This is a genomic window from Janthinobacterium sp. GW460-12-1-14-LB5, from assembly GCF_059423585.1.
In genome coordinates, this window is the sequence record NZ_JBWKYD010000003.1 from 234,719 (window position 1) to 289,372 (window position 54,654).

Sequence of the window (54,654 nt, forward strand, 5' to 3'; positions counted from 1 at the left end):
CGGCGTCTGCGCCAGCCACAGGCCGTCGCGCGGCACCGTCTGCGCCGACAGGCTGCCCGGCCCGGCCCGCTTGACGGTGTCGACCACGGGCAAGGCCAGCAAGCCGCCGGCCGGGTGTTCGCCGACTTCGGTAATCAGTTTTGCGATCAGCGCCGGCGTCAGGCCGGGACGGGCCGCGTCGTGCACCAGTACCTGGTCATGTGCGGCCAGGCTGCCGTGCAAGGCTTGCAGGGCGTTCAATATCGTCTCCATGCGCGTGGCGCCGCCGCAGCGCAGCACAGTGACGCCCTGCTCCGGCACGACCGTGTCAATCACGCCATCCTCCGCGCTGACGACGATGTACGTATGCGCGATCAGGGGGCTGGCGAGAAAGGCGTCGAGCGCGTGGCGCAGCATGGGCTTGCCGGCGATCGGTAAATATTGCTTGGGACTGCCCGCCTCCATGCGCGCACCCACGCCGGCGGCGGGGATCAGCGCAAAGTAGCGGATGGTGTTCGGTGCTGCTGTCATGCCATTCCTTGTCTAGTTGGCCGGCGCGGCCTTGCCTGCCAGGATGTTCTGGATTTCGCCCTTGCACGCCTTGCCCAGGCGCGCATATTCTTGCGGAGAATCAATGGCGGCCTGCAAGGCTTCCACCTTGCGCATTTCCGCCTTGATATACGGCAACCAGCCCGTATCGATTTCGCGCGCCAGTGCCGCCTTGGCCGTGCCGCTGGGCGCATACAGGGGCCGCGCCTCGAAGCGTTTGTCCAGCGCGGCGCGCACGGTCTTTTCCACGCGCGGCAAATGTTCCATATAGGTCTTCATGTGCCGCAGCTCGTGCGCAAGTATCTCATCATACGCGCACGTGCCGGGGGCAAACTCGCGGCCGATGTAGATCACCACGGGCGCATACGTCAGGCTCACGGTAATTTGCGGCGCCACGCATTCATAGCCGCTGGCCGGGTCTTGCAGCATGGGGCCGGCCAGGGCGATGGCCACCCGAGAATCCGTCTTGGTCAAGCCCAGCACCCAGGTGTTCGCGCGCGCCGTGCCCTTCATCACCGTCAGGGCCTTGTACGGCAAGTGCGTGTCGATGCTGTAGCCGTTCTGCTGCGCCGTCAGCACGGACACCGTCTTGCTGATCGTGTCTTCGCAACGCACCTGGAACGGCGTGCGCGCCTGCGCCTGCGCACCCCAGGTGACACAGGCGAGCAGCAGAAAAAGCGCCGTGCGCATGCGCTGGATCAAGCCGGCTGCCAGGCGCCGCTGGTAATCTTGTCGAGCCAGAAGATGCCGATGACGGTTTTCACGTCCGTGATCGTGCCATCCCTGACCCAGTCGAGCAGCTGCGGCACGGTGGCCGTAAACGTTTCGAGGAATTCGCCCTCGTCGAGCTGGCGTTCGCCGGCCACGAGTCCCCGCGCCAGAAACAGTTCCAGGTGCTCGTCGGAATACGCGATGGCGTTGTGGATGGTGGAAACGAATTGCCAGTCGGTCGCCGTGTAGCCCGTCTCTTCCAGCAGTTCGCGCTGGGCGCAAGCCAGGTGGGCCTCGCCCGCATCGATCTTGCCGGCCGGGAACTCAATGAACACGCGATCGAGCGGATAGCGGTACTGGCGTTCCATCAGCACCGTGCCGTCGTCGAGCAGGGGCAGGATGACGACGGCGCCCGGATGCAGGATGAATTCGCGCACCGTCATCTTGCCGTCCGGCAGCGCAACACGGTCGCGCTGCACGCGCAGGAAGCCGCCCTGGTAGACGAGTTCGCCGTCCACCTTGGTCTCAGTTAAATTCGTATCCATGCGTTCAGTATCCATACGTTGATTATGCTCAATAAAAAAAAACGGCGCCAGAGGCGCCGCTTTCGGAGGATGGTGCCTAACGGCGTTTACGCAGATAACGAGTCACAAAACCTGGGAAGGCCAGCACCAGGAACAGGCATCCCGTGATGGCATAGAACTCCCACGTCTGCGGGAAACCGTTGCCGATGCGCGCTTCGAGCGCGAATGCCGCGGCGCCGACGATGAAGTACAGAATCACCATCTCCAGCAGGCGCAGCGCCAGCGGCTTGCGCCAGCCTTTGCCCCCGTCTGCCTGCGCCGCCTTTTTCAGCGGCACGGCGGCAAACAGTTTCTCGTTCAGGAAAGGCAGGTTGGCGCCCACAATGCCCAGGGCGATCACCAGCCAGCTCGAAGCGGTCACATCCATCGGTCAGGACGCCAGGGTCTTGGTGATGGCCGTCGCGCAGGCAGCCAGGATGCTGTTAGGCATCACACCGAGGGCCAGGACGAACACGCCGTTCAGGGCCAGCACGACGCGCATGTCGCCATGCACGACCAGCGCATTGCTGTCGCTCGGCTCGTCGAACCACATCATCTTGACGACGCGCAGGTAGTAGAAGGCGCCGATCAGCGAGAACAGCACGGCGGCGATGGTCAGCCACAGCTGGCCCGTGGCCAGCACCGATGCCAGCACCGAGTACTTGGCCATGAAGCCCATCAGCGGCGGCACGCCGGCCAGCGAGAACATGAACAGGGTCATCACCAGCGCGAAGATCGGGCTGCGTTTGCCCAGGCCCTTGAAATCGGCCAGTTCGTCTGCTTCGAAACCATTACGTGCCAGCAACATGATCACGCCAAAGGTACCCAGGGTGGTGAACACGTAGGTGATGACGTAGTACATCGAGGCGCCGTAGGCGGTGGCTGCGCCGGCCGCGTTGAGCGTGTTGTTCGGCGCGTCGACGGTGCCGGACAGCAAGCCCAGCAGCACGAAGCCCATTTGCGCGATGGTCGAGTACGCCAACATGCGCTTCAGGTTGGTTTGCGCGATGGCGGTGAAGTTACCGATGGCCAGCGACATCACGGCCAGCACCAGCAGCATTTGCTGCCAGTCATGCGCCATCGGCAGCAAGCCTTCGGCCAGCAAACGCAGGGTGATGGCGAAGGCGGCCAGTTTCGGCGCCGCGCCCAGCAGCAGGGTCACGGCCGTCGGCGAACCTTGATACACGTCAGGCACCCACATGTGGAATGGCACGACGCCCAGTTTGAAGGCCAGGCCGGCTACGAGGAACACCAGGCCGAAGACCATGATGGTGCCGTTGGTCTTGCCGTTTTCCAGCGCCACGCGCAGTTCGCCCAGGTCCAGCGTGCCGGACGCGCCGTACAGCATCGAGATACCGTACAACATGAAACCGGAAGCCAGTGCGCCCAGGATGAAGTATTTCATGGCCGCTTCCGTGGCCTTGGCATTGTCACGGCGCAGAGCGATCAGTGCGTACAGCGACAGCGACATCAGTTCCAGACCCAGGTAGATGATCAGGAAGTTGTTGGCCGAGATCATGATCATCTGGCCCAGCAGTGCAAACAGGGCCAGCACGTAGAACTCGCCGCCCAGGTTGCCCGACAGCATGCTGCGGTCGGTGGCATAGGCACGCGAGTAGATCAGGGTCAGCGCCACGGCGCCGTACGAGAACAGTTTCAGCAACTGCGACATCGGGTCCGACACGAACATGTTATGGAACGTGTAGACGGTGGTGCCCGCATTGAAGTCGCCCACGGTCAGCAAGGCGCAGCCGGCCAGGGTCAGCAAGGCCAGCACGTAAGTGATCGAACGCTTCGCCGCAGGCAAGAACATATCGATCAGCAAGAGCGCCGACGTGGCGATCAGCAGAAAGATTTCCGCGTACAGCGGTACCAGATTAGGTGCATTAGTCATGTTATCGGTCTTCTATTTAAGGCAACTTGCTGGTGGCGACATGCTGCAGCAGGTCGGCAACCGAAGTTTGCATCGTGTCGGTGAACGGGGCTGGGTACAGACCCATCACGAGCACGGCGATGGCCAGCACGGCAAGCATGAAGAATTCACGTTTGTTGATGTCGGTCAATTCGGCCACGTGCTTGTTCTTGATCTTGCCGAACACCACGCGCTTGGCCATCCACAGCGAGTACGCCGCGCCCCAGATCAGTGCCGTTGCAGCCAGCAAGCCGATCCAGAAGTTGAATTTCACCGCGCCCAGGATCACCATGAACTCGCCGACGAAGCCGGACGTGGCTGGCAGACCGCAGTTGGCCATCGAGAACAGCACGAAGAAGGCGGCAAATTTCGGCATGCGGTTCACGACGCCGCCGTAGTCGGCGATGTTGCGGGTATGCATGCGGTCATACAGCACGCCGATGCACAGGAACATCGCGCCGGAAATGAAGCCGTGCGAAACCATCTGCACGATACCGCCCTGCACCGAGATGTCGTTGAACATGAAGAAGCCCAGGGTGACGAAGCCCATGTGCGCGATCGACGAATAGGCGACCAGTTTTTTCATGTCGGTTTGCACCAGGGCAACCAGACCGATGTAGATGACGGCGATCAGCGACAAGGCGATCATGAAGCCCGACAGGTAGTGGCTGGCGTCCGGCGTGATCGGCAGCGAAAAACGCAGGAAGCCGTAGGCGCCCAGTTTCAGCATGATGGCGGCCAGCACGGCGGAACCGCCCGTCGGCGCTTCCACGTGGACGTCCGGCAACCACGTGTGAACCGGGAACATCGGCACCTTGACGGCAAACGCCATCAGGAAGGCCAGGAAGATGAAGATCTGTTCATTCATCGTCAGCTTGAACGCGTGCCAGGCCAGGATGTCGAAGGTGCCCGACACATTGCGCAGGTAGATGATGGCAACCAGGGTCAGCAGCGAACCGAAGAAGGTGTACAGGAAGAACTTGAACGACGCGTACACGCGGTTCGAACCGCCCCAGATACCGATGATGATGAACATCGGGATCAGGGTTGCTTCAAAGAAGAAGTAGAACAGCAAGCCGTCCAGCGCGCAGAACACGCCGATCATCAGGCCCGACAGGATCAGGAAGGAGCCCATGTACTGGGCGATGCGCTTCTCGATCACTTGCCAAGCAGAAATAACGACGATGACGGTGATGAAGGCCGTCAGTGGCACGAACCACAGGGACAGGCCGTCGATACCCAGCGAGTACCAGATATTGAAGGTTTCAATCCACGGTGCTTTTTCGACGAATTGCATGCCGTGTGCGGCGTTGTCGAAATGCTGGATCAGCGGCAAGGTGCACAGCATGCTGAGCACGGCGCCAGCCAGCGACAGCCAGCGGGTAAAGCCCGCTTTGCTGTCACGGCCGAGAGCCAGGATCAGGACGCCGCAAATGATCGGCACCCAGATCGACAGACTCAGGTAAGGAGGTAGTGTAGAAATCGTAGACTGCATCATGGTTCTCAGTATTCTTTTATCAGGTCAGCTTACTTAGCGGGCCAGAATGGCAGGAAATAGATCAGGAAGCCCAGCACGCCCAGGATCATCACGAATGCATAGTGATAGATGTAGCCGGTCTGCAACACTCGCGACAGCGAGGACAGCCAGGCGACGACCTTGGCGCTACCGTTGACCAGCAGGCCATCGATCAGCTTCTTGTCACCGAAGTTCCACAGGCCATTACCCAGCAAGCGGGCACCGCCGGCGAACACGACTTCATTGAACTTGTCCATGTAGTACTTGTTGTCCAGCAGGGTGTGGATCGCGTGGAACTTGGCAAAGAACCAGGCCGGCACACGCGGGTTGACCATGTAGCAGTAGTAGGCTGCCACCACGCCGGACAATGCCAGCCAGAACGGTGCCGTCGACAGGCCGTGCAGCGCCATCGCCATTGCGCCGTGGAATTCATGCGACAACTCTTCCATCGCTGGATGGTTTTCGCCGACAAAGATCACGCCCTTGAAGAAATCGCCATGCAGCATCGGGCCGATCGTCAGGTAACCGATGATGAGCGACGGGATCGCCAGCATCACCAGCGGGAACCACACGACGAACGGGGATTCATGCGGCTTCTGGCCAGGTTCCAGACCGTGGTGCGCGTGGTCGTCTTCCTCTTCTTCATGGTGGTCGTCATGTGCGTGGGCATCATGCTTCGCAGCAGGCGCGTGGTGGTCGTCATGACCGTGCGCATGCGCCTGGCCGAAACGTTCCTTGCCGTGGAAGACGAGGAAATACATGCGGAACGAGTAGAAGGCGGTAACGAACACGCCAGCCAGCACGGCGAACTGGGCAAAGCCAGCGCCCCAGATGTGCGTCGCTTCGACGGCTTCGATGATGCTGTCTTTCGAGTAGAAACCGGAGAACAGCGGCGTGCCGATCAGGGCCAGCGAACCGACCAGGGAAGTGATCCAGGTGATCGGCATGTACTTGCGCAAGCCGCCCATGTTGCGGATATCCTGGTCATGGTGCATGCCGATGATGACGGAACCGGCGCCCAGGAACAGCAGTGCCTTGAAGAATGCGTGCGTCATCAGGTGGAACACGGCCACGGAGTACGCGGACGAACCGAGCGCCACGGTCATGTAACCGAGCTGCGACAGTGTCGAGTAAGCAACAACGCGCTTGATGTCGTTCTGGATGATGCCCAGGAAGCCCATGAACAGCGCCGTGATGGAGCCGATCACCAGGATGAAGGACAGTGCCGTGTCGGACAGTTCGAACAGCGGCGACATGCGCGAGACCATGAAGATACCGGCCGTCACCATCGTCGCGGCGTGGATCAGTGCCGAAATCGGGGTAGGACCTTCCATCGAGTCAGGCAGCCACACGTGCAGCGGGAACTGCGCCGATTTGCCCATCGCGCCGATGAACAGGCAGATGCAGGCAACGGTCAGCAGGGCCCAGTCGGTGCCTGGCAGGCTCAACAGCGCCAGTTCGTCTTTCTTGGCGAACACTTCCTGGTAGTTCATGGTGCCGGCGTAGGCCAGCAGCAGGCCGATGCCCAGGATGAAGCCGAAGTCGCCCACGCGGTTGACGAGGAAAGCCTTCATGTTGGCCACGATGGCCGTCGGACGCTGGTACCAGAAACCGATCAGCAGGTAGGAGACCAGGCCCACGGCTTCCCAACCGAAGAACAGCTGCAGGAAGTTGTTGGCCATGACCAGCATCAACATCGAGAACGTGAACAGCGAGATGTAGGCGAAGAAGCGGTTGTAGCCTTCGTCATCCTTCATGTAGCCGATCGTGTAGATATGCACCATCAGGGAGACGAAGGTGACCACGCACATCATCATCGCCGACAGCGAATCGATCTGGAAGCCCACTTCCATCTTCAGGGTGCCGATCGTCATCCAGTTATAGATCGTGCCATTGAATGTCGCGCCATCCATCACTGCCAGCAATGTCTGCACGGACAGGATGAACGCAATCAGTACGCCCAGGATCGTCGCGGTATGCGACGTCTTGCGTCCGACCAAATTACCCAGGAACTGGGTGCCAAGCAAGCCTGCAATCGCGGCACCGGCCAGCGGCGCCAGCGGTACGGCAAGAAGGAGGTTAGGGTTGAGGAGTTGCCCCGCCATGATGAACCTTAATCGTTATTATTCGAGAGATCGAGTCTGAAAAACATCAGCCTTTGAGGCTGTCCAGGTCTTCGACGTTGATGGTATCCAGATTACGGAACATCACCACCAGAATAGCCAGACCGATAGCCGACTCAGCGGCGGCAACCGTCAGGATGAAGAAAACGAAGATCTGACCGGCCGCGTCGCCCATGAAATGGGAGAACGCGATGAAATTCATATTCACCGCCAGCAGCATCAATTCGATTGCCATCAGCAATACGATGATGTTCTTGCGGTTCAGGAAAATACCGACGATCGAGATTGCGAACAGGATCGCGCCCAGGACCAGAAAATGTGTGAGCGATAATGTCATGGTGCCTCCTTAACTTCCGGCTCAGCCGCAGGACGCTCGACAACCGCGTCCATCTTGATGATCTTCAGGCGGTCGTTGCGCTTGACGCGCACGGCATCGCCTGGAGCAAAATGCTTGGTGTCCTTGCGTTTGCGCAAAGTCAGTGCGACCGCGGCAACGATGGCCACCAGCAGCACGACGGCGGCGATTTCGAAGGCGAACACATATTTGGTATAGATCAACAGGCCCAGTTCCTTGGTGCCGCCCAGGTTGACGTTCACTGGCGCGATGCTCGGCGCAAAGTTGCGGAAACCGTGCCACAGGACGGCGGCCATTTCCAGCACGATGATCACGCCCACCGTCACGGACAGTGGCAAGTAGCCCCAGAAGCCTTCGCGCATGCGGTCGATATTGATATCGAGCATCATGACCACGAAGAGGAACAGCACCATCACGGCGCCGACGTATACCAATACCAGCACGATGGCCAGGAATTCAGCTTGCAGCAGCATCCAGATGCCCGCTGCCGAGAAGAAGGACAGTACCAGGAACAGTACTGCGTGGACCGGATTACGGGCCGTGATGACGCGCGTCGCTGCCAGAATCAAGATCAGCGCGAAGGCGTAAAACAAAATTGTTTTAAAGTCCATAAAAAACCCAATAGACGTACAGATGAACGAGGGGCGCGCCGCAGCCAGTGGCTGCGGCGCATCCATCAGCGATAAGGTGCGTCGGCGGCGCGCGCAGCGGCGATGTCATTTTCATAACGATCACCTACGGCCAGCAACATCTCTTTCGTGTAATACAAATCCCCGCGTTTCTCGCCGTGGTATTCCAGGATTTGCGTCTCGACGATCGAATCGACCGGGCAGGACTCTTCGCAGAAACCGCAGAAGATGCACTTGGTCAAGTCGATATCGTAACGCGTGGTACGGCGCGAACCGTCGTCACGCTGTTCCGATTCGATCGTGATGGCCATCGCCGGGCAAACCGCTTCGCACAGTTTGCAGGCGATGCAACGTTCCTCGCCGTTCGGGTAGCGGCGCAGCGCGTGCAAGCCACGGAAACGCGGCGAGATCGGTGTCTTCTCTTCCGGGAATTGCACCGTGATCTTGCGCGAAAACATGTACTTGCCTGTCAGCGCCATGCCCTTGATCAGCTCGCCTAACAAGAGGCTGCTGAAGAAATCTTTTACCTTATCCATTCGTATGCACTCTCTTACTTCCAAATATTCCAGGATGTCTGCATCCAGGCAGCGACGAAGACCAGGTAGACCAGCGTCAACGGGATAAACACTTTCCAGCCGAGGCGCATGATCTGGTCATAACGGTAGCGTGGGAACGTACCGCGTACCCAGATGAACACCGACACGATGAAGAAGGTCTTGGCGAACAGCCAGAAGAAGCCGCCGAAACCACCCCAGAACTCAAGGAAAGCAAATGGTGCGGACCAGCCACCGAGGAACATGATCGAAGCCAGGGCGCCGATCAGGATCATGTTGGCGTATTCGGCCAGCATGAACATGGCGTAGGCCATGCCCGAATATTCAACCATGTGGCCGGCCACGATTTCCGACTCGCCTTCGACGACGTCGAACGGGTGGCGGTTGGCTTCAGCCAGGCCCGACACCAGGTAGATGACGAACATCGGCAGCAGCGGCAGCCAGTTCCACGACATGAAATTGACGCCCTTGTCGGCGAAGAAGCCGATTTGCTGGCCGCCGACGATGTCGATGAAGTTCAGGCTGCCCGAGACCATCAGCACGATGACCATCACGAAGCCCATCGGGATTTCATACGAAATCATCTGTGCCGAAGCGCGCATGGCGCCCATGAACGAGTACTTCGAGTTCGAAGCCCAGCCGGCGATGATGATGCCGTAGACTTCCATCGAGGTAATTGCCAGCAGCATCAGCAAGCCGGCGTTGACGTTGGCCAGCACGGCTTGCGGACCGAAGGGCACGACCGACCAGGCGGCCAGGGCCGGCATGATGGTCATGATCGGACCGATCACGAACAGGCCCTTGGCGGCCTTGGACGGGATGATGATCTCTTTGAACAAGAGTTTCAGCGCATCGGCGATCGGTTGCAGCAAGCCCAAGGGGCCGACGCGGTTCGGGCCGACGCGGATCTGGATCCAGCCGATCAGTTTGCGTTCCCACAAGGTCAGGTAGGCAACCAGGCCCATCAGCGGCAACAGCACGCACAGGATCTTGATCAGGGTCCAGAAGAACGGCCACGAGCCGCCCAGCAGATCCTGGCCGCTGCTGTTGATGACGTTTACAAATTCAGGCAGAGCCATCAGATTTTCCCCTCTGCTGTTTCAACTGTGATGTCACCGAACATGCCGCCCAGGCTGGCCGTCGAGGCATGCGCCGCCGACACTTTGACCACATTGGCTGGCAGGCCGGCATGAAGTGCCGCCACCAGGATGGCGCTGCCGGAGCCTTGCGCCACTTTGACCTTGTCGCCTGCCTTGATGCCCAGCTTTTCAGCCAATGCCGGCGACAGGTGCGCTTGCGGCGCGGCGCCGTCGACCGTGCGTTGCAACGGTTCGGAGCGGCGTACCAGCGCGTCGGCGAAGTAGATCGGCACGTCGGCGATGCGTTGCAGCGCTGGCGAAGCCGGTGCGTAGCTTGCCGCTTCCGGTGCGTTCTTGGCGATGTTGTTCAGCTGTGCCGACAGATCGGTCACGCCGGCGCCGAACGCTTCGTCGCGGATCGCTTCGGAGGTGTCGTAGTCGAAACCGGCCAGGCCCAGGATGTTGCCCAGGACGCGCAGCACTTTCCAGGCTGGACGGGTTTCCGCCAGCGGTTTCACGGTGCCGTTGAAGCTTTGCGCGCGGCCTTCGCAGTTGACGAAAGTACCCGAAGTTTCAGCAAATGGCGAAATCGGCAGCAAGACGTCGGCGTAATCCATGCCGTGCTTGAAGGCGGACATCGCCACGACCATGTCGGCGCCATCGAGGGCGGCGCGGGCCGCCTGCGGATTGGCGGCATCGAGTTCCGGCTCGGCGTGCAGCAGCACGTAAGCTTTCTTCGGAGCAGCAAAGGCGGCTTGCACGTTGGCGCGCGGCTTGGCGACCAGGTGCGCGCCTACCGTGTTGGCCGCTTCCGTCAGGTAACCGAGCTTGGCGCCCGTCTGTTCGGCGATCCATTGCGCTGCAGCATGCAATTGCGACGCTTGCGGGTGTTGCGTTGCGGCATTACCCAGCAGCACGGCGCCGTTGTCGCCGGCCATCAGGCTGGCGGCAATCGCGACGGCCACGTCCGAAGCGGTGACCGCTTCGTAACCGGCTGGCGCGGCGATTTCTTTCGCTTTAGCAACAGCGACGACCACTTCCGACAAGGCTGCCAGCCAATCGCCAGGCGCGACAATCATCTTGTTGGCGATGGTGATCAGTTGATCATCGTCGGACGCGTGCAGGATCGACAGCTTGGCGCCGCCCTTGACGGACGCGCGCAAACGCGTGGCCAGCAATGGGTGATCCTTGCGCAGGAACGAGCCGATGACGAAGGCGCGCTTGATCTGGCCAAATTCGCTGATCGGCATGCCCAGCCATGGTTTCACGCTGGCGTCCAGCGCGAAGTCGGTCTGGCGCAGGCGGAAGTCGACGTTCTCGGAACCGAGGCCGTGGGCGACTTTTTGCAGCAGGACCAGCTCTTCGACGGTCGAATGCGGGGTAGCCAGCGCGGCGATGGCGTCAGCGCCATGCTCGTGCTTGATATTTTTCAAACCGTGCGCCACGTATTCCAGTGCGGTCTGCCAATCGACTTCTTTCCACTCGTTGCCTTGTTTCAGCATCGGGGACGTCAGGCGTTCGGCGCTGTCCAGCGCTTCGTACGAGAAACGGTCCTTGTCCGAGATCCAGCACTCGTTGACGGCTTCGTTTTCCAGCGGCAATACGCGCTTGACCTTGCCAGCTTTCACTTGCACGATCAGGTTCGAACCGAGGCCGTCATGCGGGCTGACCGATTTGCGGCGCGACAATTCCCACGTACGGGCGCTGTAGCGGAACGGCTTCGAGGTCAGTGCGCCGACCGGGCACAGGTCGATCATGTTGCCCGACAGTTCGGAGTCGACCGACTGGCCGACGAAGGACACGATTTCCGAGTGTTCGCCGCGGCCGATCATGCCCAGCTCCATCACGCCGGCCACTTCCTGGCCAAAGCGTACGCAGCGGGTGCACTGGATGCAGCGCGACATTTCTTGCATGGAAACCAGCGGACCGGCTTCCTTCGGCGTGACGACGCGCTTGTCTTCCTTGTAGCGCGATTCGCTCTTGCCGTAACCCACTGCCAGGTCTTGCAACTGGCACTCGCCGCCCTGATCGCAGATAGGGCAATCGAGCGGGTGGTTAATCAGCAAGAATTCCATGACCGACTTTTGCGCCTGCACAGCTTTATCGCTGGCGGAGCGCACGATCATGCCGGCACTGACCGGGGTCGCGCAAGCGGGCAAAGGCTTCGGCGCCTTTTCCACTTCGACCAGGCACATGCGGCAGTTCGCTGCGATCGACAATTTCTTGTGATAGCAAAAGTGCGGAATGTAGGTTCCCAATTTGTTGGCGGCGTCCATCACCATGCTACCAGCAGGGACTTCGACTTTTTTGCCGTCTATTTCGATTTCAACCATGGTGATCGTTACCTGACGCAGCTTAGATATATGCGGGCACTAAGCAATGCTTGTGCTCGATATGATATTCAAATTCTTCACGGAAATTCTTAATGAAGGCCCGTACCGGCATGGCAGCCGCATCGCCCAGCGCGCAAATGGTGCGGCCCTGGATGTTGTCGGCGATCGAGTTGAGCATGTCCAGGTCGTCTGGACGACCCTGCCCCTGCTCGATGCGGTGCACCATGCGGTACATCCAGCCTGTGCCTTCACGGCAAGGCGTACACTGGCCGCACGATTCTTCAAAGTAGAAGTAGGACAGGCGTTCCAGCGCCTTTACCATGCAGCGTGTTTCGTCCATCACGATGACGGCGCCCGAACCCAACATCGAACCGGCTTTCGCGATCGAGTCGTAGTCCAGGTCGGTCTGCATCATGATGTCGCCGCGAATCACCGGCGCGGACGAGCCGCCAGGAATCACGGCCTTGATCTTTTTGCCACCGCGCATGCCGCCTGCCAGTTCCAGCAGGGTCGCAAACGGGGTGCCGAGCGGCACTTCGTAGTTGCCCGGTTTTTCCACGTCGCCCGAGATCGAGAAGATCTTCGAACCGCCGTTGTTCGGCTTGCCCATCGCCAGATATTTCTCTGGGCCAATGTTCAGCACGAAAGGCACGGCCGCGAAGGTTTCCGTGTTGTTGATCGTCGTCGGCTTGCCGTACAGGCCAAACGAGGCGGGGAAAGGCGGCTTGAAGCGCGGCTGGCCTTTCTTGCCTTCCAGCGACTCCAGCAGGGCCGTTTCTTCGCCGCAGATGTAGGCGCCATAACCATGGTGCGCATGCAACTGGAACGAGAACTCGCTGCCCATGATCTTGTCGCCGAGGAAACCGGCGGCGCGCGCCTCTTCCAGCGCTTCTTCGAAACGCAGGTATTCCTGGAAGATTTCACCGTGGATATAGTTATAACCGACGGTGATACCCATCGCATAAGCGCCAATGGCCATGCCTTCGATCAGGGCATGGGGATTGTAACGAATGATGTCGCGGTCCTTGAAAGTGCCCGGTTCGCCTTCATCTGTATTGCAGACGAGGTATTTCTGGCCCGGGAACTGGCGCGGCATGAAGCTCCACTTCAAGCCCGTAGGGAAACCCGCGCCGCCACGGCCGCGCAAGGACGAAGCCTTGAGGTCGGCGATGATCTGTTCCGGCGTGATTTTCTCTTCCAGGATACGCCGCAGGGCGCTATAGCCGCCGCGGTTCACATAATCTTGCAAATGCCAGTTCTTGCCATCCAGATCCTTCAGGATCAATGGATCGATATGGCGGTTGTGGAGTGACGTCATTTCTTGAGTTCCTCCAGCATGGCGTCGATTTTCTCGTTCGACATCCAGCTGCACATGGTTTTATTACTGACCAGCAAGACAGGCGCATCGCCGCAAGCACCCATGCACTCGCCTTCAACCAGGGTGAACTGGCCGTCTGCGGTGGTTTCGCGGAAATCGATACCCAGTTTCTGCTTCAGGTACTCTGCAGCGCGCACGCCGCCCGACAGGGCGCATGGCAGGTTGGTGCACACGGTGATCTTGTGCTTGCCCACGGGCTTGACGTTGTACATATTGTAGAACGTGGCCACTTCCTGCACGGCAATCGCCGGCATGCCGATGTAATCGGCCAGTTCCTTCATGGTTTCCGGCGCCAGCCAGCCCAGTTCATCCTGGGCATGGGCCAGCGCGGCCATGACGGCCGACTGACGCTGGTCGGCCGGGTACTTGGCCAACTCACGGTCAATTTTCTTATAGCATTGCTCTGATAACAACATACTTTTTGCCTCTTAGCGGTCAATACTGCCGAACACGATATCTTGCGTCCCGATGATGGTCACGGCGTCGGCAAGCATGTGCCCACGCGCCATCTCGTCGAGCGACTGCAAGTGGGCGTAGTCTGGCGCGCGCAGTTTCATACGGTACGGCTTGTTGGCGCCATCGGACACCAGGTACACGCCGAACTCGCCCTTCGGATGTTCCACGGCGCTGTAGGCCTCGCCTGGCGGCACGTGGAAACCTTCCGTGAACAGCTTGAAGTGGTGAATCAGCGATTCCATGTTGGTCTTCATGTCGACGCGGCCCGGAGGCGCCACCTTGCGGTTGCTGGTCATGACAGGACCTTCATTGTTGCGCAGCCACTCCACGCATTGCTTGATGATGCGGTTCGACTGGCGCAGCTCTTCCACGCGGACCAGGTAGCGGTCGTAGCAATCGCCGTTGGTGCCGATAGGAATGTCGAAATCCATCTGGTCGTACACTTCGTACGGCTGTTTCTTGCGCAAATCCCACTGCACGCCCGAGCCGCGCAGCATGGCGCCCGTAAAGCCCATGGCCAGCGCGTCTTCCGGCGAGACCACGCCGATGCCGACGGTACGCTGTTTCCAGATACGGTTGTCGGTCAGCAATGTTTCGTACTCGTCCACCGAGTTCGGGAAGCGGCGCGCGAAGTCTTCGATGAAGTCCAGCAGGGAACCCTGGCGGTTTTCGTTCAGCTTGGAAATCGCCTTGGCGTTGCGGATGATCGAGGCCTTGTGCTGCGGCATTGCATCCGGCAAGTCGCGGTACACGCCGCCCGGACGGTAGTAGGCCGCGTGCATGCGCGCGCCCGACACTGCCTCGTAGGCGTCGAACAAGTCTTCGCGGTCGCGGAAGCAATACAGGAACGGGCCCATGGCGCCGACGTCCAGCGCGTGGGTGCCGAGCCACATCAGGTGGTTCAGGATGCGCGTCATCTCGTCGAACATGACGCGGATGTATTGCGCGCGCAACGGCACTTCCAGGCCCAGCATCTTTTCGATGGCCATCACGTACGCATGTTCATTGCACATCATCGACACATAGTCGAGACGGTCCATGTACGGCACGGATTGCAGGTAGGTCTTCTGTTCGGCCAGCTTTTCGGTGGCGCGGTGCAGCAGGCCGATATGCGGGTCGGCGCGCTGGATGACTTCGCCATCCATCTCCAGCACCAGGCGCAGCACACCGTGCGCGGCCGGATGCTGTGGCCCAAAGTTCAGGGTGTAGTTCTTAATCTCAGCCATTATTTCATCCCGTAATGTTCTTCGCGGATCACGCGCGGCACGTTTTCCCGCGGCTCGATCGTCACGGGCTGGTAAATCACGCGCTTTTGTTCCGGATCGTAACGCATCTCGACATAGCCGGAGACGGGGAAATCCTTGCGGAACGGATGGCCGATGAAACCGTAGTCGGTCAGCAGGCGGCGCAAGTCGTTGTGGCCTTCGAAGAGGATGCCCAGCAGGTCGAACGCTTCGCGCTCGTACCAGTTGACGGCGCGCCAGATGCCGACCACGGAGGGCAGCAGCGGCATGTCGTCGTCCGGCGCAAACACGCGCACGCGCACGCGCCAGTTGTGCTTGACCGACAGCAAGTGCGAAACGGCCGCGAAACGCAGGCCATCCCAGCTGCCGTCGCCGTAGGTCGAGTAATCGACGCCGCACAGGTCGAGCAATTGCTCGAAATGCAGGGCCGGATCGTCGCGCAGGGTCTGCATCACGGCCAGGTAGTCCTCGGCCTTGACGACCAGGGTGACTTCGCCCAGCGCAACCGTCGTGCTAACGCGATCGCCCAGGGCAGTGCCGAGGGCGTTTTGCAATACTTCTAAATGTGTTGTCATAATCTGAAGCGGCCCGGTTAGCGTGCGATCGTGCTGGTACGCTTGATCTTGTTCTGCAACTGCATGATGCCGTACAGCAAGGCTTCAGCGGTCGGAGGACAGCCAGGCACATACACGTCGACGGGCACGATGCGGTCGCAGCCGCGCACCACGGAATAGGAGTAATGGTAGTACCCGCCGCCATTGGCGCAGGAACCCATCGAGATGACCCAGCGTGGCTCTGCCATCTGGTCGTAGACCTTGCGCAGGGCCGGCGCCATCTTGTTGCACAGGGTACCGGCAACGATCATGACGTCGGACTGACGCGGCGACGGACGGAACACGACGCCGAAACGGTCCATATCGTAGCGGGCTGCGCCCACATGCATCATTTCGACCGCACAGCAGGCCAGACCGAACGTCATCGGGAACATAGACCCGGTGCGCGCCCAGTTGATCAGCTTGTCGGCCGAGGTGGTGATGAAACCTTCGCTTAATACGCCTTCAATAGCCATGGCTTATTCCCAGTCAAGGGCACCTTTCTTCCAAATGTACCAAAATCCGACCACGAATTCAGCGATGAACACCATCATCGTGACGAAACCGGCCCAGCCCAGGTCGCGCATTGCAACGCCCCATGGGAAAAAGAATGCCGTTTCCAGATCGAACAAAATAAACAGGATTGCGACCAGATAGTAGCGCACATCGAATTTCATGCGCGCGTCTTCGAATGCTTCAAAGCCACATTCGTACGGGGAGAGTTTTGCTGCGTCAGGCTTGTTAGGGCCTAACAGGCGCCCCAGGAGCTGGGGAGCGATACCGACACCGAGGCCGATAATAATGAACAGCAGGACGGGGAAGTAATTTTCGAGGTTCACGATTGATGAGCTTATATTGAACGATCGGTTAAATGAGGACGCTGCGATCATTTGCAGCGTATCTAACGCACGACCCCAATCAAAGCTAAGACCAGGATCGAACGACACATCCTCGTAAAAAAAGCCAGCAACTTTGTACGAGCCATGGCTCGTGCGCCGTTGCTGGCTTCTGATTTCTGGTGCCGACGACGAGACTCGAACTCGTACAGCTTGCGCCACTACCCCCTCAAGATAGCGTGTCTACCAATTTCACCACGTCGGCGGTAAGGCCCGTATTCTACTCTGCTTTGCCGCTAAAGTTAATGCACAAATGCATCAAAACACAGATAAAAACGATAAATTTTTACATCTTCCAGCGCGTCACGATTTTTTCCTGCCGCACTGCTAAAACATTGAGCAATAATCTGCCCGTAATGAGAATTACTCTCGATGAGGTATCGAGATACTACTCGGTGACACTGAATTACTTGGGAATCGCGCCTGCCGGGGTGCTGGCAACCGGTGCCGCTGCTGCGGGAGCGCTGGCGGCCGGTGCTGCAGGCACCGTCGTCGGGATCGCGCCCGCGCCGGTGACCGGCACTGGCTTGACGACCTTGTCCATCACGCCGCCGCCCACCGTGGTGGCGCGCTGATTGGCCATCAGCGACAAGGCCAGCGTGGCGCCGAAGAAGATCGCGGCGGCAACGCCCGTCGATTTCGACATGAAGTTCGACGAACCCGTCGCACCGAACAGGCTGCCCGAGGCGCCCGAACCAAACGCGGCGCCCATGTCGGCGCCCTTGCCGTGCTGCAGCAACACCAGCGCGATAATCGACAATGCCGAAATAACCTGTACTACCACTACCAGATTGAACATCATGTTCATTGCAATTCCATTCTTAGTTTAAAGTAATTCAATCAGCGGCGTGAATAATCGCCAGGAAATCCGCCGCCTTCAATGCTGCTCCACCGATCAGACCGCCATCGATATCCGGCATCGCCATCAATTCTTTTGCGTTCTCCGGCTTCATGCTGCCGCCGTACAGGATTTGCACGCCGGCGGCCGCTACCGCATTCTTTTCTGCCAGCTGGGCGCGCAATACCTGATGCACGTCCTGCGCCATTTGCGGCGTGGCCGTCTTGCCCGTGCCGATGGCCCAGACCGGCTCGTAGGCCAGCACCAGTTTCGCCACGTCGCCGGCGGAAATGGCCGCCAGCACGGCGCCCAGCTGCTGCTCCACCACAGCATTGGTCTGGCCCGCTTCGCGCTGCGCCAGCGTCTCGCCGATGCAGACGATAGGCGTGATGCCTGCCGCCAGCGCGGCAACCGTCTTGGCCGCCACCTGCGCATCGCTCTCGCTATGGTAGGCGCGGCGCTCGGAATGCCCGATCACCACATAGCTGCAGCCAAAATCCTGCAGCATGGCGACCGAGATTTCGCCCGTGTAGGCGCCGCTGGCATGCGCGGAGACATCCTGCGCACCCCAGCCAAGGGCCGTGCCTGCCAATTGCGCCTGGCACTGCGCCAGATACGGCGCGGGCACGCAGACGGCACTGGCGGCGCCAGAGGCGGTCAAGCCAGCAACTATTTCAGACAATAACACCGCGTTCGAGGTGCGACTGCCGTTCATTTTCCAATTTCCGACGACGAGTTTGCGACGCATAGTAGCCTAAATTCTTAATAACCCGTCATTCTAACTCCGGCACCGATGCCGGTCAAACAGGCAGTGCCCCGTTTCAGGCAACTTGCAACATGATCTTGCCCACGTGCGTGCTCGCTTCCATCAAGGCATGCGCCTCGTTGGCTTTTTCCAGCGGGAAAGTTTGATGGATCACGGGCTTGATCTTGCCCGCTTCGATCAGCGGCCAGACGGTCGTGCGCAGGTGGTGCGCGATGGCCGCCTTGAAGGCAACGGAACGGGGACGCAAGGTGGAACCTGTTACCGTCAGGCGACGGCGCAGCAAGGCACCCAGGTCCAGCTCCGCCCTGGTGCCGCCCTGCACGGCGATCAGGCCGATGCGGCCATCGTCGGCCAGGCAGGCAATCTCGCGCGGCAGGTAGTCGCCGCCCACCATGTCGAGGATGACGTCGACGCCTTTGCCGGCGGTCAATTCCTTGACGACGGCCACGAAATCTTCCGTGCGGTAATTGATGCCCCGTTCGGCGCCCAGCGCCTCGCAGGCGCGCGCCTTCTCGTCGCTGCCCGCCGTGGCGAACACGCGGTGACCGAGCGCGGCCGCCAGTTGAATGGCCGCCACGCCGATGCCGGACGTGCCGCCCTGCACCAGCAAGGTTTCACCGTCCGCCAGCGCGCAGCGGTCGAAGACATTGCTCCACACGGTAAAGAAGTTTTCAGGCAGGGATGCGCCTTCCAGCGCCGTCAAGCCTTTCGGCAAGGGCAAGCACTGGCCGCTCGGCGCGGCGCAATATTCGGCATAGCCGCCGCCCTGCACCAGCGCGCAGACCAGGTCGCCCTTCCTGAATGCCGTATTGCTGAAATCGCCATCGACGACTTCGCCCGCCACTTCCAGGCCAGGCAAGTCCGACGCGCCGGCGGGCGGCGCATATTTGCCCAGGCGCTGCAGCACGTCGGGACGGTTGATGCCGGCCGCGTGCACCTTGATCAGCAATTCGCCCGCTTTAAATTGCGGCATGGGACGTTCGGCGATCTGCAAAACGTCGGCGGGACCTGGCTGGCTGATGGCAACTGCACGCATGGCGGGACTCTTTCAAGGGAAAACGGCGATTGTACGCCAAGCCGCCCTCCCCTGCAGACCACCGCCCCTCTTAACCGGCGCCCGTCTTCGACTGGCGCGGCAAGGGCGTGCCCGGCTTCCACTTCGCCGACAGGGCCTGCCCTTCCTCGACTTGCTCATGCGTCATCTTGCGCACGACGGCGGCGCGCTGGTCGGCCGCATTCGCGTTGCCATTCGCAGCCGCCAGGTTCCACAGCATGTAGGCGATGACGTTATCCTGCTGCACGCCGCCCATGTGGTAGCGGTACATCAGGCCCAGCACCTGTTGCGCCTCGGCATGATTCTGCTCGGCCGCCTTGCGGAACCAGCTGACGGCCTGCTTGTGGTCTTGCAGCACGGCGTTGCCCGTGTAATACATGGCGCCCACCACGTACTGGGCGTCGGCCTTGCCCTGCTCGGCCGCCTTGCGGTGCCAGAACATGGCTTGCTTGTAATCCTGCGGCAAGCCACGCCCCATGTAATACATCAAGCCCAGCAAATGCTGGGCATCGGCGTTGCCGGTCTTAGCAAGGGGCAATATTTCCTTGTAAGCCAGCGCGTAATTCTTGTTGTTGTAGGCGCTGGCGCCTTCGACGAAGCCGGCCCGCGCGGGCAGCTGTATCGTCAACAGCATGAGTAATGTAATGATCAGTTTTTTCATCGGAATGGGATGTGGTCTCACTGCTTTTTCTTATCCAGTCCAAGGACAGCTAGGCCTGGCTGCGCTTGCTTACTTCCAGCTCACCTTGCCCAGGCCCTCGACGCTGACGTCGCGGTTAGCCGGTTTGCCGTACACCACCACCGAACCGAGTCCGCTCAGGTTCAGCTTGGCATTCGTATGGGCATTCACCGTGGCGTTGCCCAGGCCGCTCAATTCCAGGTTGACGGCGTCCGCTTCGAACTGCTGCGCATTCAGGCTGCCCAGGCCGCCCAGGCTGGCTTTCAGCATGCGTCCGCGTCCGCCCAGCACCACCGAGCCGGCGCCCTGCAAGTCCAGCTCGGCCCGCTCATTGTTGCCGATCCATATCTGCATGCTGCCCACGCCGCCCAGGCTGGCATTGAGCTTGCGGTAGTCGCCCACCAGCTTGATGCTGCCCGCCCCCTCCAGCGACAGGGTCAGTTCCTCGCCCTTGAAGCCCGTGATGTCCGTGCTGCCGAAGCCTTCCGAACTCAGTTCGCGCAAGTTCGGCAAGACCAGGTCGGCGCGGATCGACGAAGGGCCGATCTTGAAGCCGCGCACTTCCGTCTCGATGTGCAGGGTGTCGCCGCTTTGCGCCGTGCTGACATCGGCGATGTAGCGCTTGTCGGCCGTGATGCTCAGCGAAGGCACGTTGCCCTGGCGAATGCGCACTTCCATCACGCCATCGAGCTTGACCCTCACCACGCGGGCGTCGACGCTGCGCATTTCCAGCAAGCGGGTCTCGGCGGCCGCGCCGCGCACGAACCCCAGTGTGACCAGCAACAACAGCGCCAGTTCCAGTGTCTTTTTCATGTAGTGCATCCTCGGTATCTTGTTTTTATCTGTCAGGCCGTCCGCCAGGGGTGCCGGCATTGCTCGCGCAACAGCACTGTAGCAGTGCCGAAAATTGCTGACAATCAATTATGCGAAACGGGCCTTTTCCAAGGCAGTCAGGCGCTTGGCCTTGACCACCACCACTTGCATGGCCGCCTTGTCCGCTGGCGCGGCCTGGGTGGCCGTGGCGCTGGCCACCTGCAGGGCCGGGGCGGTCGGGGCGGTGGCGTAGCAGCTGGCGCCGAACAGGATGGCGGCGGCAACGGCAATGATTTCCATGTTTTTAGCGACGTTCATGTTGTTCTCCTCGGGTGTCTGGCAGTGGGCTTGCGGTATGGTGTGACTATAGCCATACCGCCCCCGGCAGACACGCCGATTGCGACGAACTGCGCTTTTGGCAGGCTGGCCTGACAAAAACGCGGATGAACGTGCGGATCGCTACGCGTGCAGCTTAAAACTCTTCCCACTCGTCGGCACCGGACTTGGCCGCCTTGACGGGTTTGACTGGCGATAGCGCTGGCGACAGCGCGCGGGCCGGCGCGCGCGGCGCTGATGCAGCCGGCTTCGCCTTGAGGCGCGTCACGGGCGCGGACGCCGCGGCAGGCCCCGCATCGCCGAGGCGGAACATGCCGACGGCTTGCGCCAGGTCAACGGCCTGCTCCTGCAGGCTCTCCGCGGCGGCGGCCGCCTGCTCGACGAGGGCGGCGTTCTGCTGCGTCATGGTATCCATGTGCGTGACGGCCGTATTGATCTCGCCGATGCCGGCGCTCTGTTCGCGGCTGGCCACCGTGATCTCGCTCATGATGGTGGTCAATTGCTGCACCGAAGCGACCACCTGATCCATGGTCTGGCCCGCTTCATCGACGAGGCGGCCGCCCGCATCGACTTTTTCCACCGAATCGCCGATCAATTCCTTGATTTCCTTCGCTGCGCCAGCGGAGCGTTGCGCCAGGTTGCGCACTTCGGAGGCCACGACGGCAAAGCCCCTGCCCTGCTCGCCCGCGCGCGCCGCCTCGACGGCCGCGTTCAGGGCCAGGATATTCGTCTGGAAGGCGATGCCATCGATCACGCCGATGATGTCGACGATCTTGCGCGAGCTTTCCTGGATGCCGGCCATGGTGCCGACCACTTGCTGCACCACGCGGCCGCCCTTGGCCGCCACTTCCGAGGCGGACACGGCCAGCTCGTTGGCTGCGTGCGCGTTTTCCGCATTCTGTTTCACCGTCGAGGTCAGCTCATCCATCGAACTGGCCGTTTCTTCCAGCGCGCCCGCCTGCGCTTCCGTGCGCGAGGACAGGTCGGCATTGCCGGCGGCAATATCGGCCGATTCGCTGCGCACCAGGGTGCTGATGCTGCGGATCTGCACCAGCACGGTAGCGATCTTTTCGACGAACAAATTGAACGCCTTGGCGATCTGCGCCAGCTCGTCCGAACCATCCGCATCGAGTCGGCTGGTCAGGTCGCCGTCGCCCGTGGCAATCGCTTCCATCGCATCGCGCACCAGGCCCAGGCGGCGCAAGGCGCGCGCCACCAGCACGCTCAAGACCGTGGCGGCCAGAGCCAGCACCAGCAAGGCCGTCAGGGCCGAGGCGCGCAGCATGGAACTCAAGGCTTGCGTGGCTTCCGCCCGATCCAGCACGGTGGCCAGCAGCCAGTCGCTGCCCGGCACTTTGCTTACATGCAAGATACCGTCACGTCCGTCCAGGCGGATGGCGGCGCCGTCGCCGCTCTTTTCAATATCGGCCAGCGCCTGCGCGCTCAGGCCCGGGTCCAGCTCGGCCAGCGGCTTCAAGGTCAGCTTGCCGTCCGGGTGGGCGATGATCTTGCCGCCGCCATCGACGAGAAAGCCGTAGCTGGCCGGCGTCGGCTTGATCGACGCGACGTTTTGCACCACGGCATCCATCATCACGTCGGCCGCCATCACGCCCGTCACGCTGCCCTTGCCGCCCAGCGGCTCGGCAAACGTCACCACCAGCTTGCCCGTGCTGGCGCCGATATACGGCGCAGTGATGATGGGGCCGCCCGTCTCGGACGCCAGCTTGTACCAGGGCCGCGCCGTGGGATCGTAGTCGGCGGCGCGCTTGCGCTCCTGCGAGAAGACGGCATGCTTGTCGGCAAAGCCGATGTACGCCATGTCGAACGTGCCCGCCTGCTCGGCCGCCTTCAGGGCCGGCAGCGGATCGGCCGCCGTGGCGCCCTGCTTGAGCGAGCCTACGACGGCTTGCTTGGAACGCAGCCATTCGGCAATGGCCGTGGCATGGCTGTGCGACAACTGCAGCATCTGCGTGTCGAGCGCAGCCAGGGTGCTGGCGCGCGTGGTAAAGAAATTGGCGATGGCGACGGCCAGCATGGCCAGCACGACGATGGAAACGGCGATGGCGATCAGCCGCGCCTTAAGGGAGGACAACATGGTGCATCCAATAAAAAAAGAGGAAATCGGGAGGGATGCGCCATGGTCGGGGAATAAGATTTTGTCGTCAAGCAATACCGACTCTCAATTACCCATAAACAACAATTGATACCTTATATTAACTTCATGTTAACGATATATTCACTATATCTCGCCCCGCAGCTTGCGCAAGGCGGGCGATTCGCCGCCCGTCGCTTCGATGCGGAAGCGGGCAAACGCCTGCTCCAGCTCGGGATACCGGCGCAAGCCGCCTTCCGTAAAATAGCGCCCGCCCGGGATATCGCCCCACGGCAGGGGCGCGGTCAAGGCGCCGCTGCCCGCCAACGCCAGCAGCGGCTCGAGCGCGCTGCGCAGGTCGGCCACTTCCCCATCGGCGGGCGCCAGGCGCGCCAGCAATTGCCCCAGTTCGGCGGCGCTGGCTTGCAAGCGCTGTTGATCCATCATGTCTCCTCAATTCTTGATCGTGCCGATCAGCACGGGTGCCGACCACAGACTACGGTTGGGCAATAAATACTGCTGCGCCCCACCCTTGCGCCGCACCAGCCCGCCCAGTTCCTGCGTGGGCGCCACCTGGCTGACGAACACGTTGACGGTACCCTTGGGCATGATTTGATACACATCATACAGCGGCGCCTCGCTCTTCAAGGGCAAGCCGAAGCAGTCGGCCAGGGTGGCGCACTGGCCCGCGGCCTGCTGCAATTGCGCGCTGGTGGTGAAATACGGCGAATACGGCGACACATTCTGGCCATGCGGCACGATTTTTACCAAGGCGGCCGACATGGCTTGCAAGTCCGGCACGGTGCTGCCGGAAGCAAGCTGTTCTACGGCCCGCGCATAGATGGTGTCGGCCGACGCGGCAGGATCGGCGGCGCGCAGTTCGCGCAGGAATTGCTGCCCTGGTCCGCTCTCGAGGTAGGCATCGATCGCATCCCGCGGCAAGCCCGCCGTCCTGAAGGTGCTGAGGTCATTGATTTCGCGCGCATGCACGGCGCGCAAGGCATCGAGGTCTTGCGCCGGCATGGACGCGGACGCGGCGGCGATGGGAATGGGCAGCGGCACCGGCGTGGGTGCGTTGTCCAGCTGTGCCCGGACACCGGGCGCGACGGCAAACAGAAAGGCGGCGGCCAGCCCGCAGAATGTGCGCATGCTGCATCTCCTTGGAAGACTCGTTCAGGGGTAGATCCTCCCTTGAATCTACAAGGCGCAAAACTGGCCGATGCGACCTGCATCAAGGCCGGTGCACGCGTCGGCACACAGCTTCGATGCAGCGCAAACGATGCGCATAAAAAAACCGCCAGGGCTTGCGCACCGGCGGTTTTTGAGCATGCGGCCGAGGCCGCAGTCAGTCTGACTTAAGCGGCTGGCGCTTCGTTACCTTCAGCAGCTTTCATCGACAGCTTCAGGCGGCCGCGGTCGTCCGTTTCCAGAACCTTGACGCGCACCAGCTGGCCTTCTTTCAGGTAGTCGGCCACGGCGTTGACGCGCTCGTTGGCGATCTGCGAGATGTGCAGCAAGCCGTCCTTGCCTGGCATGACTTGCACGATGGCGCCGAAGTCCAGCAGTTTCAGCACGGTGCCTTCGTAGGTCTTGCCCACTTCGACGGATGCCGTCAGTTCTTCGATGCGGCGCTTGGCTTCCTGGCCGGCGGCAGCGTCGACGGAAGCGATGGTGACCACGCCTTCGTCGCTGATGTCGATCTGGGTGCCCGTCTCTTCGGTCAGCGCGCGGATCACGGCGCCGCCCTTGCCGATCACGTCACGGATTTTTTCCGGGTTGATCTTGATGGTGATCAGACGCGGTGCGAAATCGGACAGTTCGGTTTTGACGTGCGGCATGGCTTTTTGCATTTCGCCCAGGATGTGCTCGCGGCCTTCCTTGGCTTGCGCCAGCGCCACTTGCATGATTTCCTTGGTGATGCCCATGATCTTGATGTCCATCTGCAGCGCCGTGATACCGTTGCGGGTACCGGCTACCTTGAAGTCCATGTCGCCCAGGTGATCTTCGTCGCCCAGGATGTCGGACAGCACGGCAAACTTGCCGCCTTCCTTGATCAGGCCCATGGCGATACCGGCCACGTGTTCTTTCATCGGCACGCCGGCGTCCATCAGTGCCAGGCAGCCGCCGCAGACGGATGCCATCGACGAGGAACCGTTCGATTCCGTGATTTCCGATACCAGGCGCACCGAGTAGCTGAACTCTTCAGCTGCTGGCAGGGCGGCGATCAGCGCGCGCTTGGCCAGGCGGCCGTGGCCGATTTCGCGGCGCTTCGGCGTACCGACGCGGCCCGTTTCGCCGGTGGCGAACGGAGGCATGTTGTAATGCAGCATGAACGAATCCGTGAATTCGCCCATCAGCGCATCGATCTTCTGGCTGTCGCGGGCGGTGCCCAAAGTTGCCACGACCAGCGCCTGCGTTTCGCCGCGCGTAAACAGGGCCGAACCGTGGGTGCGTGGCAGCACGCTGGTGCGGATCGAGATCGGACGCACGGTGCGCGTGTCGCGGCCGTCGATGCGTGGCTCGCCGTCCAGGATCTGCGTACGCACGATCTTGGCTTCGATATCGAACAGGATGTTGTTGACTTCAGCGCTGTCGATAGACGCGCCGCCGGCGGCAGCCGCTTCGGCCGACAGGTCGGCGATCACTTCCGACGTTGCCGCCTTCAGCTTGGCCGTGCGCTCTTGCTTGTCCTTGGTTTGATACGCATCATTGATCTTGGCGTTGGCGAAATGCGCGACGCGGGCGATCAGTGCTTCGTTTTTCGGCGCAGGCGCCCATTCCACTTCCGGCTTGCCGCCGTCACGCACCAGGTCGTGAATCGCGTCGATGACGACTTTCATCTGGTCGTGGCCGAAGACCACGGCGCCCAGCATGATTTCTTCGGACAGCTGTTTCGCTTCCGATTCGACCATCAGCACGGCCGTTTCGGTACCGGCGACAACCAGGTCCATTTCCGACGTTTTCAGTTGCTGGACGGTTGGGTTCAGGATGTACTGGCCGTTGGCGTAACCGACGCGCGCGGCGCCGATAGGACCGTTGAAAGGCACGCCCGACACGCACAGGGCGGCCGATGCGCCGATCATGGCGGCGATGTCCGGATCGATTTCAGGGTTGACCGACAGCACGTGAATGATGACTTGAACTTCATTCAGGTAGCCTTCCGGGAACAGCGGACGGATAGGACGGTCGATCAGACGCGATGTCAGTGTTTCTTTTTCGGAAGGACGGCCTTCGCGCTTGAAAAAACCGCCCGGGATTTTACCGGCAGCATAGGTTTTCTCGACATAATCAACCGTCAAAGGGAAGAAATCCTGGCCTGGCTTGGCATCTTTGCGTGCCACTACCGTTGCCAGAACGACGGTATCTTCGATCGACACCAGCACTGCGCCGGATGCCTGACGAGCGATTTCGCCGGTTTCCAGGGTCACTTGATGTTGACCGTACTGGAAGGTTTTCGTAACTTTGTTAAACATGGGGTATCCCTTTTCTAATTGCCGACAGATTTTCAGGGGCTGTCGTTCACCTCACCACAGGCGGCGTAAAAATGCTGCCTTTACTTGTTGCCACCTTTGCTACTTTACTTTTAAAACATGATGTCGGTAGAGAATACTGTACTTCCCGACATAAATCCGGAATTCAAATGACAAAATGCCCGCGTCAGCGAACTGGCGCAGGCATTTCTGTATAAACCTTGTACGGCAAAAATTACTTGCGCAGACCAAGTTTAGCGATCAGGTCGCGATAACGGGTAGCGTCTTTAGCCTTCAGGTAGGACAACAGGCTCTTACGACGGTTGACCATCATGATCAGGCCGCGGCGGGAGTGGTGATCTTTCGAGTGGGCTTTGAAGTGGCCGTTCAGTTCGTTGATGCGAGCTGTCAGCAGTGCAACTTGCACTTCAGGGGAGCCGGTGTCGTTTTGACCACGTGCGTTGTCCGCGATGATAGCGGCTTTGTTGATGTTTTCTACTGTCATGATAAACCTTTCACATGCGGTGCACAGAGTCTGAACCCTATCCACCGTGAACTACGATTATTAAAATACTGGCCTAGGCTGCCAACCAGACGCGCAAGTATATCGGAAAAATGCCCGCCTGTATCCTGTCGTGCGCGCTTTTCTCGGTGCATGATAGGGTTTTCCTGCATTTCAGGAGGTCCAACATGAAAAATCTGCTCAAATTAGCAACACCGCTGCTGTTTGCCGTGCTGGCCGGCTGCGCCAGCTGGAACGTCCCGCCGCCGCAGCCGGGCGAGCCGCGCACCGCCGTGGAAGCGCGCCTGGGCCGGCCCACCAATATTTATCAACTGCCCACGGGGCCGGAACTGGAATACGCGACGGGGCCGTACGGCCAGTACACGTACATGGCCCGCTTCGGTCCCGACGACAAGTTGATTTCCTACGAGCAAGTGCTCGACACGCAGGGCTTTGCCCGCATCAAGGTAGGCGTGTCGACCCAGCAAGACGTGCTGCACACGCTGGGCCGCCCGACGGAAACCTCGTATCTGTCGCTGCCGAAACTGCACGTCTGGTCTTACCGCTACAAGGAATCGGGCGTGTGGGATTCCATGATGCACGTGCACTTCGACCACGACGGCATCGTGCGCATGATGATGAACGGGCCCGATCCTGCCAAGGAAGAGCGCCGCTTCTTCTGGTAAACCATTACCGGCGTAACGACGCCTGATAAAACCGTAGCGAGCGGCAGTGAGGCTCGGCGCCCCCTTTGGGCCAAGAAGCGCAGCCGTGCTTGAGCACGGGGCCGCCGAGGTGGTGAACATCGCCGGCCGCAAAGCGCGACGCGTAGTAGGTTTAATCAGGCGTCCTTCACTAAGGTTGCGGGTCGATCCGCTCATCCTTGGCATGTAACTTATTGAGCGCCGACAAATACGCCTTGGCCGACGCGACGATGATGTCCGGGTCGGCGCCCACGCCGTTGACGATGCGACCGTCGCGCGACAGCCGCATCGTCACCTCGCCCTGCGACTGCGTGCCCGTGCTGATGGCATTGACGGAGAACAAGACCAGCTCCGCGCCACTGGCGGCCGCGCTTTCGATGGCGTTGACGGTGGCGTCGACGGGACCGTCGCCCTGCCCTTCGCAGCTGCGCTGCACGCCGCCGACGAGGAATTCCACGCGCGCATGGGGCACGGCGCCCGTCGTCGACTGTTGCGTCAGCGCAATAAATCGGTAGTGCTCGCTCTCCTGCGCCTGCTGTTCATCGCTGACGAGGGCCATGATGTCTTCGTCGAAAATCTCGGATTTGCGGTCCGCCAGCTCCTTGAAGCGGAGAAAAGCCGCGTTGACTTCCGCTTCCGATTCGAGCGCGATGCCCAGCTCCTGCAGCCGCTGCTTGAAGGCGTTGCGGCCCGATAATTTGCCGAGGACGATCTTGTTGGCCGTCCAGCCCACGTCTTCGGCGCGCATGATTTCATACGTCTCGCGCGCCTTTAAAATGCCGTCCTGGTGGATGCCGGACGCGTGCGCAAAAGCGTTCGCGCCCACGACGGCCTTGTTCGGCTGCACGGCAAAACCAGTGATCTGCGACACCATTTTCGAGGCGGCCACGATTTGCGTTGTATCAATGCCCACCGTCAAGTTGTAGTAGGCGGCGCGCGTGCGCAACGCCATCACCACTTCTTCCAGCGCCGTATTGCCGGCCCGCTCGCCGAGGCCATTGACCGTACACTCGATCTGCCGCGCGCCGCCGATCATAACGCCGGCCAGCGAATTGGCCACGGCCAGGCCCAGGTCGTTATGACAATGGACAGACCAGATGGCTTTATCGGAGTTCGGTATGCGGTCGCGCAAGCGGCGGATGGTAGCGCCGAAGATTTCAGGCACGGCGTAGCCGACCGTATCAGGGAAATTGATGGTGGTGGCGCCCTCGGCAATCACGGCTTCGAGCACGCGGCAGAGGAAATCCTCGTCGGAGCGGCTGCCGTCTTCGGGGCTGAATTCGATGTCGTCCGTAAACTGGCGCGCGTAGCGCACGGCGTTCTGCGCCTGCAATAAAACTTCCTCGGGCGTCATGCGCAGCTTCATCTGCATGTGCAGGGGCGACGTGGCGATGAAGGTGTGGATGCGCTTGCGCTCGGCCGGTTGCAAGGCTTCGGCGGCGCGGGCGATGTCGCGGTCGTTGGCGCGCGACAGCGAGCAGATGGTGGACTCGCGCACGGCGCCTGCAATCGCCCGTATCGACTCGAAGTCGCCCTGCGAGGCGGCGGCGAAGCCCGCTTCGATCACATCGACCTTCATGCGTTCGAGCTGCCTGGCGATGCGCAGCTTTTCCTCGCGCGTCATGGAAGCGCCCGGCGATTGCTCGCCGTCGCGCAAGGTGGTGTCAAAAATGATGAGTCGGTTGCTGGTGTTCATGGCTGCTCCTGGCTGGCTGAAGACTGGCGACGCTACCGACCCAGCGCATCAATGCTCGGGGTCGGTCTGAATGATGCTGACGGGCTTGCCCTTCGCCATGCGCCAGAAAAACACGGCGTAGCCGGACAGGCCATAGGCGACGAAAATCGGGAACAGCACTTTCGGTGGGTCGATGGAAATGAGCGCGAAGAACAATGCCAGCAGGAATACCACGATGAAAGGCACGGACTTGCGGAAATTCACATCCTTGAAACTGTAGAACGGCACGTTGGTGACCATCGTCAAGCCGGAAAACAGGGCGATCGTCCACGAGACCCAGGCCAGCTGGTTGCCGGCAAATTCCAGGTCGTTCATCAGCAGGATGAAGCCGGCCACCATGGCGGCGGCCGCCGGGCTGGGCAAGCCCTGGAAGAAGCGCTTGTCGACCACGGCGATGTTCGTGTTGAAGCGGGCCAGGCGCAAGGCGGCGCCAGCGCAATACACGAAGGCGGCCAGCCAGCCCAGTTTGCCCATGCCGCGCAGCGACCATTCGTAGATCACCAGCGCCGGCGCGGCGCCGAACGACACCATGTCGGACAGGCTGTCGTACTGGGCGCCGAATTCGCTCTGCGTATTCGTCAGGCGCGCGATGCGGCCATCGAGGCCGTCGAGGATCATGGCGATGAAGATGGCCCAGGCCGCGTGTTCGAATTTCTGGTTCATGGCCATGACGATGGCGTAGAAACCGCAAAACAGGGCTGCCGTCGTGAAGGCGTTCGGCAACAGATAGATGCCGCGGCGGCGCAAGGTTTTCTTGCCCGTGCCATCGGCCACCGGCTGGCGCACGAATTTGCTGAAGCGGGACGCTTTGGATGCTGCGGGAGTGCCGTTCTTGCCTCTACGACGGGGGAAGTTTGCCATGTTGTTCCATATCTTGTGTACTGCGGGGGATTCGGTGCCAGATGGCAGGCGCATTCGTCTTGCGGCATGCGCCTGCCGATGTTGCCATTATAGAGGAGCCGCCGCCAAAGAAAAGCGCGGCGGCGTCAAGCCGGCAATATTGACACCAATACTAGCCTTATTTGAACTTGACCTTGGCCACCAGCCCCATGTTGAGGGTGGTTTCGCCCGGCTCGAAGCTCGGTTCGGCCACCTGGCTGCCGCCATAGCCCATGGAATCGGCGCTCATGTTGCGCGCGCCGGTCACGCTGACGCGTTGCGCGTAGTTGCCCGAACCTTCGAAATCAATGGTGTCGATCACGGCATCGTTGACGTTGCGGCCCATGGCACCGGCGATGGCCGTCACGCGCTCGTTGAGGTTCTTGTAGGCGGCGGCGATGCGCTGGTCGTCGAGCTTGCGGATGGTGGCGGGGGCCAGGCCGAAGTTCAGGCGGTTCAGGGTCAGCACGCCTTGCGCGGCCGACACGGTTTTCGGCAAGGCGGCCAGGTTCGTCGTCGTTACCTGCAGGTACTGGCCTACGCGCCAGCCGGTCGGCACACGCGGCTTGGCGGCGACGCCCGGCGGCAAGGGCGCCGTTTCCGGGTACACGGCATACGTGTAGTAACCCTGGGTCTTCAGCACGGCTTGCGGGTCGGCCTTCTTGACGATGGCCACGCCCTGGTTCATCTTCTGGTTCACGCGCGAGGCGGCGGCGGCCTTGTCCTTGTCCTGCTCTTCGATGGCCAGGGTGACGGTCACCTGGTCATTCGCATGCACCACTTCGCCATTCGCGGGCACCACCACGAGGGTGCCAGCGGTGGGCAAGGTTTGGGCGTGTGCGCCCAGGGCTACGGTAGCGGCGGCAGCGGCCAGCAACGATTTCATGACGGTCATGGTGTTCTCCTGGAAAATAATGGGGCAAAAACGACCATGGGGCCAGCAGCCCCATGATCATCTTAAAACATGCTAACGCGGAAACATTTCCACGCGAGTGCGCTTACTTGAACTTGACCTTGCCGACGACGCGCATGTCGAGCGTCGTTTCGCCTGGTTCGAAGCTCGGTTCGGCGACGGTGCTGTCTTCGGCCATCTTGGCGCTGCGCATCATCATCGGTGCGGCGGCAGGACGGCTTTCGGTGGCGTAATTGCCCGAACCTTCGAAGTCCACCGTATCGAGCACGGCGTCGGAGACGTTGCGGCCCATGGCCTTGGCGATGGCGGCCACGCGCTCGTTGAGGTTTTTATACGTGGCGGCGATGCGCTGGTCGTCCAGCAGGCGGATGGTTTCCGGCTTCAGGCCGAAATTCAAGCCATTCAGGGTCAGCACGCCTTGCGCCGCCGACACGGTTTTTGGCAAGGTCGCCAGGTTGGCCGTCGTCACTTCCAGGTACTGGCCGACACGCCAGGCCGTCGGCAAACGCGGCTTGGCCACGGCGCCGGCCGGCAATGGGCGCTCTTCCGGGTACACGGGATAGGTGTAGTAGCCGTACGATTTCAGTGCGGCCGACGGATCAGCCTGCTTGACGATGGCGATACCCTTGTTCATCTTCTGATTGACTCTCGACGCGGCGGCGGCCTTGTCCTTGTCCTGTTCTTCGACGGCCAGGGTAGCGACCACCTGGTCATTGACATGCTTGACTTCGCCAAATGCGGGGACGACCACCAGGGTGCCGGAAGTCGGCAAGGATTGAGCTTGCGCGCTCAGGGCAACGGTGGCTGCGGCGGCAACAAGGACGGATTTCATCACGGTCATGGGGGTACTCCTAGGTAGTTAATGTGGCTGACAGCCCGCGAAAGGGACGCTTTTGCCATCCCTTTCGCTTGAGAAACTTGTCAAACTGTGTAGATTCTAACGCCTCGTTCATTCCTGTGGCGCAAATTAACAAATCGTCACAAAATGTGCTTGCCAGTCACATCTGCTCACATTTCAATACACTGCCATTCAAAATAACAGTGTTGTTAGTGACCTATGACCGCGCCGCCGCTGCGCCGGCCCGGCTTGAAACTGTGCCGGTGCGCGCCCCAGGCGATGGCCAGCGCCACCAGCAGCAAGGCCAGCATGGCCCATGGGAACGAGGCCGCGCCATAGCAGTCGAGCAACATGCCGCCCGCCAGGCCGCCGCCCGCGATGGCCACGTTCCAGATGGTCGCCACCATCGCTTGCGCCACGTCCATGCCGTCGCCGGCCGCATCCGCCGACGCCGTCTGCAGCAGGGTACCCGCGCCACCGAAGGTGATGCCCCAGATGGCCATGCTGACATAGATGACGATTGGCGAGTCCATCGCCAGCCCCAGCGCCACCATCACCAGGGCAAAGGCGGCGATGCAGCCCAGCACGAGCGGGCGCAGCCAGCGGTCGATCAGCTGGCTGACCAGCCAGATGCCGGCCAAGGAACCCACGCCATACACGAGCAGCACCAGGTCGACGCGGGGGCGCAAGCCGGACGGCGCCAGGAACGGCGCGATGTAGGTATACAGAATGTTATGCGCCAGCATCCAGGCGACGATCACCGCCAGAATCGGCCGCACGCCCGGCGTCATGAACACTTGCCGGATCGACAGGCGTTCGCCATTCTTTTGCCCCGGATAATCGGGCACGGCCAGCAGCACCCACGCGACCAGCACCACGGCCATGGCGGACATGATGCCGAAGATGCTGCGCCAGCCCAGCACGCCGCCCATCAGGGTGCCCAGCGGCACGCCCAGCGACAGGGCCAGCGGCGTACCGATCATGGCAATGGCCATCGCCCTGCCCTGCTGCTCCACGCCGACCATGCGGCGCGCGTAGCCGGCCATCAAGCCCCAGGCCAGGCCGGCGGCCATGCCGGTGACGAAGCGCGCGGCCAGGGCAACGAGGTAGTTGGGCGCCAGGGCCGTCGCCGTATTGAAGATCAGGAAACCGATGATGGCCAGCAACAAGACATTGCGCCGGCGCCAGGTGCTTGTCAGCGCCGTCAGGGGAATCGCCGTCAGGATGGAACCGATGGCGTACACGGTGACCAGCTGCCCAGTCATGACTTCGGAAATGCCCAGGTCGCGGGCAATCTGCGGCAGCAAGCCGGCCGGCAAGGTTTCGGACAGCAGGGCGAGGAAGGCCGTCATGGCCAGGGCCAGCAAGGCCAGGACGGGAAGCCGTTCGGAAACGGAGGATTCAGCAGTGCCCGGCATGGGGACTGTGGCGGTAATGCGGTCGGTCATAGGGGTCCTTCAGGTTGCCAGGCGGCTGATCAATTAGCGTCTGGCGTGCTACAAAAGCGGTGATGCGCGTTGCGGTCGGCAGATACCGAAACAGATGCAGCTATATGAAACTGCAAAGGAAGGGCGGGATTGTAAAGCAAACGCAGCAAAAGCGTGCGTACAAAGACAACCGAGCTCAAGCTGGCGTCATGCAGGCGTCATTGGCCGCCTTGCGCGGCGAAAACCAGGCATTCGATCTCGGACTGTAAAGCAAGGTGCAGATGACGGCGAACAGGAGCGCGCCAGGCAAGACGTACATCTTCTGCGGCAAGGTCGCCAGGCAGAACGCAATGTCGATCACGCCCCACACCAGGTACACAGTGCGCGCGCCACGCTGTCTTTGCAGCATGGCCAGCGCTGCCACCAGGGTAATGCCCTGACTGAAGATCAAAATCGCGTATTGCACCTCGGCGGGAATCGCGCCGTCCGCCATCCACGCCTGCATGGCGGGATCGTTGCGGCCGAGGTAAGCCGACACCAGCGCCGACAGCGAGCCGATGACCAGAAACCAGCAGCTGATGGCAACCGAAACGGGGCGCTTGACCACATGAAGATTCCCAACAAGAACTTTAGAAAAAACAAGCATGGTGCTGACGGTGTGGTTGAATGGGCCTGATTGTAACGGATGTCGGCTGCAAAGCGCCCGCGCACAAAAAAGCCGGCTTGCGCCGGCTTCGTGTGAGGAACGGTAAATGCTTAGTTCTTCGACTGGTCAACCATCTTGTTCTTGGCGATCCAAGGCATCATGGCGCGCAGTTTCGCGCCCACTTCTTCGATCTGGTGCTCGGACGTCAGACGGCGGCGCGAGATCAGGGTCGGTGCGCCTGCCTTGTTTTCCAGGATGAAGCTCTTCGCGTATTCGCCCGTCTGAATATCTTTCAGGCATTGACGCATCGCATCCTTGGTAGCCGAGGTCACGACTTTAGGACCGGTCACGTATTCGCCGTATTCGGCGTTGTTCGAGATCGAGTAGTTCATGTTGGCGATGCCGCCTTCATAGATCAGGTCGACGATCAGTTTCAGTTCGTGCAAGCACTCGAAGTACGCCATTTCAGGCGCGTAGCCCGCTTCCGTCAGGGTTTCGAAGCCGGCCTTGATCAGTTCCACGGCACCGCCGCACAGCACGGCTTGTTCGCCGAACAAGTCCGTTTCGGTTTCTTCACGGAAATTCGTTTCGATGATGCCGGCACGGCCGCCGCCGTTGGCCGAGGCGTACGACAGGGCGATATCGCGGGCGATGCCCGATTTGTCCTGGTACACGGCGATCAGGTGGGGCACGCCGCCGCCCTGGGTGTAGGTGGCGCGCACGGTGTGGCCCGGGGCTTTCGGCGCGACCATGATCACGTCGAGGTCGGCGCGTGGCACGACCTGGCCGTAATGCACGTTGAAGCCGTGGGCGAAGGCCAGCACGGCGCCTTGCTTGGCGAACGGCGCGATGTTTTCGTTGTAGACCTGGGCGATGTTTTCATCCGGCAACAAGATCATGATGACGTCGGCCGCTTTCACGGCGTCGTTGACTTCCGCTACTTTCAAGCCAGCTTGTTCGACCTTGGTCCACGACGCGCCGCCCTTGCGCAGGCCGACGGTGACGTTGACGCCCGAATCGTTCAGGTTTTGCGCGTGCGCGTGGCCTTGCGAACCGTAGCCGATGATGGCAACGTTTTTGCCCTTGATCAAGGAGAGGTCAGCGTCTTTGTCGTAAAAAACTTTCATGGTATTTCCTATAATTTGATGATGCGTTGTTGTTTTAAATGCGGCCCGCGGGCCGCGTAGTGCTGCTTGTATTTTTATACTTTGAGGATGCGTTCGCCGCGGCCGATGCCGGAACCGCCCGTGCGGACGGTTTCCAGGATGGCGGCGCGGTCGATCGAATCGATGAACGCGTCGAGCTTGACCTTGTTGCCGGTCAGTTCGATCGTGTACGTCTTTTCGGTGACATCGATGATGCGGCCACGGAAGATATCGGCGGTGCGCTTCATTTCCTCGCGCTCCTTGCCCACGGCACGAACCTTGATCAGCATCAACTCACGTTCGATATGCTGGCCTTCGGTCAGGTCCACCACCTTCACCACTTCAATCAGACGGTTCAGGTGCTTGGTGATCTGCTCGATGATGTCGTCCGAACCGCTGGTGACGATGGTCATGCGCGACAGGGTCGAGTCTTCCGTCGGCGCCACCGTCAATGTTTCGATGTTGTAGCCGCGTGCCGAGAACAGGCCCACCACGCGCGACAGGGCGCCCGCTTCGTTTTCCAGCAAGACAGAAATAATATGGCGCATATTAGAGATCCTCCGAACCGAGCATCATTTCGGACAGGCCCTTGCCGGCTTTCACCATTGGCCACACGTTTTCAGACTGGTCGGTAATGAAGTTCATGAATACCAGCCTGTCTTTCATGCCGAACGCCTCTTTCAGGGCGCCGTCGACGTCGCCCGGTTTTTCAATTTTCATGCCCACGTGGCCATACGCTTCGGCCAGCTTCTCGAAGTCGGGCAGCGAATCCATGTACGACTCGGAATAGCGCGAACCGTAATCGATTTCCTGCCACTGGCGCACCATGCCGAGGAAACGGTTGTTGAGCATGATGATCTTCGGCGTCAGGTGATACTGCTTGCACGTGGCGAGTTCCTGGATGCACATCTGGATCGAGCCTTCGCCGGTAATACAAGCAACGGTGGCGTCCGGATTGGCCATCTGCACGCCCATGGCGTACGGCAAGCCGACCCCCATGGTGCCCAGGCCGCCGGAATTGATCCAGCGGCGCGGCTTGTCGAAGCCATAATATTGCGCGGCCCACATCTGGTGCTGGCCCACGTCGGACGTGATGAAGGCATCGCCCTTGGTGATCTGAAACACTTTTTCCACCACCGATTGCGGCTTGATGACCAGGTCGGAGGTTGGATATTTCAGGCATTCGCGGCCGCGCCATTCGGCGATCTGCTTCCACCAGTTGCTCAAGGCATTGACGTTCGGCTTGGCTTCGGCCGCGTCCAGTTGCGCGAGGAACTCGATCAGCACGTCCTTGACGTTGCCGACGATGGGGATATCGACCTTGACGCGCTTGGAAATCGACGATGGATCGATGTCCACGTGGATGATCTTGCGCGGATGCGAGGCGAAATGTTTCGGGTTGCCGATCACGCGGTCATCGAAACGGGCGCCGATGGCGATCAGGACGTCGCAATTCTGCATCGCCATGTTCGCTTCGTAGGTGCCGTGCATGCCGGGCATGCCGACATACTGCTCGCTCGACGCGCGGTAGCCGCCCAGGCCCATCAAGGTGTTGGTGCAAGGGAAACCCAGGCGGTCGACCAGCTTGTTCAGCTCGGGAGCCGCATGCGCCAGGATGACGCCGCCGCCCGTGTAGATCATCGGGCGTTCGGCTTGCAGCAGCAGCTGCACGGCCTTGCGGATCTGGCCCGAATGGCCCTTGTCGACGGGACGGTAGGAACGCATCTCGACTTCCTTCGGGTAGTCGAAATGGCATTTGTGCATACTGATATCCTTGGGGATATCGACCAGCACGGGTCCCGGACGGCCGGTACGGGCGATGAAGAAGGCTTTCTTGATCGTCGCTGCCAGGTCCTTGACGTCCTTGACGAGGAAGTTGTGCTTGACGACGGGGCGCGTGATGCCGACCGTGTCGCATTCCTGGAACGCATCCTGCCCGATGGCGTGGCTCGGCACCTGGCCGGAGATCACCACCATGGGAATCGAGTCCATGTACGCGGTCGACAGGCCCGTGACGGCATTCGTGACGCCCGGACCGGACGTGACGATGGCGACACCGACCTTGTTCGAGCTGCGCGAATAGGCATCGGCGGCGTGGATCGCGGCCTGCTCGTGGCGTACCAGGATATGCTGGAATTTGTTTTGCTGGAAGATGGCGTCGTAGATGTAGAGTACGGCTCCGCCCGGGTATCCAAAGACGTGCTCGACGCCCTCTTCAGCCAGACAGCGCACGACAATTTCTGCGCCGGTAATGGGTCCTGCTGCTGCTTCGGTATTCATGAAACATTCCTTTCAAGGTCCATTGGAGATTGATCGGATGTTCTTTCCTGACGAGGTACGCCTAACGCAACAGTGCTCCTGCTTCCCTTTTCATGCGGTCACGCAATTTCTTTGGGCACCCATAGATACCTTACAAAACAACGCTTAACGCAACTCGTTTGGCCGGAGTTTCTGTGGCGCCTGTACGAACCGCTCGCGCTTGTGGCGCGGGTTAGAACAAACTGCCTACAAATGAAAGCGCGTCTTGCCGCTGCTGGCCTTGTGTGCCGGTCGCGACCTGACCATAGGGCTTTGGGGTGTTCAAAGCGTCCCATACGTTATCGCGTTGCACCATTATGGTCAAGGAAAATGTCGGCCTCGCTGCATTTTTGCCCGCACAACGTGCAAAAACCCTGCGGAAACGCACATTTTTTGCTAGCATGCACGGGGTTGCAAAAAGCATACCCGCCCCCATTTCGCCCACCGCACCCGCAGCCGCTAAGATCCCCGATACCGCATGGCAACAGACAAAGAATTATCCGACTTTCTAGAAAATGTCGAGCGGCGCGCTTTCAAGCAGGCCGCCTACGCGGTCCGCAAGGAAGAATCGGCACTCGACATCGTGCAGGATGCCATGATCAAGCTGGCCGAGAAATACGGCGACAAGCCGGCCGCCGAGCTGCCGATGCTGTTCCAGCGCATCTTGCAGAACACCATCCTTGATTATTTCCGTCGTGAAAAAGTTCGCAACACCTGGGTCAGCCTGTTTTCCGGCATGAAGCCCTCGGGCGACGAGCATGAAGATTTTGATATACTTGACACGTATGAATCGGAACAGGGATCGAGCGCCGCCGAATCCTCGGCCGACCAGGTCGAACGCGCGCAAATCCTTGATTTGATTGATATAGAGGTACAAAAACTGCCGTCACGTCAACGCGAAGCCTTCCTCATGCGTTATTGGCAGGACATGGATGTGGCTGAAACAGCGGAAGCGATGGGTTGCTCCGAAGGTAGCGTGAAAACACATTGCTCCAGAGCTACCCACACGCTCGCCGAATCGCTGAAAGCCAAGGGAATTAAATTATGAACACCGACGATCTCAATTTCGCTTACAAAGTACGCCATGCACTGAACGAAAAACTCGACGACCTGCCCGCATCGGCCACCGATCGCCTGGCAGCGGCACGCAAGCTGGCCCTGTCGCGCAAGAAGGCGGACGCGCCCATCGCCGTGGCCGCGCGTGAAAACGTGTTCGCCGGCGTGGCCAGCCAGTTCTTCGCCGAGCCGCTGTCGTGGCTGGGCCGCATGAGCGTCATCATCCCGCTGCTGCTGCTGGTCGGCGGCCTGGTGGGCATCTATCAGTTTGAGCAGGAACAACATATTGCCGAACTGGCAGAAATCGATGCCGCCGTGCTGTCCGACGAATTGCCGCTGTCCGCGTACATGGACCATGGCTTCAACGCCTACCTGACGAAACGCGAGCAATAAATGGCACGCACGAGCGTACGCAAAGGCTGGCTGGCCGGCGGCATCGGCCTGGGCGCCTGCGCCCTGGCGGGCGCCGCCTGGGTAGGCGCGCAGCAACATGCCGCGCCCGCCGCGCCTCCCGTGGCGGCAGCGCCCGTGGTAGCGCCGGCCCCGGCCGTCAAACCCGGTTCGCCCCGCACGGCCGGCAAGGGCGGCACGCCGCCCAAGGCCAGCGAGAATCCCTCGTGGAACAAGCTGTCGCGCGCGCAGCAGGAAGCCCTGCAGCCGCTCGCGGGCGAATGGAACAAGCTCGAAGCCTTGCGCAAGCAGAAATGGCTCGATATCGCCAACCGCTTTGCCTCCATGTCGCCCGACGAGCAAACCCGCGTGCATGAACGCATGCGCGAATGGGTCAAGCTGACGCCGGAACAGCGCCGCCTGGTGCGCGAAAACTATGCGCGCACGAAGAAGATTGATCCTGGTCAAAAAACCGCGCAATGGGAGCAATACCAGCAATTGCCGGAAGATCAAAAGAAAAAGCTGGCCACAGAACTGGTGCCGATGCCGAAAAAGCCGCTGGAAAAAGTTCCCGCGATCAACTCGAACACGAGCAAGCCGGCCCCCATCCTGCTCCCCACTACGCCGGCAGCGCCTGTCGCCACCGCCCCCGCCACGCCGCCAGCCGCCACGCCAGCGGTGGCCGTGCCGGTCACGGATCCGGCCGCGATCCCCGCCACCGTGCCCGTCACGCCACCCACCACGCCTGCCCCACTGCCGACCAATGCCAAATAGCACGCCTGCCGCCAGCATCACTTCCCATCCCACGATCAAGCGCCGCCTGATTTCCATGGTGTACGAATCGCTGCTGGCCCTGGCCGCGCTGTTCCTGCCTTTCCTGCTGTTCGAACTAGCCGTGCAAGGCGCGCATACGCCGTTGACGGAACACATGCGCCAATGCCTGGCCTTCCTCGTCATGGGCGCATACTTCATCCATCAATGGAGCCGCGAAGGGCAAACCCTGGCCATGAAGACGTGGCGCCTGAAAGTCGTGCTGCCGGGCCATGCCCACGTGCCGCTGCGCGTGGCCGCGTACCGCTACATCCTGTCATGGATGTGGCTGCTGCCTGCCCTGCTGGTGTCGTATGCATTCGGCTTGCAGCACTGGACAGCGCTGGGCGCCATCGGCGCGGGCATCCTGGCCTGGTCGGCCACGGCCCTGTTCACGGGCAATGGGCAATTCCTGCACGACAAGCTGGCGGGCACGCAGATCGTGCAATTGCCGGCACCGGCCAAGAAGTCGAAGAAAGTCGCCGCCTGAGTTTTTATGCGGCTTGACCTGGATCATTGAAGCGCCACGGGGGCTCTGCGATCATGGCATGCCATGAATAATACCGCCCCCCTCCCCCACACACGCTTCGCTCCCTACCGCGAGGAAGTCTGCAGCGAAGACGACGTCAAGCATCTCGTCCACACCTTTTATGCGGCCGCGCGCGACGACGCCATGCTGGGCCCCATCTTTGCCGCCGAGGTCAAGGATTGGGATGCCCACCTGGCAACATTGGTCGATTTCTGGTCAGGCTTGCTGCGCGGCACCATGCGCTACCACGGCAAGCCGCTGGCCCAGCACGCGAACATGGAAAACCTGACGCCCTGCATGTTCCGCCGCTGGCTGACCCTGTTCTTCGCCACGACCGAAAGCATGGGCAATGCCGCCTTGCAAGAGAAGGCCGATACCATCGCCTTGAATATTGCCGAACGGCTTTGGAAAAGCTTTGCGGAAAGCCACGCCATCGTGGCGCCGCAGCTTTAAAACCTTTCGTAACCCTGCAGATAGCGCCACTGGCCTGACGGCATGGCGCCCATCGAAATGCGGCCGATGCGCAGGCGTTTCATGGCGACCACGTCCAGCCCCACCATCTTGCACATATGGGCGATCTGGCCCGGCTGCACGTTTTTCAGGGCGAAACGCAAACGCGTTTCATTTTGCCAGCTGACCTTGATCGGCGGCAAAGGCTTGCCATTGAACGGCAAACCGTGATTGAGCAGCGCCAGGCCGTTTTCCATGATGTCGCCCGACACTTCCACGATGAATTCCTGCTCCACCGTTTTCGCTTCATCGACCAGCTTGCGGGCCACGCGGAAATCCTGCGTAAATACCAGCAGGCCGGAAGCCATGGTTTCCAGCGGATTGGTGATCGTCAGGCCGATCAAATGGCGCTTGAGGAAGCGCGTGACGGAGCTGGGCGCTACATTTTCCGGCGTGAAAATCTCTTCAGGACGCAAGCAACTGAGGGCCGGCTTGCCTTCCGCGCCGACGCCGCCGTTGATGCCGGCCGGCTTGTGCAGCAAAATCGTCACGGGCGGCATTTCATCGAGGGTGGCGTTCGGCAACAGCACCACTTCCTGATTATCCGCCACGCGCGCGCCCGATTCCTCCACCAGCACGCCATCGACCGTCACCCAGCCACCTTCGATATACAGCTCGGCCTCGCGGCGCGAGCAGGGCACGTCTTCGGACAGGCGCTTGGCCAGGCGGACGGTGGGCATTTCAATAGGTGTGGTCATGGGGGAGGCGCAAAAAGCAAGAGGAGGAGAAAGCCGGTATTGTAACCGACCCGCTCCTCCCCTCGTGTGCGACAGCGCAGGCTTACGCAGTAGCCTTGGCTAGCTCTTCGGCAAAGAAGCGGTGGCCCATCTCTTCCAGGCCCAGCGTCTGCAGCACTTCCTGCAGGCGCTCCGTCGGGCGCTGGCGCGGCAGGTTTTTATAACTGGCGATGATCAGCTCATTCTTCATCGAATGTTCCCAGCCCACCAGTTCCGTCACGCTGACCTGGTAGCCATGGGCTTCCAGCTGCAAACAGCGCAGCACGTTGGTGATCTGGCTGCCGAACTCGCGCGTGTGCAGCGGGTGGCGCCACAGTTCCGTCAAGACATTCTTGCCCAGGCTCTTGCCCTTGTTCTTCTTCAATACGGAAGCGACTTCCGCCTGGCAACATGGCACCAGCACCATGAACTTCGCCTTTTTCTTCAGGGCGAAGTGGATGGCGTCATCGGTGGCCGTGTTGCACGCGTGCAAGGCCGTGACGATGTCGATCTGCTGCGGCAGCAAATTCGATTCCGTCGATTCGGCCACGGACAGCGGCAAAAACGACATGCCGGGGAACTTGAATTTCTTCGCCAGCTCTTGCGAGCGCTGCACCAGCTCTTCGCGCGTCTCGATGCCGTAGATGTGCGAACCGTCGTTGCCGTTCTTGAAGAACAGGTCGTACAGGATGAAACCCAGATACGACTTGCCGGCGCCGTGGTCGACCAAGGACACGCCGGGGTGGTCGAGCTGCACTTCGCGCAGCAGAGGCTCGATGAACTGCGTCAGGTGGTACACCTGCTTGAGCTTGCGGCGGCTGTCCTGGTTCATCTTGCCGTCGCGCGTCAGGATGTGCAATTCCTGCAGCAAGGCGACCGACTGGCCATCCTTGATCTCGGGCATGTTGCTGGCGGCCGTGATGACGTCTTTCGGCGCAACGGCGCTGTCGGCCCCCTTGGCGGCGGCTGCCGCGCCCTTAGCGCGCTTCATCGATCCACGCCATCTGTATCGCTTCGAGCACTTTTTCGCCGCCGCGCGTGTGGTCATCGTCGAAACCGTCCAGTTCCACTACCCAGTTGTGCAGGTCGGTGAAACGCACGGTCAGCGGGTCGATGTCCGGATGCGCATCGTACAGCGCCTCGGCAATCGCGTGTATGTCGGACCATTTCATGTTAGTGACTGCCTTCGCTGACCTGGTTGATCGTGTATTTCGGGATTTCGACGACGAGGTCGGCCTCGGCCACGATGGACTGGCACGACAGGCGCGACACGGCTTCCAGGCCCCAGGCCTTGTCCAGCATGTCTTCTTCCAGTTCCGTCGCTTCGTTCAGGGATTCGATGCCTTCGCGTACCAGCACGTGGCAAGTGGTGCAGGCGCACGATTTTTCGCAGGCGTGCTCAATGTCGATGTCGTTTTCCAGCAGGATGTCGCAGATGGACTTGCCGGCCGGTGCTTCGATGACGGCGCCGTCCGGGCAAAGCTTGGCGTGCGGCAGGATAACGATTTGTGGCATGGTTTCTTCTTTCAGTCTGTCATTCGGGGCGCGGCCGCGGCGAGTGCCTGCGGCGCGCATGTCAATTATCTTTAAACCACTTGGTCCAGGGATTTTCCGGTCAGCGCCGTGCGCACGCTGCGGTCCATGCGGCGCGAGGCGAAATCCTCGGTGCCGTCGGCCAGCGCCTCGATCGCCAGCTTCAATGCCTGGTGGTCGATGGCGCCGCTTTGCGATTGCGCAATAGCGTCGCGCACCTTCTGCATCAAGCCATCCACGGCGGCGCGCTCGGCGTCGTCCAGCAGGGCGCCGTCTTCGTCCAGCGCCGACTGCGTGGCCAGCAGGATGCGTTCCGCTTCCACCTGCTCTTCGCGCAGCGCGCGCGCCACCATGTCGGTGTCGGCCGAGGTGTACGAATCCTGCAGCATGCGGGCGATGTCGTCGTCGCCCAGACCGTAGGCCGGCTTGACGCTGATCGACGCTTCCACGCCCGAGCGCAGTTCGCGCGCCGAGACGGACAGCAAGCCGTCCGCATCGACCTGGTACGTGATGCGGATGCGCGCGGCGCCCGCCACCATCGGCGGGATGCCGCGCAATTCAAAGCGCGCCAGCGAGCGGCAATCGCTGACCAGTTCGCGCTCGCCCTGCAGCACGTGCACGGCCAGGGCCGTCTGGCCATCCTTGAATGTCGTGAATTCCTGTGCGCGCGCGCACGGAATCGTCGAGTTGCGCGGAATGATCTTTTCCACCAGGCCGCCCATGGTTTCGATGCCGAGCGACAGCGGAATGACATCCAGCAACAGCCAGTCGTCGCCGGCGGCGCGGTTGCCAGCGAGCAAGTTCGCCTGGATGGCCGCGCCCAGCGCCACCACCTTGTCCGGGTCGATGTTCGCGTGCGGCGTCGTGTGGAAGAATTCGCTCACGGCGCGCTGCACGTGCGGCATGCGCGTGGCGCCGCCCACCATCACCACGCCGTCGACGTCGTCCGCATCCACGTTTGCGTCGCGCAAGGCTTTCTTGATGGCGTTCATGGTCTTGCCCACCAGGTGCTGCGTCATGGCGGCAAAATCCGCGGCCGTGATGCGCAGGTGGATTTCTTCGCCCGAGTTCAGCTTGGCGTCGATCGTCGTTTCCGGCTTGGTCGACAGCAATTCCTTGATTTCGCGCGCCTTCACCATCAGGATGGCCGTGTCTTCATCGGACAGCGGCGCCAGCTTGGCCTGCTCGCTGATCCAGCAGAACAGGCGGCGGTCGAAATCGTCGCCGCCCAGGGCCGAATCGCCGCCCGTGGACAGTACTTCGAACACGCCCTTGCTCAGCTTCAGGATCGAGATGTCGAAAGTGCCGCCGCCGAGGTCATACACGGCGTACACGCCTTCGGAGGCGTTATCGAGGCCGTAGGCGATGGCGGCGGCCGTCGGCTCGCTCAACAGGCGCAAGACATTGATGCCGGCCAATTGTGCCGCATCTTTCGTCGCCTGGCGCTGGGCATCGTCGAAATACGCTGGTACAGTAATCACGGCGCCCACCAGGTCGTCGCCCAGCGAGTCTTCCGCGCGCTGGCGCAAGGTGGCGAGGATTTGCGCCGACACCTCAACCGGGCTTTTCACGCCGGCCACGGTTTTCAGCTGCACCATGCCAGGCGTATCCTGGAAGTCGTAGGGCAGGTTTTCCGCGTAGGCGATGTCGGCCAGGCCGCGGCCCATGAAGCGCTTGACGGAGACGATGGTGTTCTTCGGGTCGGTGGTCTGTGCGGCCAGGGCCTTGTAGCCGATGTTCGCGTGGCCGTTCGGCAGGTAGCGCACGACGGACGGCAGCAAGGAGTGCCCTTCTTCGTCGTTGAGCACCTCGGGAATGCTGTTGCGCACGGTCGCGACCAGGGAATTGGTGGTGCCAAGGTCGATGCCGACGGCCAGGCGGTGCTGGTGCGGCGCGGTCGACATGCCTGGTTCGGAAATTTGCAGAAGTGCCATTGTATTCGTGCCTCGATTAATTTATTGCGTGATGCAGCTGATGCCTGATGCGCATTATAAGATGCGCGCCAGACTGGCGCTTGGCACGCCGGTCAAGCTATCCGGCGATCAAACCTCGATCGCCTCATAGGCAAAACGGACTTCCTCGCCGAATTTGTCGAGGAACATCAGGGCGCGCACGCTTTGCGCGGCATTCACATAGTCGCCGCCATCGAGCTGGGCGGCCACCTGGGCCAGCAGGGCCTTGCGTTCGCCGCGCAACTGGCGGTCCAGGGCGTCGAGCGCGTCGGCATCCTTGCCCGCGCGCGCGTCGCCCAGCTCTTCGCGCCACTCCATCTGCTGCATCAGGAAGCTGACGGGCATGGCCGTGTTCGACTCCGTCTGCAGGTCGACGCCATTGAGCTCGCACAGGTATTGCGCGCGCTTTTGCGGGCTTTTCAGGGTTTGATAGGCTTCATTGGCGCGCGTGGCCCATTGCATGGCCACGCGCTTTTCGGCGCTGCTGGCATTGATGAAGCGGTCCGGGTGGACCTTGCCCTGCACGTCGCGGTAAGCCGCGTCGAGCGCGCTCATGTCGAGCCCGAACTGCGCCGGCAACTGGAATAATTCGAAGTGGTTTTGCATAATTGTCAGTGGTCGCTGTACCGCAATCGATGGGTACAGCGCACCGACCGGGGTCTTGCCAGCTGTTTAAATCCTGAAGGACTCGCCGCAGCCGCAGGCGTCTTTTTCGTTCGGATTGTGGAACTTGAAGCCTTCGTTCAAGCCTTCGCGCGCGAAATCGAGTTCCGTGCCGTCGATGTAGGGCAGGCTTTTCGGATCGACGAAGACTTTCACGCCGTGCGACTCGAAGACGCTGTCTTCGTCCGCCGCTTCATCGACGTATTCGAGCTTGTAGGCCAGGCCCGAGCAGCCCGTGGTGCGCACGCCGAAGCGCAGTCCCACGCCCTTGCCGCGCCGTTCGATATAACGGTTGATGTGCTTCGCCGCTTTTTCGGTCAGTGTGATCATGTATTTCTCCGCAACTGCCCCGGCCTTGCGGCTGGGGCGGGCTGCCAACGTTTAAGCTGCTACTGGATGGCGGGTCTGGTAATCCAGCACTGCCGCCTTGATGGCGTCTTCCGCCAGGATGGAGCAGTGGATCTTCACTGGCGGCAGGGCCAGTTCTTCGGCGATCTGCGTGTTCTTGATGGCCAGCGCCTGGTCCAGGGTCTTGCCTTTGACCCATTCCGTTACCAGCGAGCTCGACGCGATGGCCGAACCGCAGCCGTAGGTCTTGAATTTCGCGTCTTCGATCAGGCCATCGGCGCCGACCTTGATCTGCAGTTTCATCACGTCGCCGCAGGCAGGCGCGCCTACCATGCCGGTGCCGATGGTTTCATCACCCTTGTCGAAAGCGCCCACGTTGCGCGGGTTTTCGTAGTGATCGAGTACTTTGTCCGAGTAAGCCATTTTGATGCTCCTTAAATATTCTTGCCGGCCCCGTTCACGAGGCCAGGGTGTTGGTTAGTGGGCTGCCCATTGGATCGAATTGATATCGATGCCTTCCTTGAACATGTCCCACAGCGGCGACAGTTCGCGCAATTTGTGTACTTTCGATTTCAGCAGGTTCACGGCGAAGTCGATGTCTTCCTCGGTCGAGAAGCGGCCGATGGTGAAGCGGATCGAGCTGTGCGCCAGTTCGTCGCTGCGGCCCAGGGCGCGCAGCACGTACGATGGCTCCAGGCTGGCCGAGGTGCAGGCCGAACCGGACGACACGGCGATATCCTTGATCGCCATAATCAGCGACTCGCCTTCGACGTAGTTGAAGCTGACGTTCAGGTTGTGCGGCACGCGGTGGTCCATGTCGCCGTTGATATAGACTTCTTCGATCTCTTGCAAGCCCTTGGCCAGACGGTCGCGCAAGGCCTTGATGCGGCCGATTTCGCTGTCCATTTCCTCCTTGGCGATGCGGAAGCTTTCGCCCATGCCGACGATCTGGTGGGTCGGCAGGGTGCCCGAGCGCAGGCCGCGCTCATGGCCGCCGCCGTGCATCTGCGCTTCCAGGCGCACGCGCGGCTTGCGGCACACGTACAGGGCACCCACGCCTTTCGGGCCGTAGGTTTTATGTGCCGTGAAGGTCATCAGGTCGACCTTGGTCTTTTGCAGGTCGATGACGACCTTGCCCGTCGCTTGCGCGGCGTCGCAATGGAAGATGATGCCTTTCGAGCGGCAGAATACGCCGATCTCGTCGATCGGCTGGATCACGCCGATTTCGTTGTTCACCAGCATCACCGACACGAGGATGGTATCCGGGCGCACGGCCGCGGCCAGCTGCTCGACGGTGATCAGGCCGTTGTCTTGCGGTTCCAGGTACGTCGCTTCGAAGCCGATGCGTTCCAGTTCGCGCACCGTGTCGAGCACCGATTTATGCTCGGTCTTGACGGTGATGATGTGCTTGCCCTTGGTCTTGTAGAACTGCGCCGCGCCCTTGATGGCCAGGTTGTTGCTTTCCGTCGCGCCGGACGTCCAGATGATTTCGCGTGGATCGGCGTTCACCAGGGCCGCCACGTGGCCGCGCGCCTCTTCCACGGCTTTTTCCGCCGTCCAGCCATACATGTGGCTGCGCGATGCCGGATTGCCGAACTGCTCGCGCAGGTAGGGAATCATCTTGTCGGCGACGCGTGGATCGATCGGCGTGGTGGCCGAGTAATCCATGTAGATCGGGAAATGCGGCGCGGTTTCAAAGTGCACCTGGCCTACGTTTTTTTCTGGGGCGTTCATCAATAACTCCTGCAATCAGCAACTTGGTATTTTGTTATGTTCAACCGAGGGCGGCGTGGTTACGGTGCATCACCATCACGCTTTGCTCGGCAATCTTTTGTCTCTGCTGGTCGACCAGGTCCTGCAAGGACACAGAATCCAGATAATCGACCATTTTTTCGTTGAGCGTGGACCACAATTCATGCGTCATGCAGCGCGCCCCCGTGGCCGCGTCGGCGCCGTGGCAATGTTCCTTGCCGCCGCACTGCGTGGCATCGAGCGGTTCGTCGACGGCGATGATGATGTCGGCCACCGTCACCTTGTCGGCACGGCGCGCCAGACTGTAGCCGCCGCCCGGACCGCGGATCGATTCGACGATCTCATGCCGGCGCAGCTTGCCGAACAGCTGCTCCAGGTAGGACAGGGAAATCGACTGGCGCTGGCTGATGCCGGACAAAGTGACCGGTCCCTTGCCCTGGCGCAGGGCAAGATCGATCATCGCTGTCACGGCAAAACGGCCTTTTGTAGTCAGACGCATACATCCTCTGGTCAACTGGTTTAAAATATTGCGGTTTTTCAACTCCTCAAACCCCGAGTAGTTGAATGATTTAGTCAAGTATAACAAATTCGGCGGGGTTTGTCAGAGCGCCCCTCGATGACCACAGGGCTGGCAGGGGCATGGCCGGCCGCGCCAGGCGCGGCGGCATCAGGAAAACAACAGTACTGCTCAGGCACGCAGGGCGGCACGTACTTTCATCAGTTCAAAACCCAGCAGGTTCAAGCCGTCCCAGCGGGAGGGATCGCCGATGCGCGGATTGTCCGACGCCAGGCCCACGCCCCAGATGCGGTCGACGGGACTGGCTTCGACGATGACGCGCTCGCCCGTGCCCAGCAAAAACTTGCGCAGCGCGGCTTTTTGCGAGAACTTGGCAAAGTTGCCATCGAAGACGATGCCGGCGCGCGCCGCTTCCCACACCCTGGCGTCAAAATTGGCCACTTCGCGCCCCAGCTTCTTGACTTCCGACGGCCGTTCGGCCGCCACGATGCGCGCCTGGACCAACGTGTCGCCGAACAGCGCCGCCTTCTGCGCCATCATGTAATGCTCGGCCGTCGCATACGTCACGCCAGCCAGGCTGAACGGCGACGGAAACCACTGGCTGAAGCAGCTTTTATCGGGCACCTGCGGCTGCGCCGGCGTGTGGCCCCAGAAATACAGATAGTCGGGCACGCCGCCCGCCGCGATCCACGCCTTCAATTCTTCCACGTTACTGATTTGCATATTCCCCGCACTTCCGCCAGACAGGCGATGATTCAAGCACGCAACAGTTGCATCGGGCCAAACAAGGCCTGCATGTCGCTGTTGCCGATAAAGGACAGATTATACGGATGTTCCGCCGTCACCTGCGGCAAGGCGGCCGCCACCGGCAGGCGTTTGATGAGCTCGGCAATCTTGCCCCACAGCACCAGTTGCGGCAAGGCCGCCCCGCCCTGCAGCGCCAGCGCTTCCAGCACCACCTGCAGGAAGGGCAGCCAGCCGCGCGCATCCTGCACGGGCGGCACGTGGGAACGGAACACCAGCGCCGCGTTGAGCAGCAGGAAACCCTGCTCCGTCATCTTGCGCTGCAAGTCGGGCAGGGTCTGGATCACGCCGCTGCCCGGCAGCTGCGCGGCGGCCGCCACGGGCGCCATGGCCGCGCCGGACGTGTCGCCGCCCTGCAGCCGGCCATCGGCCACCAGCAGCATCTTCATGAAGTTGCGCAGGGAGGTGGCGCGGTTGACGGGCTTCGACAGGCCCGTCGCCGACCACAGACTGCCGACGGCGCCATCCATGAAGCACACGCCCGTGGCGCTGTCAGCGCGCGGATACGGCCCCTCGCCCACCAGCACGTAGCGCACCTGCGCCAGCGGCAGGGCAAAGGCGGCAAACAGGCGGCCCTGCGTGGGCAGGTATTCGTCGGCGGCCAGCGCCGGCAGGTAGGCGGGATCGGCCGCCATCACGGCGTGCAAGCCGCGCAGCAGGATGGGCCGCCAGGAAGCATGCGCCAGGGACAGGGCATCGGTGATACTGGCAGGAACGGTTGTTACGGTCATGGCGCGTCAGTAAAATATTTGGGCAAACGCAAATTGTAGCCTACCGGCAAGCACGCGTTGACTGCGCAAAATCAATTCCGCATAAAAAAAGCCCCGGCCTGCATGCTGGCCGGGGCGGCTTGCGTTTGATGCGGCTCAAACTTACTCGGCGTCAGGCTGCCGCGACGGATGGGCGGCGGCAAACGCCGGCAAGGCGGCGCAATGCGCATGGATGCGCGCCACGCGCGGGTACGGCGCCAGGTCGATGGCAAAGCGCTGCGCATTGAACACTTGCGGCACCAGGCAGCAGTCGGCCATCGTCGGGCTGTCGCCATGGCAGAACAGGCCAGCTCTGGTCGGGTCGCCCTGCGCCAGCAGCGCTTCCACGGCCGCCAGTCCCTCGGCCATCCAGTGGCGGTACCACTCCTGCTTGGCCTCGTCCGATAGTCCCAGGGTGTTTTTCAGGTATTTCAGCACGCGCAGGTTCGTCAGCGGATGGGCGTCGCAGGCGATCGCCAGCGCCAGCGCGCGCACCCTGGCGCGTCCCAGCGGGTCCGGCGGCAGCAGCGGCACCGCTGGCCGCGTTTCATCCAGGTATTCGAGCATGGCCAGCGACTGCGTCAGGATGGCGCCGTCGTCATCGAGCGCCGGCACCAGGGCCGACGGGTTGACGGCGCGGTAGGCCGGCAGCAGCTGCTGGCCGCCGTCCTGCAGCAGGTGCACGGGGATGCTGTCGTAGGCGATGCCCTTCAAATTGAGGGCGATACGCACGCGGTAGGCGGCCGAACTGCGGAAATAGGTGTACAGCTTCATGGCGCGCCCTCCCCTCAGGCGCGGCCGGCGTACAGGGCCACGGTTTGCTCGATGCTGCCGAAGATGCTGGCGCCGGCCGCGTCGCGCATCTCGATGCGCACCGTGTCGCCGAACTTCAGGTACGCCGTCTTCGGCGCGCCGTGTTCGATGGTTTCATACATGCGCACTTCGGCCAGGCAGCAGTAACCCACGCCGCCGTTTTCGATGCTGGAGCCGAACAGGTTGCCCTGCTTGTTCGACACGGTGCCCGAGCCGACGATGCTGCCGGCGCCCAGTTCGCGCGTCTTCGCCGCATGGGCGACCAGCTGGGCAAAGTTGAAGGTCATGTCTTCGCCCGCATTCGGCTTGCCGAACGGCTTGTCGTTCAGGTCCACCAGCAGCGGCAGGTGCAATTTGCTGTCCGCCCAGTCGGTGCCCAGTTCGTCGGGCGTGACGGCGACGGGCGAAAACGCGCTGGCCGCCTTCGACTGGAAAAAGCCGAAGCCCTTGGCCAGTTCGCCCGGGATCAGGTTGCGCAGCGAGACATCGTTGACGAGCATGACCAGGCGGATCGCTTGCGCCGCATCGGCCGCGCCGGCGCCCATGGCCACGTCGCCCGTAATCACCGCCACTTCCGCTTCCAGGTCGATGCCCCATTCTTCCGACAGGGCGAAGATGGGGTCGCGCGGGCCGATAAAGCTGTCGGAGCCGCCCTGGTACATCAGCGGATCCGTGTAGAACGAGGCCGGCACTTCCGCGTTGCGCGCCTTGCGCACCAGTTCCACGTGGTTGATGTAGGCGGAACCGTCGGCCCACTGGTAGGCGCGCGGCAGCGGCGAGTGGCATTGATTGGCGTCAAACGGCTGCGCGTCCGGCGCCTGGCCCGCGTTCAGGGCCGCGTAGGCGGTTTCGAGCTTGGGCGCCACGGCGTCCCAGTTGTCGAGCGCCGCCTGCAGGGTGGGCGCGATGGCGGCCACGCGCTGGTACTGGCGCAGGTCGCGGCTGACGAGGATCAGGGCGCCGTCGCGGCTGCCGTTTTTCAGGGTTGCGAGTTTCATGGAGTGTGTTCCTTGTTTGGCGTAGTGTTCAGATGGATGCCGTGGGCGGCGCTCAGGCTTCGGCCGGCGCGTGCATCCAGGCGGCGTGTTTCGGCGCGCGGCGCGTCTGCGACCATTCTTCCAGCATTTCCCATTTGACGGCGTCCAGTTTGGCCATCATTTCGGGCGTGCCCACGTTGGCCGCCAGTTCCAGGCGGTGGCCGTTGGGGTCGAAGAAATAAATCGACTGGAAGATGGCGTGATTCACGGGGCCCAGCACCTCGATGCCGCCGGCCACCAGGCGCTCCTTGGCGGCCAGCAGTTCTTCCATGCTGCCCACTTCCAGCGCCAGGTGCTGCACCCAGGCCGGGGTATTGCGGTCGCGGTCCATCGGCGGCTGCGTCGGCAGCTCGAAGAAGGCCAGCACATTGCCCTGGCCCGCGTCGAGGAAGACGTGCATGTACGGGTCCGGCGCCTTGGTCGACGGCACCAGGTCTTCCGCGATGGCGAGGACGAAATTCATGTTCAAATGCTTGACGTACCACTCGACGGTTTTCTTCGCGTCGATGCAGCGGTAGGCGACGTGGTGGATTTGCTTGATTTTCATAATGTCTGTCTCCGATGGATGGCGGGTTTTTCAGCTTTTCACCATTAGAATCCAGTTACAGCTATCATACAAACAATTTTTAACCATCGATTTATCGGATTATCTTATGAGTCCCAGCCTGCGACAGATGCGCGCCTTCGTGGCGCTGGCCAAGACCGGCAGTTTTACCCTGGCCGCCGAATACCTGCACGTGACGCAGTCCGCCTTGAGCGGCTTGATCAAGGAACTCGAAAGCGTGCTGGGCGTGCGCGTGGTCGAGCGCAGCACGCGCAAGACGCAACTGTCGGAAATCGGCCGCGAACTGTATCCGCTGTTTGAAAAGATGATCGAGGACCTCGACGGCGCCATGGCCGGCATCGCCCAGCGCAAGGCCCTGAAGACGGGGATGGTGCGCATCGCCGCGCCGCAGATGATGGCGTGCACGCTGCTGCCGGAAGTGATCGCCGCCTACCGCCAGGCGCACCCGGACGTGCAGCTGCGCCTGGTCGACTGCCCCGTGGAAAACGTGTCGGCGCGCGTCTTCAGCGGCGAAGTCGATTTCGGCATCGGCCCCGAGCGCGACCCGACGGCGGAAATCGGCGCGCAAGTGCTGTTCGAGATGCCTTTCGTGCTGCTCTTCCCCGAGCAGCACCCGCTGCAGCAAAAGGAAAGGGTCACCTGGGCCGACGTGGGCGACTATCCGTTCATCTCGCTGCAGGGCCAGTTCACGGAGCGTTTGCTGCGCGACATGCACGGCGCGTTCCGCGAGTTGTCGCTCAATCCCTACAATGAGGTGACGTTCATGACGACGGCGCTGGCCATGGTCAGCGCCAACCTGGGCATCACGGTTTGCCTGCCGTACGCGGAACCGATGGTCAAACTCTACAAATTGCACATGCGCGCCCTGCACGAGCCGGAACTGACGCGGCGCTTTTTCGTCTACACGAAGACGGGCCGTTCGCTGTCGCCGGCGGCCGAAAGCTTCATGGCCTTCCTGTTCCGCTTCGTCGAGACGCACGAGTGGAACGTGGGAGCGGGCGGCCCGGCTGGCACCGCTTTATAATCCATCATCGCCCCCCCTCACCGCTTACGCCATGACCCAGCCTGACCAGCACGCCCTGTCGCCCACCGACGCCGCCACCATCGCCGCCAACCGGCGCATGAACAAATTCGACGGCCATGCACAGGTCTGGCTGTTCGGCTACGGCTCGCTGATCTACAAGGCCGATTTTCCCTATATCGAACGGCGCCCCGCCAGCATCGCCGGCTGGACGCGGCGCTTCTGGCAAGGCTCGCACGACCACCGCGGCACGCCGATGGCGCCGGGCCGGGTCGCCACCATCGTGCCGCAGGCGGGAGCCGTGTGCGACGGCATGGCGTACCTGATCACGCCCGAAGTCTTCGCCCACCTCGACCACCGCGAAAAGAACGGCTACCTGCGCCTGGCCACCGACATCACCTTCGACGATGGCAGCAAGGTCGAAGGCCTGGTGTACATCGCCAACGAGGAAAACGCCGCCTTCCTCGGCGCCGCGTCCGAACTCGATATCGCGCGCCAGATCGCCCGCTCAAACGGCCCCAGCGGCCCGAACAGCGAATATCTGCTGCACCTGGCCAGCGCCCTGCGCGAACTGGGCAAGAGCGATCCTCACGTCTTTGCCATTGAGCAACATCTGGCGGAGATGCAAGCACAATGCCCACGATAGCGCCGCAGCGTACCACTGCGGCATCAGCGCAGAGGACGGCTTCATTTAAAACAAATCCAGCTGCCCCGCATTGCCATTTTTCACTTTTGCACCCAGCGGCGGCACCACCAGCGGCCGGTGGAATTGCGTGCAATCGAGCTGCTTGAAGCGGCCGCCCTTGCCGTGCAGCCCCAGCCGGTGCACGGCCTTTTCAAAGCGCTGGCGGATGAGGTCGGCCCACACGCCCTCGCCCCGCATG

General features: G+C 61.3%; 62 protein-coding genes and 1 tRNA gene (2 of these 63 only partly in view). 8 read left to right on the forward strand and 55 right to left on the reverse strand.

From position 1 onward, the window contains the following. From ispD to rpsO, 30 genes are all read right to left on the reverse strand, one after another. Positions 1–510: the 5' portion of a 2-C-methyl-D-erythritol 4-phosphate cytidylyltransferase gene (gene ispD, locus AC07X6_RS04215; RefSeq protein WP_494790199.1), read on the reverse strand. 198 nt of this gene lie to the left of the window's left edge; only the first 510 of its 708 coding nucleotides appear in the window; the start codon lies at positions 508–510; its stop codon lies beyond the left edge, outside the window. Positions 511–522: 12 nt separating this feature from the next. Beyond that, positions 523–1,218 carry a hypothetical protein gene (locus AC07X6_RS04220; protein WP_474292075.1) on the reverse strand — a complete coding sequence of 232 codons (696 nt, stop codon included), beginning with the start codon at positions 1,216–1,218 and terminating at the stop codon, positions 523–525. An 8-nt stretch (positions 1,219–1,226) separates the two neighbouring features. Next, on the reverse strand, positions 1,227–1,784 hold the full coding sequence (locus AC07X6_RS04225; protein WP_230540383.1) for an NUDIX domain-containing protein: 558 nt from the start codon (positions 1,782–1,784) through the stop codon (positions 1,227–1,229). Between the two features lie 76 nt (positions 1,785–1,860). Continuing rightward, positions 1,861–2,190 carry a DUF2818 family protein gene (locus AC07X6_RS04230; protein ID WP_474292077.1) on the reverse strand — a complete coding sequence of 110 codons (330 nt, stop codon included), beginning with the start codon at positions 2,188–2,190 and terminating at the stop codon, positions 1,861–1,863. A gap of 3 nt (positions 2,191–2,193) precedes the next feature. Continuing rightward, positions 2,194–3,696: an NADH-quinone oxidoreductase subunit NuoN gene (nuoN, locus tag AC07X6_RS04235; protein ID WP_076567089.1), complete on the reverse strand. Its 1,503-nt coding sequence runs from the start codon at positions 3,694–3,696 to the stop codon at positions 2,194–2,196. A 16-nt stretch (positions 3,697–3,712) separates the two neighbouring features. Then, positions 3,713–5,212: an NADH-quinone oxidoreductase subunit M gene (locus AC07X6_RS04240; protein WP_230540380.1), complete on the reverse strand. Its 1,500-nt coding sequence runs from the start codon at positions 5,210–5,212 to the stop codon at positions 3,713–3,715. A 29-nt stretch (positions 5,213–5,241) separates the two neighbouring features. After that, positions 5,242–7,335 (reverse strand): NADH-quinone oxidoreductase subunit L, encoded by a 2,094-nt coding sequence (nuoL, locus tag AC07X6_RS04245; protein ID WP_230540379.1) that lies wholly within the window; start codon positions 7,333–7,335, stop codon positions 5,242–5,244. Between the two features lie 46 nt (positions 7,336–7,381). After that, positions 7,382–7,690 (reverse strand): NADH-quinone oxidoreductase subunit NuoK, encoded by a 309-nt coding sequence (nuoK, locus tag AC07X6_RS04250; protein WP_010399724.1) that lies wholly within the window; start codon positions 7,688–7,690, stop codon positions 7,382–7,384. Further along, positions 7,687–8,319 carry an NADH-quinone oxidoreductase subunit J gene (locus AC07X6_RS04255; protein WP_034779507.1) on the reverse strand — a complete coding sequence of 211 codons (633 nt, stop codon included), beginning with the start codon at positions 8,317–8,319 and terminating at the stop codon, positions 7,687–7,689. Before AC07X6_RS04255 ends, nuoK begins: the two co-directional genes overlap by 4 nt. Before the next feature lie 65 nt (positions 8,320–8,384). Then, entirely contained in the window at positions 8,385–8,873 is a 489-nt protein-coding gene (gene nuoI, locus AC07X6_RS04260) for an NADH-quinone oxidoreductase subunit NuoI (RefSeq protein WP_010399726.1), read from the reverse strand. 14 nt (positions 8,874–8,887) lie between these two features. Continuing rightward, complete coding sequence (nuoH, locus tag AC07X6_RS04265; RefSeq protein ID WP_070224109.1) at positions 8,888–9,970, reverse strand: NADH-quinone oxidoreductase subunit NuoH; 1,083 nt, start codon at positions 9,968–9,970, stop codon at positions 8,888–8,890. After that, positions 9,970–12,303 carry an NADH-quinone oxidoreductase subunit NuoG gene (gene nuoG / locus AC07X6_RS04270; RefSeq protein WP_494790200.1) on the reverse strand — a complete coding sequence of 778 codons (2,334 nt, stop codon included), beginning with the start codon at positions 12,301–12,303 and terminating at the stop codon, positions 9,970–9,972. Before nuoG ends, nuoH begins: the two co-directional genes overlap by 1 nt. Positions 12,304–12,325: 22 nt before the next feature. Continuing rightward, a complete protein-coding gene (gene nuoF / locus AC07X6_RS04275; RefSeq protein ID WP_010399729.1) occupies positions 12,326–13,621 on the reverse strand; it encodes an NADH-quinone oxidoreductase subunit NuoF in 1,296 nt (431 codons plus the stop codon). Next, a complete protein-coding gene (gene nuoE / locus AC07X6_RS04280) occupies positions 13,618–14,097 on the reverse strand; it encodes an NADH-quinone oxidoreductase subunit NuoE (protein ID WP_035820520.1) in 480 nt (159 codons plus the stop codon). The genes nuoF and nuoE overlap by 4 nt, the downstream gene beginning before the upstream one ends. 12 nt (positions 14,098–14,109) lie before the next feature. Further along, positions 14,110–15,363: an NADH-quinone oxidoreductase subunit D gene (locus AC07X6_RS04285; RefSeq protein ID WP_494790201.1), complete on the reverse strand. Its 1,254-nt coding sequence runs from the start codon at positions 15,361–15,363 to the stop codon at positions 14,110–14,112. After that, on the reverse strand, positions 15,363–15,956 hold the full coding sequence (locus AC07X6_RS04290) for an NADH-quinone oxidoreductase subunit C (RefSeq protein WP_072452729.1): 594 nt from the start codon (positions 15,954–15,956) through the stop codon (positions 15,363–15,365). Before AC07X6_RS04290 ends, AC07X6_RS04285 begins: the two co-directional genes overlap by 1 nt. Positions 15,957–15,973: 17 nt before the next feature. Continuing rightward, complete coding sequence (locus AC07X6_RS04295) at positions 15,974–16,450, reverse strand: NuoB/complex I 20 kDa subunit family protein (protein WP_010399733.1); 477 nt, start codon at positions 16,448–16,450, stop codon at positions 15,974–15,976. A gap of 3 nt (positions 16,451–16,453) precedes the next feature. Further along, entirely contained in the window at positions 16,454–16,813 is a 360-nt protein-coding gene (locus tag AC07X6_RS04300) for an NADH-quinone oxidoreductase subunit A (RefSeq protein WP_010399734.1), read from the reverse strand. Between the two features lie 177 nt (positions 16,814–16,990). Further along, positions 16,991–17,075: transfer RNA gene (locus AC07X6_RS04305), tRNA-Leu, on the reverse strand. 201 nt (positions 17,076–17,276) lie between these two features. Then, on the reverse strand, positions 17,277–17,678 hold the full coding sequence (gene secG, locus AC07X6_RS04310; protein WP_035820525.1) for a preprotein translocase subunit SecG: 402 nt from the start codon (positions 17,676–17,678) through the stop codon (positions 17,277–17,279). A gap of 28 nt (positions 17,679–17,706) precedes the next feature. Further along, positions 17,707–18,456 (reverse strand): triose-phosphate isomerase, encoded by a 750-nt coding sequence (gene tpiA / locus AC07X6_RS04315; RefSeq protein WP_494790202.1) that lies wholly within the window; start codon positions 18,454–18,456, stop codon positions 17,707–17,709. A gap of 73 nt (positions 18,457–18,529) precedes the next feature. Then, positions 18,530–19,510 carry an NAD(P)H-quinone oxidoreductase gene (locus AC07X6_RS04320; RefSeq protein WP_494790203.1) on the reverse strand — a complete coding sequence of 327 codons (981 nt, stop codon included), beginning with the start codon at positions 19,508–19,510 and terminating at the stop codon, positions 18,530–18,532. A 70-nt stretch (positions 19,511–19,580) separates the two neighbouring features. Then, complete coding sequence (locus tag AC07X6_RS04325) at positions 19,581–20,189, reverse strand: tetratricopeptide repeat protein (protein WP_230540735.1); 609 nt, start codon at positions 20,187–20,189, stop codon at positions 19,581–19,583. A gap of 69 nt (positions 20,190–20,258) precedes the next feature. Further along, a complete protein-coding gene (locus tag AC07X6_RS04330; RefSeq protein WP_230540374.1) occupies positions 20,259–21,020 on the reverse strand; it encodes a GIN domain-containing protein in 762 nt (253 codons plus the stop codon). A gap of 108 nt (positions 21,021–21,128) precedes the next feature. After that, positions 21,129–21,338 (reverse strand): hypothetical protein, encoded by a 210-nt coding sequence (locus AC07X6_RS04335; RefSeq protein ID WP_494790204.1) that lies wholly within the window; start codon positions 21,336–21,338, stop codon positions 21,129–21,131. Between the two features lie 154 nt (positions 21,339–21,492). After that, positions 21,493–23,451, reverse strand: coding sequence for a methyl-accepting chemotaxis protein (locus AC07X6_RS04340; RefSeq protein ID WP_230540372.1), 1,959 nt, complete (start codon positions 23,449–23,451; stop codon positions 21,493–21,495). Between the two features lie 144 nt (positions 23,452–23,595). Further along, complete coding sequence (locus AC07X6_RS04345; RefSeq protein ID WP_494790205.1) at positions 23,596–23,895, reverse strand: hypothetical protein; 300 nt, start codon at positions 23,893–23,895, stop codon at positions 23,596–23,598. Between the two features lie 6 nt (positions 23,896–23,901). Then, positions 23,902–24,597, reverse strand: coding sequence for a hypothetical protein (locus AC07X6_RS04350; protein ID WP_494790206.1), 696 nt, complete (start codon positions 24,595–24,597; stop codon positions 23,902–23,904). 206 nt (positions 24,598–24,803) lie between these two features. Then, positions 24,804–26,921 carry a polyribonucleotide nucleotidyltransferase gene (gene pnp / locus AC07X6_RS04355; RefSeq protein WP_010399742.1) on the reverse strand — a complete coding sequence of 706 codons (2,118 nt, stop codon included), beginning with the start codon at positions 26,919–26,921 and terminating at the stop codon, positions 24,804–24,806. A 232-nt stretch (positions 26,922–27,153) separates the two neighbouring features. Further along, entirely contained in the window at positions 27,154–27,423 is a 270-nt protein-coding gene (gene rpsO / locus AC07X6_RS04360; protein ID WP_010399743.1) for a 30S ribosomal protein S15, read from the reverse strand. Positions 27,424–27,608: 185 nt separating this feature from the next. On the opposite strand from rpsO, the gene bamE reads away from it, so the two are divergent. Continuing rightward, on the forward strand, positions 27,609–28,106 hold the full coding sequence (gene bamE, locus AC07X6_RS04365) for an outer membrane protein assembly factor BamE domain-containing protein (RefSeq protein WP_494790207.1): 498 nt from the start codon (positions 27,609–27,611) through the stop codon (positions 28,104–28,106). A 169-nt stretch (positions 28,107–28,275) separates the two neighbouring features. On the opposite strand, the gene AC07X6_RS04370 is transcribed toward bamE, so the two are convergent. The 9 genes from AC07X6_RS04370 to AC07X6_RS04410 form a co-directional block, all read right to left on the reverse strand. Next, complete coding sequence (locus AC07X6_RS04370) at positions 28,276–29,820, reverse strand: 2-isopropylmalate synthase (RefSeq protein WP_494790208.1); 1,545 nt, start codon at positions 29,818–29,820, stop codon at positions 28,276–28,278. 48 nt (positions 29,821–29,868) lie between these two features. Next, entirely contained in the window at positions 29,869–30,720 is an 852-nt protein-coding gene (pssA, locus tag AC07X6_RS04375) for a CDP-diacylglycerol--serine O-phosphatidyltransferase (protein ID WP_230540367.1), read from the reverse strand. 157 nt (positions 30,721–30,877) lie between these two features. After that, on the reverse strand, positions 30,878–31,633 hold the full coding sequence (locus tag AC07X6_RS04380; protein WP_474292088.1) for an SIMPL domain-containing protein: 756 nt from the start codon (positions 31,631–31,633) through the stop codon (positions 30,878–30,880). Positions 31,634–31,736: 103 nt separating this feature from the next. After that, positions 31,737–32,492 carry an SIMPL domain-containing protein gene (locus tag AC07X6_RS04385; RefSeq protein WP_230540365.1) on the reverse strand — a complete coding sequence of 252 codons (756 nt, stop codon included), beginning with the start codon at positions 32,490–32,492 and terminating at the stop codon, positions 31,737–31,739. Between the two features lie 206 nt (positions 32,493–32,698). Further along, the gene (locus tag AC07X6_RS04390) at positions 32,699–33,937 is read right to left on the reverse strand and encodes an MFS transporter (protein ID WP_494790209.1); all 1,239 of its coding nucleotides are present in this window, start codon (positions 33,935–33,937) and stop codon (positions 32,699–32,701) included. A gap of 175 nt (positions 33,938–34,112) precedes the next feature. Next, positions 34,113–34,523, reverse strand: coding sequence for a hypothetical protein (locus tag AC07X6_RS04395; RefSeq protein WP_494790210.1), 411 nt, complete (start codon positions 34,521–34,523; stop codon positions 34,113–34,115). A 149-nt stretch (positions 34,524–34,672) separates the two neighbouring features. Further along, a complete protein-coding gene (gene ilvC, locus AC07X6_RS04400; RefSeq protein ID WP_034750044.1) occupies positions 34,673–35,689 on the reverse strand; it encodes a ketol-acid reductoisomerase in 1,017 nt (338 codons plus the stop codon). Positions 35,690–35,763: 74 nt separating this feature from the next. Continuing rightward, the gene (gene ilvN / locus AC07X6_RS04405; RefSeq protein WP_010399754.1) at positions 35,764–36,255 is read right to left on the reverse strand and encodes an acetolactate synthase small subunit; all 492 of its coding nucleotides are present in this window, start codon (positions 36,253–36,255) and stop codon (positions 35,764–35,766) included. A gap of 1 nt (position 36,256) precedes the next feature. Further along, positions 36,257–37,987, reverse strand: coding sequence for an acetolactate synthase 3 catalytic subunit (locus AC07X6_RS04410; protein WP_051991041.1), 1,731 nt, complete (start codon positions 37,985–37,987; stop codon positions 36,257–36,259). 496 nt (positions 37,988–38,483) lie between these two features. Here AC07X6_RS04410 and AC07X6_RS04415 point away from each other — a divergent pair, with 496 nt between their 5' ends. From AC07X6_RS04415 to AC07X6_RS04435, 5 genes are all read left to right on the forward strand, one after another. Beyond that, a complete protein-coding gene (locus tag AC07X6_RS04415) occupies positions 38,484–39,053 on the forward strand; it encodes an RNA polymerase sigma factor (RefSeq protein ID WP_230540362.1) in 570 nt (189 codons plus the stop codon). Further along, complete coding sequence (locus AC07X6_RS04420; protein ID WP_230540361.1) at positions 39,050–39,454, forward strand: DUF3619 family protein; 405 nt, start codon at positions 39,050–39,052, stop codon at positions 39,452–39,454. The genes AC07X6_RS04415 and AC07X6_RS04420 overlap by 4 nt, the downstream gene beginning before the upstream one ends. Beyond that, positions 39,455–40,225 (forward strand): DUF3106 domain-containing protein, encoded by a 771-nt coding sequence (locus AC07X6_RS04425; RefSeq protein ID WP_230540360.1) that lies wholly within the window; start codon positions 39,455–39,457, stop codon positions 40,223–40,225. Next, positions 40,215–40,751, forward strand: coding sequence for an RDD family protein (locus AC07X6_RS04430; RefSeq protein ID WP_494790211.1), 537 nt, complete (start codon positions 40,215–40,217; stop codon positions 40,749–40,751). Before AC07X6_RS04425 ends, AC07X6_RS04430 begins: the two co-directional genes overlap by 11 nt. Before the next feature lie 63 nt (positions 40,752–40,814). Continuing rightward, positions 40,815–41,243 (forward strand): group III truncated hemoglobin, encoded by a 429-nt coding sequence (locus tag AC07X6_RS04435; RefSeq protein WP_230540358.1) that lies wholly within the window; start codon positions 40,815–40,817, stop codon positions 41,241–41,243. Here the strand turns inward: AC07X6_RS04435 and AC07X6_RS04440 are convergent. From AC07X6_RS04440 to AC07X6_RS04510, 15 genes are all read right to left on the reverse strand, one after another. Then, complete coding sequence (locus tag AC07X6_RS04440; RefSeq protein ID WP_474292092.1) at positions 41,240–41,998, reverse strand: rRNA pseudouridine synthase; 759 nt, start codon at positions 41,996–41,998, stop codon at positions 41,240–41,242. The genes AC07X6_RS04435 and AC07X6_RS04440 overlap by 4 nt on opposite strands. An 82-nt stretch (positions 41,999–42,080) precedes the next feature. After that, positions 42,081–43,007, reverse strand: a complete 927-nt coding sequence (locus AC07X6_RS04445; RefSeq protein WP_230540356.1) for a class I SAM-dependent methyltransferase — start codon at positions 43,005–43,007, stop codon at positions 42,081–42,083. Continuing rightward, complete coding sequence (gene iscX, locus AC07X6_RS04450) at positions 42,994–43,188, reverse strand: Fe-S cluster assembly protein IscX (protein WP_071076333.1); 195 nt, start codon at positions 43,186–43,188, stop codon at positions 42,994–42,996. Before iscX ends, AC07X6_RS04445 begins: the two co-directional genes overlap by 14 nt. Before the next feature lies 1 nt (position 43,189). Beyond that, positions 43,190–43,531 carry an ISC system 2Fe-2S type ferredoxin gene (gene fdx / locus AC07X6_RS04455; RefSeq protein WP_034750070.1) on the reverse strand — a complete coding sequence of 114 codons (342 nt, stop codon included), beginning with the start codon at positions 43,529–43,531 and terminating at the stop codon, positions 43,190–43,192. A 71-nt stretch (positions 43,532–43,602) separates the two neighbouring features. Beyond that, entirely contained in the window at positions 43,603–45,483 is a 1,881-nt protein-coding gene (hscA, locus tag AC07X6_RS04460) for a Fe-S protein assembly chaperone HscA (RefSeq protein ID WP_494790212.1), read from the reverse strand. Positions 45,484–45,591: 108 nt separating this feature from the next. Then, on the reverse strand, positions 45,592–46,107 hold the full coding sequence (gene hscB / locus AC07X6_RS04465; protein WP_494790213.1) for a Fe-S protein assembly co-chaperone HscB: 516 nt from the start codon (positions 46,105–46,107) through the stop codon (positions 45,592–45,594). A gap of 66 nt (positions 46,108–46,173) precedes the next feature. Continuing rightward, on the reverse strand, positions 46,174–46,494 hold the full coding sequence (gene iscA, locus AC07X6_RS04470; protein ID WP_230540353.1) for an iron-sulfur cluster assembly protein IscA: 321 nt from the start codon (positions 46,492–46,494) through the stop codon (positions 46,174–46,176). 51 nt (positions 46,495–46,545) lie between these two features. Next, complete coding sequence (gene iscU / locus AC07X6_RS04475; RefSeq protein ID WP_076567031.1) at positions 46,546–46,935, reverse strand: Fe-S cluster assembly scaffold IscU; 390 nt, start codon at positions 46,933–46,935, stop codon at positions 46,546–46,548. Positions 46,936–46,989: 54 nt separating this feature from the next. Next, positions 46,990–48,246, reverse strand: a complete 1,257-nt coding sequence (locus AC07X6_RS04480; protein ID WP_070288779.1) for an IscS subfamily cysteine desulfurase — start codon at positions 48,244–48,246, stop codon at positions 46,990–46,992. Positions 48,247–48,286: 40 nt separating this feature from the next. Further along, the gene (gene iscR, locus AC07X6_RS04485) at positions 48,287–48,763 is read right to left on the reverse strand and encodes a Fe-S cluster assembly transcriptional regulator IscR (protein WP_034779566.1); all 477 of its coding nucleotides are present in this window, start codon (positions 48,761–48,763) and stop codon (positions 48,287–48,289) included. A gap of 189 nt (positions 48,764–48,952) precedes the next feature. Continuing rightward, positions 48,953–49,504 (reverse strand): riboflavin biosynthesis intermediates N-glycosidase, encoded by a 552-nt coding sequence (ybiA, locus tag AC07X6_RS04490; protein ID WP_494790214.1) that lies wholly within the window; start codon positions 49,502–49,504, stop codon positions 48,953–48,955. Between the two features lie 32 nt (positions 49,505–49,536). After that, positions 49,537–50,316, reverse strand: coding sequence for a uracil-DNA glycosylase family protein (locus AC07X6_RS04495; RefSeq protein ID WP_494790215.1), 780 nt, complete (start codon positions 50,314–50,316; stop codon positions 49,537–49,539). A 141-nt stretch (positions 50,317–50,457) separates the two neighbouring features. Further along, complete coding sequence (gene maiA, locus AC07X6_RS04500) at positions 50,458–51,108, reverse strand: maleylacetoacetate isomerase (protein WP_494790216.1); 651 nt, start codon at positions 51,106–51,108, stop codon at positions 50,458–50,460. A gap of 14 nt (positions 51,109–51,122) precedes the next feature. Beyond that, a complete protein-coding gene (locus tag AC07X6_RS04505) occupies positions 51,123–52,145 on the reverse strand; it encodes a fumarylacetoacetate hydrolase family protein (protein WP_494790217.1) in 1,023 nt (340 codons plus the stop codon). A 52-nt stretch (positions 52,146–52,197) separates the two neighbouring features. Further along, positions 52,198–52,731 (reverse strand): VOC family protein, encoded by a 534-nt coding sequence (locus tag AC07X6_RS04510; protein ID WP_152249937.1) that lies wholly within the window; start codon positions 52,729–52,731, stop codon positions 52,198–52,200. A gap of 106 nt (positions 52,732–52,837) precedes the next feature. On the opposite strand from AC07X6_RS04510, the gene AC07X6_RS04515 reads away from it, so the two are divergent. Continuing rightward, on the forward strand, positions 52,838–53,773 hold the full coding sequence (locus AC07X6_RS04515; protein WP_494790218.1) for a LysR family transcriptional regulator: 936 nt from the start codon (positions 52,838–52,840) through the stop codon (positions 53,771–53,773). Between the two features lie 31 nt (positions 53,774–53,804). Further along, the gene (locus AC07X6_RS04520; protein ID WP_494790219.1) at positions 53,805–54,416 is read left to right on the forward strand and encodes a gamma-glutamylcyclotransferase; all 612 of its coding nucleotides are present in this window, start codon (positions 53,805–53,807) and stop codon (positions 54,414–54,416) included. 45 nt (positions 54,417–54,461) lie between these two features. Here AC07X6_RS04520 and AC07X6_RS04525 read toward each other — a convergent pair whose 3' ends face one another. Next, a protein-coding gene (locus AC07X6_RS04525; protein WP_494790220.1) for a PA0069 family radical SAM protein crosses the window boundary here: on the reverse strand, positions 54,462–54,654 show its final stretch. It continues 995 nt past the right edge of the window; only the last 193 of its 1,188 coding nucleotides appear in the window; the start codon falls outside the window, past its right edge — the gene reads right to left on this strand; the stop codon is at positions 54,462–54,464.

Bases quoted from the DNA above. Each gene is read 5' to 3' on its own strand.
- nuoI (WP_010399726.1), bottom strand. From the start codon at position 8,873: ATGGATAAGGTAAAAGATTTCTTCAGCAGCCTCTTGTTAGGCGAGCTG.
- AC07X6_RS04520 (WP_494790219.1), top strand. From the start codon at position 53,805: ATGACCCAGCCTGACCAGCACGCCCTGTCGCCCACCGACGCCGCCACC.
- AC07X6_RS04435 (WP_230540358.1), top strand. From the start codon at position 40,815: ATGAATAATACCGCCCCCCTCCCCCACACACGCTTCGCTCCCTACCGC.
- AC07X6_RS04370 (WP_494790208.1), bottom strand. From the start codon at position 29,820: ATGAACACCAGCAACCGACTCATCATTTTTGACACCACCTTGCGCGAC.
- AC07X6_RS04330 (WP_230540374.1), bottom strand. From the start codon at position 21,020: ATGAAAAAGACACTGGAACTGGCGCTGTTGTTGCTGGTCACACTGGGG.
- AC07X6_RS04440 (WP_474292092.1), bottom strand. From the start codon at position 41,998: ATGACCACACCTATTGAAATGCCCACCGTCCGCCTGGCCAAGCGCCTG.
- AC07X6_RS04320 (WP_494790203.1), bottom strand. From the start codon at position 19,510: ATGCGTGCAGTTGCCATCAGCCAGCCAGGTCCCGCCGACGTTTTGCAG.
- ilvN (WP_010399754.1), bottom strand. From the start codon at position 36,255: ATGCGCCATATTATTTCTGTCTTGCTGGAAAACGAAGCGGGCGCCCTG.
- secG (WP_035820525.1), bottom strand. From the start codon at position 17,678: ATGAACATGATGTTCAATCTGGTAGTGGTAGTACAGGTTATTTCGGCA.
- AC07X6_RS04385 (WP_230540365.1), bottom strand. From the start codon at position 32,492: ATGACCGTGATGAAATCCGTCCTTGTTGCCGCCGCAGCCACCGTTGCC.
- AC07X6_RS04480 (WP_070288779.1), bottom strand. From the start codon at position 48,246: ATGAACGCCCCAGAAAAAAACGTAGGCCAGGTGCACTTTGAAACCGCG.
- AC07X6_RS04430 (WP_494790211.1), top strand. From the start codon at position 40,215: ATGCCAAATAGCACGCCTGCCGCCAGCATCACTTCCCATCCCACGATC.
- AC07X6_RS04495 (WP_494790215.1), bottom strand. From the start codon at position 50,316: ATGACCGTAACAACCGTTCCTGCCAGTATCACCGATGCCCTGTCCCTG.
- hscB (WP_494790213.1), bottom strand. From the start codon at position 46,107: ATGCAAAACCACTTCGAATTATTCCAGTTGCCGGCGCAGTTCGGGCTC.
- AC07X6_RS04350 (WP_494790206.1), bottom strand. From the start codon at position 24,597: ATGCGCACATTCTGCGGGCTGGCCGCCGCCTTTCTGTTTGCCGTCGCG.
- nuoG (WP_494790200.1), bottom strand. From the start codon at position 12,303: ATGGTTGAAATCGAAATAGACGGCAAAAAAGTCGAAGTCCCTGCTGGT.
- ilvC (WP_034750044.1), bottom strand. From the start codon at position 35,689: ATGAAAGTTTTTTACGACAAAGACGCTGACCTCTCCTTGATCAAGGGC.
- AC07X6_RS04515 (WP_494790218.1), top strand. From the start codon at position 52,838: ATGAGTCCCAGCCTGCGACAGATGCGCGCCTTCGTGGCGCTGGCCAAG.
- AC07X6_RS04380 (WP_474292088.1), bottom strand. From the start codon at position 31,633: ATGACCGTCATGAAATCGTTGCTGGCCGCTGCCGCCGCTACCGTAGCC.
- AC07X6_RS04420 (WP_230540361.1), top strand. From the start codon at position 39,050: ATGAACACCGACGATCTCAATTTCGCTTACAAAGTACGCCATGCACTG.
- AC07X6_RS04225 (WP_230540383.1), bottom strand. From the start codon at position 1,784: ATGGATACGAATTTAACTGAGACCAAGGTGGACGGCGAACTCGTCTAC.
- AC07X6_RS04240 (WP_230540380.1), bottom strand. From the start codon at position 5,212: ATGATGCAGTCTACGATTTCTACACTACCTCCTTACCTGAGTCTGTCG.
- hscA (WP_494790212.1), bottom strand. From the start codon at position 45,483: ATGGCACTTCTGCAAATTTCCGAACCAGGCATGTCGACCGCGCCGCAC.
- fdx (WP_034750070.1), bottom strand. From the start codon at position 43,531: ATGCCACAAATCGTTATCCTGCCGCACGCCAAGCTTTGCCCGGACGGC.
- AC07X6_RS04345 (WP_494790205.1), bottom strand. From the start codon at position 23,895: ATGATGGATCAACAGCGCTTGCAAGCCAGCGCCGCCGAACTGGGGCAA.
- maiA (WP_494790216.1), bottom strand. From the start codon at position 51,108: ATGAAGCTGTACACCTATTTCCGCAGTTCGGCCGCCTACCGCGTGCGT.
- AC07X6_RS04415 (WP_230540362.1), top strand. From the start codon at position 38,484: ATGGCAACAGACAAAGAATTATCCGACTTTCTAGAAAATGTCGAGCGG.
- AC07X6_RS04325 (WP_230540735.1), bottom strand. From the start codon at position 20,189: ATGAAAAAACTGATCATTACATTACTCATGCTGTTGACGATACAGCTG.
- AC07X6_RS04230 (WP_474292077.1), bottom strand. From the start codon at position 2,190: ATGGATGTGACCGCTTCGAGCTGGCTGGTGATCGCCCTGGGCATTGTG.
- AC07X6_RS04255 (WP_034779507.1), bottom strand. From the start codon at position 8,319: ATGGACTTTAAAACAATTTTGTTTTACGCCTTCGCGCTGATCTTGATT.
- nuoF (WP_010399729.1), bottom strand. From the start codon at position 13,621: ATGACGTCACTCCACAACCGCCATATCGATCCATTGATCCTGAAGGAT.
- nuoN (WP_076567089.1), bottom strand. From the start codon at position 3,696: ATGACTAATGCACCTAATCTGGTACCGCTGTACGCGGAAATCTTTCTG.
- pnp (WP_010399742.1), bottom strand. From the start codon at position 26,921: ATGTTTAACAAAGTTACGAAAACCTTCCAGTACGGTCAACATCAAGTG.
- nuoL (WP_230540379.1), bottom strand. From the start codon at position 7,335: ATGGCGGGGCAACTCCTCAACCCTAACCTCCTTCTTGCCGTACCGCTG.
- iscR (WP_034779566.1), bottom strand. From the start codon at position 48,763: ATGCGTCTGACTACAAAAGGCCGTTTTGCCGTGACAGCGATGATCGAT.
- AC07X6_RS04445 (WP_230540356.1), bottom strand. From the start codon at position 43,007: ATGAAGCGCGCTAAGGGCGCGGCAGCCGCCGCCAAGGGGGCCGACAGC.
- tpiA (WP_494790202.1), bottom strand. From the start codon at position 18,456: ATGCGTCGCAAACTCGTCGTCGGAAATTGGAAAATGAACGGCAGTCGC.
- iscU (WP_076567031.1), bottom strand. From the start codon at position 46,935: ATGGCTTACTCGGACAAAGTACTCGATCACTACGAAAACCCGCGCAAC.
- AC07X6_RS04390 (WP_494790209.1), bottom strand. From the start codon at position 33,937: ATGACCGACCGCATTACCGCCACAGTCCCCATGCCGGGCACTGCTGAA.
- nuoK (WP_010399724.1), bottom strand. From the start codon at position 7,690: ATGACATTATCGCTCACACATTTTCTGGTCCTGGGCGCGATCCTGTTC.
- pssA (WP_230540367.1), bottom strand. From the start codon at position 30,720: ATGGCAAACTTCCCCCGTCGTAGAGGCAAGAACGGCACTCCCGCAGCA.
- rpsO (WP_010399743.1), bottom strand. From the start codon at position 27,423: ATGACAGTAGAAAACATCAACAAAGCCGCTATCATCGCGGACAACGCA.
- AC07X6_RS04340 (WP_230540372.1), bottom strand. From the start codon at position 23,451: ATGTTGTCCTCCCTTAAGGCGCGGCTGATCGCCATCGCCGTTTCCATC.
- iscX (WP_071076333.1), bottom strand. From the start codon at position 43,188: ATGAAATGGTCCGACATACACGCGATTGCCGAGGCGCTGTACGATGCG.
- AC07X6_RS04335 (WP_494790204.1), bottom strand. From the start codon at position 21,338: ATGAACGTCGCTAAAAACATGGAAATCATTGCCGTTGCCGCCGCCATC.
- nuoE (WP_035820520.1), bottom strand. From the start codon at position 14,097: ATGTTGTTATCAGAGCAATGCTATAAGAAAATTGACCGTGAGTTGGCC.
- AC07X6_RS04295 (WP_010399733.1), bottom strand. From the start codon at position 16,450: ATGGCTATTGAAGGCGTATTAAGCGAAGGTTTCATCACCACCTCGGCC.
- AC07X6_RS04410 (WP_051991041.1), bottom strand. From the start codon at position 37,987: ATGAATACCGAAGCAGCAGCAGGACCCATTACCGGCGCAGAAATTGTC.
- AC07X6_RS04505 (WP_494790217.1), bottom strand. From the start codon at position 52,145: ATGAAACTCGCAACCCTGAAAAACGGCAGCCGCGACGGCGCCCTGATC.
- iscA (WP_230540353.1), bottom strand. From the start codon at position 46,494: ATGATCACACTGACCGAAAAAGCGGCGAAGCACATCAACCGTTATATC.
- AC07X6_RS04285 (WP_494790201.1), bottom strand. From the start codon at position 15,363: ATGGCTGAGATTAAGAACTACACCCTGAACTTTGGGCCACAGCATCCG.
- ybiA (WP_494790214.1), bottom strand. From the start codon at position 49,504: ATGCAAATCAGTAACGTGGAAGAATTGAAGGCGTGGATCGCGGCGGGC.
- nuoH (WP_070224109.1), bottom strand. From the start codon at position 9,970: ATGGCTCTGCCTGAATTTGTAAACGTCATCAACAGCAGCGGCCAGGAT.
- AC07X6_RS04510 (WP_152249937.1), bottom strand. From the start codon at position 52,731: ATGAAAATCAAGCAAATCCACCACGTCGCCTACCGCTGCATCGACGCG.
- AC07X6_RS04425 (WP_230540360.1), top strand. From the start codon at position 39,455: ATGGCACGCACGAGCGTACGCAAAGGCTGGCTGGCCGGCGGCATCGGC.
- bamE (WP_494790207.1), top strand. From the start codon at position 27,609: ATGAAAAATCTGCTCAAATTAGCAACACCGCTGCTGTTTGCCGTGCTG.
- AC07X6_RS04290 (WP_072452729.1), bottom strand. From the start codon at position 15,956: ATGACAACACATTTAGAAGTATTGCAAAACGCCCTCGGCACTGCCCTG.
- AC07X6_RS04220 (WP_474292075.1), bottom strand. From the start codon at position 1,218: ATGCGCACGGCGCTTTTTCTGCTGCTCGCCTGTGTCACCTGGGGTGCG.